The 55,760-nt window shown below is 51.8% G+C and carries 66 protein-coding genes and 4 tRNA genes (2 of these 70 cut by a window edge); 7 read left to right on the forward strand and 63 right to left on the reverse strand.

Annotated elements, in window-relative coordinates:
- The 3 genes in view from yihA to P0D43_RS01390 are tightly spaced (at most 5 nt apart) and all read left to right on the forward strand, a layout consistent with a single transcriptional unit that may run on beyond the window.
- Nucleotides 1-230: the 3' portion of a ribosome biogenesis GTP-binding protein YihA/YsxC gene (gene yihA, locus P0D43_RS01380; RefSeq protein ID WP_394673064.1), read on the forward strand. 424 nt of this gene lie to the left of the window's left edge; only the last 230 of its 654 coding nucleotides appear in the window; the start codon falls outside the window, past its left edge; it ends in the stop codon at nt 228-230.
- A complete protein-coding gene (gene hemB / locus P0D43_RS01385; RefSeq protein WP_159569015.1) occupies nt 227-1,222 on the forward strand; it encodes a porphobilinogen synthase in 996 nt (331 codons plus the stop codon). The genes yihA and hemB overlap by 4 nt, the downstream gene beginning before the upstream one ends.
- Before the next feature lie 5 nt (nt 1,223-1,227).
- On the forward strand, nt 1,228-2,271 hold the full coding sequence (locus tag P0D43_RS01390; protein WP_394673065.1) for a magnesium transporter CorA family protein: 1,044 nt from the start codon (nt 1,228-1,230) through the stop codon (nt 2,269-2,271).
- Nucleotides 2,272-2,285: 14 nt separating this feature from the next.
- Here the strand turns inward: P0D43_RS01390 and dsbD are convergent, their stop codons facing one another.
- The 50 genes from dsbD to P0D43_RS01640 all read right to left on the reverse strand — a co-directional run bounded on the left by dsbD (nt 2,286) and on the right by P0D43_RS01640 (nt 38,364).
- The gene (gene dsbD, locus P0D43_RS01395) at nt 2,286-4,187 is read right to left on the reverse strand and encodes a protein-disulfide reductase DsbD (RefSeq protein ID WP_159569017.1); all 1,902 of its coding nucleotides are present in this window, start codon (nt 4,185-4,187) and stop codon (nt 2,286-2,288) included.
- Nucleotides 4,180-4,524, reverse strand: a complete 345-nt coding sequence (gene cutA, locus P0D43_RS01400; protein ID WP_394673066.1) for a divalent-cation tolerance protein CutA — start codon at nt 4,522-4,524, stop codon at nt 4,180-4,182. The genes dsbD and cutA overlap by 8 nt, the downstream gene beginning before the upstream one ends.
- Nucleotides 4,521-5,288: an ABC transporter permease gene (locus P0D43_RS01405; RefSeq protein WP_159569019.1), complete on the reverse strand. Its 768-nt coding sequence runs from the start codon at nt 5,286-5,288 to the stop codon at nt 4,521-4,523. Before P0D43_RS01405 ends, cutA begins: the two co-directional genes overlap by 4 nt.
- A complete protein-coding gene (locus tag P0D43_RS01410) occupies nt 5,281-6,210 on the reverse strand; it encodes an ATP-binding cassette domain-containing protein (RefSeq protein WP_159569020.1) in 930 nt (309 codons plus the stop codon). The genes P0D43_RS01405 and P0D43_RS01410 overlap by 8 nt, the downstream gene beginning before the upstream one ends.
- Before the next feature lie 168 nt (nt 6,211-6,378).
- Nucleotides 6,379-6,777 (reverse strand): 50S ribosomal protein L17, encoded by a 399-nt coding sequence (rplQ, locus tag P0D43_RS01415; RefSeq protein ID WP_008249425.1) that lies wholly within the window; start codon nt 6,775-6,777, stop codon nt 6,379-6,381.
- A 33-nt stretch (nt 6,778-6,810) separates the two neighbouring features.
- On the reverse strand, nt 6,811-7,791 hold the full coding sequence (locus tag P0D43_RS01420; protein ID WP_008249422.1) for a DNA-directed RNA polymerase subunit alpha: 981 nt from the start codon (nt 7,789-7,791) through the stop codon (nt 6,811-6,813).
- Between the two features lie 71 nt (nt 7,792-7,862).
- On the reverse strand, nt 7,863-8,486 hold the full coding sequence (gene rpsD / locus P0D43_RS01425) for a 30S ribosomal protein S4 (RefSeq protein ID WP_159569021.1): 624 nt from the start codon (nt 8,484-8,486) through the stop codon (nt 7,863-7,865).
- A 75-nt stretch (nt 8,487-8,561) separates the two neighbouring features.
- Nucleotides 8,562-8,957, reverse strand: a complete 396-nt coding sequence (rpsK, locus tag P0D43_RS01430) for a 30S ribosomal protein S11 (RefSeq protein WP_394673067.1) — start codon at nt 8,955-8,957, stop codon at nt 8,562-8,564.
- 27 nt (nt 8,958-8,984) lie between these two features.
- Nucleotides 8,985-9,350, reverse strand: coding sequence for a 30S ribosomal protein S13 (gene rpsM / locus P0D43_RS01435; protein WP_008249417.1), 366 nt, complete (start codon nt 9,348-9,350; stop codon nt 8,985-8,987).
- A 15-nt stretch (nt 9,351-9,365) separates the two neighbouring features.
- A complete protein-coding gene (rpmJ, locus tag P0D43_RS01440; RefSeq protein WP_008249416.1) occupies nt 9,366-9,479 on the reverse strand; it encodes a 50S ribosomal protein L36 in 114 nt (37 codons plus the stop codon).
- A gap of 24 nt (nt 9,480-9,503) precedes the next feature.
- Entirely contained in the window at nt 9,504-9,722 is a 219-nt protein-coding gene (gene infA, locus P0D43_RS01445; RefSeq protein WP_008249415.1) for a translation initiation factor IF-1, read from the reverse strand.
- Nucleotides 9,723-9,725: 3 nt separating this feature from the next.
- Entirely contained in the window at nt 9,726-11,054 is a 1,329-nt protein-coding gene (gene secY / locus P0D43_RS01450; RefSeq protein ID WP_159569023.1) for a preprotein translocase subunit SecY, read from the reverse strand.
- Nucleotides 11,055-11,065: 11 nt separating this feature from the next.
- Nucleotides 11,066-11,500 (reverse strand): 50S ribosomal protein L15, encoded by a 435-nt coding sequence (gene rplO, locus P0D43_RS01455; RefSeq protein ID WP_159569024.1) that lies wholly within the window; start codon nt 11,498-11,500, stop codon nt 11,066-11,068.
- The gene (rpmD, locus tag P0D43_RS01460) at nt 11,500-11,682 is read right to left on the reverse strand and encodes a 50S ribosomal protein L30 (RefSeq protein WP_130557594.1); all 183 of its coding nucleotides are present in this window, start codon (nt 11,680-11,682) and stop codon (nt 11,500-11,502) included. The genes rplO and rpmD overlap by 1 nt, the downstream gene beginning before the upstream one ends.
- A gap of 2 nt (nt 11,683-11,684) precedes the next feature.
- Nucleotides 11,685-12,209: a 30S ribosomal protein S5 gene (gene rpsE / locus P0D43_RS01465; RefSeq protein ID WP_008249411.1), complete on the reverse strand. Its 525-nt coding sequence runs from the start codon at nt 12,207-12,209 to the stop codon at nt 11,685-11,687.
- Nucleotides 12,210-12,218: 9 nt separating this feature from the next.
- Entirely contained in the window at nt 12,219-12,581 is a 363-nt protein-coding gene (gene rplR, locus P0D43_RS01470) for a 50S ribosomal protein L18 (RefSeq protein ID WP_159569025.1), read from the reverse strand.
- Nucleotides 12,582-12,599: 18 nt separating this feature from the next.
- On the reverse strand, nt 12,600-13,133 hold the full coding sequence (gene rplF / locus P0D43_RS01475) for a 50S ribosomal protein L6 (protein ID WP_341237517.1): 534 nt from the start codon (nt 13,131-13,133) through the stop codon (nt 12,600-12,602).
- Between the two features lie 13 nt (nt 13,134-13,146).
- Nucleotides 13,147-13,542 carry a 30S ribosomal protein S8 gene (gene rpsH / locus P0D43_RS01480; protein ID WP_138516976.1) on the reverse strand — a complete coding sequence of 132 codons (396 nt, stop codon included), beginning with the start codon at nt 13,540-13,542 and terminating at the stop codon, nt 13,147-13,149.
- Nucleotides 13,543-13,554: 12 nt separating this feature from the next.
- Nucleotides 13,555-13,860, reverse strand: a complete 306-nt coding sequence (gene rpsN, locus P0D43_RS01485) for a 30S ribosomal protein S14 (RefSeq protein WP_105028071.1) — start codon at nt 13,858-13,860, stop codon at nt 13,555-13,557.
- Nucleotides 13,861-13,868: 8 nt separating this feature from the next.
- The gene (gene rplE, locus P0D43_RS01490; protein WP_159569027.1) at nt 13,869-14,408 is read right to left on the reverse strand and encodes a 50S ribosomal protein L5; all 540 of its coding nucleotides are present in this window, start codon (nt 14,406-14,408) and stop codon (nt 13,869-13,871) included.
- A 10-nt stretch (nt 14,409-14,418) separates the two neighbouring features.
- Nucleotides 14,419-14,733 carry a 50S ribosomal protein L24 gene (rplX, locus tag P0D43_RS01495; RefSeq protein WP_394673068.1) on the reverse strand — a complete coding sequence of 105 codons (315 nt, stop codon included), beginning with the start codon at nt 14,731-14,733 and terminating at the stop codon, nt 14,419-14,421.
- Between the two features lie 7 nt (nt 14,734-14,740).
- Nucleotides 14,741-15,109 carry a 50S ribosomal protein L14 gene (gene rplN / locus P0D43_RS01500; protein WP_159569029.1) on the reverse strand — a complete coding sequence of 123 codons (369 nt, stop codon included), beginning with the start codon at nt 15,107-15,109 and terminating at the stop codon, nt 14,741-14,743.
- A 108-nt stretch (nt 15,110-15,217) separates the two neighbouring features.
- Nucleotides 15,218-15,490: a 30S ribosomal protein S17 gene (gene rpsQ, locus P0D43_RS01505; RefSeq protein ID WP_008253346.1), complete on the reverse strand. Its 273-nt coding sequence runs from the start codon at nt 15,488-15,490 to the stop codon at nt 15,218-15,220.
- Complete coding sequence (rpmC, locus tag P0D43_RS01510) at nt 15,487-15,681, reverse strand: 50S ribosomal protein L29 (RefSeq protein ID WP_008253344.1); 195 nt, start codon at nt 15,679-15,681, stop codon at nt 15,487-15,489. Before rpmC ends, rpsQ begins: the two co-directional genes overlap by 4 nt.
- A 3-nt stretch (nt 15,682-15,684) precedes the next feature.
- A complete protein-coding gene (gene rplP / locus P0D43_RS01515) occupies nt 15,685-16,101 on the reverse strand; it encodes a 50S ribosomal protein L16 (RefSeq protein ID WP_008253343.1) in 417 nt (138 codons plus the stop codon).
- A 14-nt stretch (nt 16,102-16,115) separates the two neighbouring features.
- Entirely contained in the window at nt 16,116-16,922 is an 807-nt protein-coding gene (gene rpsC / locus P0D43_RS01520; protein ID WP_394673069.1) for a 30S ribosomal protein S3, read from the reverse strand.
- Between the two features lie 9 nt (nt 16,923-16,931).
- The gene (gene rplV / locus P0D43_RS01525) at nt 16,932-17,261 is read right to left on the reverse strand and encodes a 50S ribosomal protein L22 (protein ID WP_130557584.1); all 330 of its coding nucleotides are present in this window, start codon (nt 17,259-17,261) and stop codon (nt 16,932-16,934) included.
- 10 nt (nt 17,262-17,271) lie between these two features.
- On the reverse strand, nt 17,272-17,547 hold the full coding sequence (rpsS, locus tag P0D43_RS01530) for a 30S ribosomal protein S19 (protein ID WP_159569030.1): 276 nt from the start codon (nt 17,545-17,547) through the stop codon (nt 17,272-17,274).
- A gap of 15 nt (nt 17,548-17,562) precedes the next feature.
- Nucleotides 17,563-18,390, reverse strand: a complete 828-nt coding sequence (rplB, locus tag P0D43_RS01535) for a 50S ribosomal protein L2 (RefSeq protein ID WP_394673070.1) — start codon at nt 18,388-18,390, stop codon at nt 17,563-17,565.
- A gap of 1 nt (nt 18,391) precedes the next feature.
- Nucleotides 18,392-18,688, reverse strand: coding sequence for a 50S ribosomal protein L23 (gene rplW, locus P0D43_RS01540; protein WP_008253367.1), 297 nt, complete (start codon nt 18,686-18,688; stop codon nt 18,392-18,394).
- On the reverse strand, nt 18,685-19,305 hold the full coding sequence (rplD, locus tag P0D43_RS01545) for a 50S ribosomal protein L4 (protein WP_008253364.1): 621 nt from the start codon (nt 19,303-19,305) through the stop codon (nt 18,685-18,687). Before rplD ends, rplW begins: the two co-directional genes overlap by 4 nt.
- 10 nt (nt 19,306-19,315) lie before the next feature.
- Complete coding sequence (rplC, locus tag P0D43_RS01550; protein ID WP_159569031.1) at nt 19,316-19,960, reverse strand: 50S ribosomal protein L3; 645 nt, start codon at nt 19,958-19,960, stop codon at nt 19,316-19,318.
- 99 nt (nt 19,961-20,059) lie between these two features.
- Nucleotides 20,060-20,371, reverse strand: a complete 312-nt coding sequence (rpsJ, locus tag P0D43_RS01555) for a 30S ribosomal protein S10 (RefSeq protein WP_008253393.1) — start codon at nt 20,369-20,371, stop codon at nt 20,060-20,062.
- A 99-nt stretch (nt 20,372-20,470) separates the two neighbouring features.
- The gene (tuf, locus tag P0D43_RS01560) at nt 20,471-21,664 is read right to left on the reverse strand and encodes an elongation factor Tu (RefSeq protein ID WP_159569032.1); all 1,194 of its coding nucleotides are present in this window, start codon (nt 21,662-21,664) and stop codon (nt 20,471-20,473) included.
- Nucleotides 21,665-21,697: 33 nt separating this feature from the next.
- Nucleotides 21,698-23,800: an elongation factor G gene (fusA, locus tag P0D43_RS01565; RefSeq protein WP_394673071.1), complete on the reverse strand. Its 2,103-nt coding sequence runs from the start codon at nt 23,798-23,800 to the stop codon at nt 21,698-21,700.
- 18 nt (nt 23,801-23,818) lie between these two features.
- A complete protein-coding gene (gene rpsG / locus P0D43_RS01570) occupies nt 23,819-24,289 on the reverse strand; it encodes a 30S ribosomal protein S7 (RefSeq protein WP_008253357.1) in 471 nt (156 codons plus the stop codon).
- Nucleotides 24,290-24,401: 112 nt separating this feature from the next.
- Nucleotides 24,402-24,788 carry a 30S ribosomal protein S12 gene (rpsL, locus tag P0D43_RS01575; protein ID WP_394673072.1) on the reverse strand — a complete coding sequence of 129 codons (387 nt, stop codon included), beginning with the start codon at nt 24,786-24,788 and terminating at the stop codon, nt 24,402-24,404.
- Nucleotides 24,789-24,931: 143 nt separating this feature from the next.
- A complete protein-coding gene (gene rpoC, locus P0D43_RS01580) occupies nt 24,932-29,161 on the reverse strand; it encodes a DNA-directed RNA polymerase subunit beta' (RefSeq protein ID WP_394673073.1) in 4,230 nt (1,409 codons plus the stop codon).
- 23 nt (nt 29,162-29,184) lie between these two features.
- Entirely contained in the window at nt 29,185-33,207 is a 4,023-nt protein-coding gene (gene rpoB / locus P0D43_RS01585; RefSeq protein WP_394673074.1) for a DNA-directed RNA polymerase subunit beta, read from the reverse strand.
- Nucleotides 33,208-33,345: 138 nt separating this feature from the next.
- Nucleotides 33,346-33,720, reverse strand: coding sequence for a 50S ribosomal protein L7/L12 (gene rplL, locus P0D43_RS01590; protein ID WP_159569036.1), 375 nt, complete (start codon nt 33,718-33,720; stop codon nt 33,346-33,348).
- Between the two features lie 47 nt (nt 33,721-33,767).
- Nucleotides 33,768-34,298 carry a 50S ribosomal protein L10 gene (gene rplJ, locus P0D43_RS01595; protein ID WP_159569037.1) on the reverse strand — a complete coding sequence of 177 codons (531 nt, stop codon included), beginning with the start codon at nt 34,296-34,298 and terminating at the stop codon, nt 33,768-33,770.
- A 209-nt stretch (nt 34,299-34,507) separates the two neighbouring features.
- Nucleotides 34,508-35,206, reverse strand: coding sequence for a 50S ribosomal protein L1 (gene rplA, locus P0D43_RS01600; RefSeq protein WP_159569038.1), 699 nt, complete (start codon nt 35,204-35,206; stop codon nt 34,508-34,510).
- Nucleotides 35,207-35,638, reverse strand: a complete 432-nt coding sequence (gene rplK, locus P0D43_RS01605; protein ID WP_394673075.1) for a 50S ribosomal protein L11 — start codon at nt 35,636-35,638, stop codon at nt 35,207-35,209. It abuts the gene before it with no gap.
- Between the two features lie 114 nt (nt 35,639-35,752).
- On the reverse strand, nt 35,753-36,286 hold the full coding sequence (gene nusG, locus P0D43_RS01610) for a transcription termination/antitermination protein NusG (RefSeq protein WP_008248014.1): 534 nt from the start codon (nt 36,284-36,286) through the stop codon (nt 35,753-35,755).
- The gene (gene secE, locus P0D43_RS01615) at nt 36,286-36,669 is read right to left on the reverse strand and encodes a preprotein translocase subunit SecE (protein ID WP_394673076.1); all 384 of its coding nucleotides are present in this window, start codon (nt 36,667-36,669) and stop codon (nt 36,286-36,288) included. Before secE ends, nusG begins: the two co-directional genes overlap by 1 nt.
- A 57-nt stretch (nt 36,670-36,726) precedes the next feature.
- Nucleotides 36,727-36,802, reverse strand: a tRNA-Trp gene (locus P0D43_RS01620).
- A gap of 14 nt (nt 36,803-36,816) precedes the next feature.
- Nucleotides 36,817-38,010 carry an elongation factor Tu gene (gene tuf, locus P0D43_RS01625; protein ID WP_159569032.1) on the reverse strand — a complete coding sequence of 398 codons (1,194 nt, stop codon included), beginning with the start codon at nt 38,008-38,010 and terminating at the stop codon, nt 36,817-36,819.
- Nucleotides 38,011-38,059: 49 nt separating this feature from the next.
- Nucleotides 38,060-38,134 (reverse strand) — tRNA-Thr (locus P0D43_RS01630).
- 17 nt (nt 38,135-38,151) lie between these two features.
- Nucleotides 38,152-38,225: transfer RNA gene (locus tag P0D43_RS01635), tRNA-Gly, on the reverse strand.
- Between the two features lie 53 nt (nt 38,226-38,278).
- A tRNA-Tyr gene (locus P0D43_RS01640) sits at nt 38,279-38,364 on the reverse strand.
- Between the two features lie 50 nt (nt 38,365-38,414).
- Between P0D43_RS01640 and P0D43_RS01645 the strand changes: the two genes are divergently transcribed.
- Nucleotides 38,415-39,638 carry an AmpG family muropeptide MFS transporter gene (locus P0D43_RS01645; RefSeq protein WP_341237809.1) on the forward strand — a complete coding sequence of 408 codons (1,224 nt, stop codon included), beginning with the start codon at nt 38,415-38,417 and terminating at the stop codon, nt 39,636-39,638.
- Here P0D43_RS01645 and P0D43_RS01650 read toward each other — a convergent pair.
- Nucleotides 39,588-40,583, reverse strand: coding sequence for an AraC family transcriptional regulator (locus P0D43_RS01650; protein WP_341237810.1), 996 nt, complete (start codon nt 40,581-40,583; stop codon nt 39,588-39,590). The two genes, P0D43_RS01645 and P0D43_RS01650, sit on opposite strands and share 51 nt — an antisense overlap.
- Before the next feature lie 136 nt (nt 40,584-40,719).
- On the opposite strand from P0D43_RS01650, the gene P0D43_RS01655 reads away from it, so the two are divergent.
- Complete coding sequence (locus P0D43_RS01655) at nt 40,720-41,616, forward strand: alpha/beta fold hydrolase (RefSeq protein WP_394673077.1); 897 nt, start codon at nt 40,720-40,722, stop codon at nt 41,614-41,616.
- A gap of 20 nt (nt 41,617-41,636) precedes the next feature.
- Nucleotides 41,637-42,458 carry an SDR family NAD(P)-dependent oxidoreductase gene (locus P0D43_RS01660; RefSeq protein WP_159569044.1) on the forward strand — a complete coding sequence of 274 codons (822 nt, stop codon included), beginning with the start codon at nt 41,637-41,639 and terminating at the stop codon, nt 42,456-42,458.
- On the opposite strand, the gene glmS is transcribed toward P0D43_RS01660, so the two are convergent.
- From glmS to P0D43_RS01710, 10 genes are all read right to left on the reverse strand, one after another.
- Nucleotides 42,445-44,286 (reverse strand): glutamine--fructose-6-phosphate transaminase (isomerizing), encoded by a 1,842-nt coding sequence (glmS, locus tag P0D43_RS01665; protein WP_341237813.1) that lies wholly within the window; start codon nt 44,284-44,286, stop codon nt 42,445-42,447. The two genes, P0D43_RS01660 and glmS, sit on opposite strands and share 14 nt — an antisense overlap.
- Before the next feature lie 16 nt (nt 44,287-44,302).
- Nucleotides 44,303-45,670 (reverse strand): bifunctional UDP-N-acetylglucosamine diphosphorylase/glucosamine-1-phosphate N-acetyltransferase GlmU, encoded by a 1,368-nt coding sequence (gene glmU, locus P0D43_RS01670; RefSeq protein ID WP_341237814.1) that lies wholly within the window; start codon nt 45,668-45,670, stop codon nt 44,303-44,305.
- A gap of 14 nt (nt 45,671-45,684) precedes the next feature.
- Nucleotides 45,685-46,956, reverse strand: a complete 1,272-nt coding sequence (locus P0D43_RS01675) for an FIST N-terminal domain-containing protein (protein ID WP_394673078.1) — start codon at nt 46,954-46,956, stop codon at nt 45,685-45,687.
- Nucleotides 46,957-47,613, reverse strand: coding sequence for a PhaM family polyhydroxyalkanoate granule multifunctional regulatory protein (locus tag P0D43_RS01680; RefSeq protein ID WP_159569048.1), 657 nt, complete (start codon nt 47,611-47,613; stop codon nt 46,957-46,959).
- A gap of 41 nt (nt 47,614-47,654) precedes the next feature.
- Complete coding sequence (argB, locus tag P0D43_RS01685; protein ID WP_341237816.1) at nt 47,655-48,542, reverse strand: acetylglutamate kinase; 888 nt, start codon at nt 48,540-48,542, stop codon at nt 47,655-47,657.
- 87 nt (nt 48,543-48,629) lie between these two features.
- A complete protein-coding gene (gene hslU, locus P0D43_RS01690) occupies nt 48,630-49,961 on the reverse strand; it encodes an ATP-dependent protease ATPase subunit HslU (RefSeq protein WP_159569050.1) in 1,332 nt (443 codons plus the stop codon).
- 4 nt (nt 49,962-49,965) lie between these two features.
- The gene (gene hslV / locus P0D43_RS01695; protein WP_159569051.1) at nt 49,966-50,529 is read right to left on the reverse strand and encodes an ATP-dependent protease subunit HslV; all 564 of its coding nucleotides are present in this window, start codon (nt 50,527-50,529) and stop codon (nt 49,966-49,968) included.
- 58 nt (nt 50,530-50,587) lie between these two features.
- The gene (locus P0D43_RS01700; RefSeq protein ID WP_341237817.1) at nt 50,588-51,586 is read right to left on the reverse strand and encodes a septal ring lytic transglycosylase RlpA family protein; all 999 of its coding nucleotides are present in this window, start codon (nt 51,584-51,586) and stop codon (nt 50,588-50,590) included.
- 15 nt (nt 51,587-51,601) lie between these two features.
- Nucleotides 51,602-52,243, reverse strand: a complete 642-nt coding sequence (locus tag P0D43_RS01705) for a thiol:disulfide interchange protein DsbA/DsbL (RefSeq protein WP_394673079.1) — start codon at nt 52,241-52,243, stop codon at nt 51,602-51,604.
- A 5-nt stretch (nt 52,244-52,248) separates the two neighbouring features.
- A complete protein-coding gene (locus P0D43_RS01710; protein ID WP_341237818.1) occupies nt 52,249-52,740 on the reverse strand; it encodes an SPOR domain-containing protein in 492 nt (163 codons plus the stop codon).
- A 261-nt stretch (nt 52,741-53,001) separates the two neighbouring features.
- Between P0D43_RS01710 and ilvA the strand changes: the two genes are divergently transcribed.
- Nucleotides 53,002-54,522 carry a threonine ammonia-lyase, biosynthetic gene (gene ilvA / locus P0D43_RS01715; protein ID WP_341237819.1) on the forward strand — a complete coding sequence of 507 codons (1,521 nt, stop codon included), beginning with the start codon at nt 53,002-53,004 and terminating at the stop codon, nt 54,520-54,522.
- Between the two features lies 1 nt (nt 54,523).
- Here ilvA and ttcA read toward each other — a convergent pair whose 3' ends face one another.
- Entirely contained in the window at nt 54,524-55,396 is an 873-nt protein-coding gene (ttcA, locus tag P0D43_RS01720; protein WP_394673080.1) for a tRNA 2-thiocytidine(32) synthetase TtcA, read from the reverse strand.
- Between the two features lie 2 nt (nt 55,397-55,398).
- Nucleotides 55,399-55,760: the 3' portion of a dihydroneopterin aldolase gene (locus P0D43_RS01725; RefSeq protein ID WP_159569057.1), read on the reverse strand. Its footprint extends 43 nt past the window's final position; 362 of the gene's 405 nt are visible here — the last part of the coding sequence; its start codon lies beyond the right edge, outside the window; it ends in the stop codon at nt 55,399-55,401.

A 55,760-nucleotide genomic window follows, 5' to 3' on the forward strand; every position in this document is an offset into this window, starting at 1 on the left:
CGGTGCACATCCTGCTGTCCAAAGCTGACAAATTCAATCGTCAGGAACAAGTGCTTGCTTTGCGCGCAACCCAGAAGGCGCTCGACCCTTATCGGGTCAATGGCCACGAAATCACTGTTCAACTTTGGTCCGCACTGAAAAAAATCGGTATGGTTGAACTGGAAACGCAACTATCGAACTGGGTCCGCCCACCCGAAGCAAATCCCGAAACAGAAACACCCACGCCATGACCCAACACCTTTATCACCGTCCTCGTCGCCTGCGCAGAACCGATGCACTGCGTCGTCTGGTCTCTGAACACACGCTAAGCGCAGCTGATTTTATTTATCCCGTGTTCGTGATACCCGGAAACAACAAACGCGAAGTCGTGGCCTCCATGCCCGGCGTAGAACGCCTTTCGCTCGACCTGTTGTTTGCCAAAGCCGAACAATGCCTGGAATTGGGTGTTCCAGTCATGGCCCTGTTTCCGGTGATTGAAACCGAGAAAAAAACCGCCGACGGCTTTGAAGCCACCAACCCCGAAGGTTTGGTGCCACATGCCGTGCGTGAACTGAAAAAGCGGTTTCCTGAACTGATGTTGCTCACGGATGTCGCACTCGACCCTTTCACCAGTCACGGCCAGGATGGCCTGATTGACGACAACGGCTATGTGCTGAACGACGAAACTGTCGAAGTACTCCAGATGCAAGCCTTGGTGCAAGCGCAAGCTGGTGTCGACATCGTCGCTCCCAGTGACATGATGGACGGTCGCATTGGCGCAATTCGTGAAACGCTTGAAGCGAACCGGTGCATACACACCAGCATCATGGCCTACTCAGCAAAATATGCGTCTGCTTTTTACGGCCCCTTCCGCGATGCAGTGGGCTCCAGCAGCAACCTGGGCAAGGGCAACAAAAAGGTGTATCAAATGAACCCGGCCAACAGCAACGAAGCACTGCTGGAAGTGGGAATGGATCTGGACGAAGGTGCCGACATGGTCATGGTCAAACCCGGCATGCCCTACCTCGACATTCTGTGGCGCGTGAAAGAAAAATTCGCGCGCCCAACCTTTGCCTATCAAGTCAGTGGCGAGTACGCCATGATCAAAGCGGCCGCGCAGAATGGCTGGCTCGATGAAAAGGCGGTCATGCTCGAATCTTTGCTCGCCTTCAAGCGCGCTGGCGCCGATGGCATACTCACCTACTTCGCACTCGACGCCGCACAGCTGCTTAAAAAAGGGTAAAGCACATGGGAATCTGGACGCATCTGACTCAAGACACAATCAAAAAGTTAAGTGATGCGCCCAGCAGGCTGCCCGAATCCGGATTTCTGTGGCTCGACACGCAACTTGACGAGGAACTTGCCTGGCTGCCGTCCGTAGAACCCTTGCTCGGCTTCAAACTAGACGAACTGCACCTCGAAGACCTGGGCAACATTTTTCACCCCAGCCATTTCGACATCGGAGACGGCTACAACATCCTGATTATTCGATCCCTGTCCAGCAAACCCCTGTTTGACGAACACAATCGGCTCAGCATCAAAACCCGTCCGGTGTTTTTCGTGATCACCCCAAAACTGTTGATCACGTACCGTCCAAAAGACAGCCGTACTTTCGCGATGGCTCGCCAGTTTGTGGACAGCACACCCAAGAAAACGCTCGATGAAATAGAGATTTTCCTGAAGTTCAAACGCGCCCCAGCCAGCACAGATGAGCTGATGATCCAATTGGTGAGCAACCTTGTCGACCGTTTTATGGAAACACGAATTGAAATTTCAGAACAACTGGATCGCTGGCAACGCGATTTGTTGAACCCGCGTAAGCGTTTTCAGGACTGGAATGCCCTGCTGGCTGCACGCAACGAAATGAACCGACTAGAGTCTGTGGCACAAGACCAGCGTGATGCACTCACAGACTGGCAGGATGAGCAGGAGCGGGAGGGACCGATGGCCGCCTCTTTGCAAGTAAACGCCCGGGATACACTTGAACACCTTGAACGAGTGGTCAGCCTTACGCGGCGGCTGGGCTCCAACACAGAGACAGCGGTGCAGTTGCACTTTTCAGCCACCGCTCACAAAACCAATGAAATTGTCACCGTGCTGACCATGTTGACGGCCTTGTTCATGCCACTTACTTTGATCAGCGGCATTTTTGGCATGAACTTCGAGGAGACTCCCCTTCTGAAAAACCCAAATGGATTCTGGATCAGCGTAGGACTCATGGCATTGTCCAGCGTCATTTCCATCGCACTGATTTTATGGATCAAAGGACGAAATCACCTCGGAAAGCCCTGAAACCCCAGTCGGAATTACAAACCCAGGTTGGGTCGGATCTGACTCAAGGTTTCGTCAAATCGCTTCGCATTCTGAAAGCCAATCACTTGGTGAATTGACTCCGTCTTTCCGGCCGGAAAAAACAAAATTGCGGGCGGTCCAAACAGACTGTATCGCTTCAACAAAGTCTGATCACCTGCAGTGTTGTCTGTCACATCCACCTGAACCAAACGAATACCTTTCAACTTTTCTTTCACCGTCGCGTCAGTCAAGGTGAACAACTCAAACTCTTTACAACTCACACACCAGTCTGCGTAAAAATCGAGCATGACCGGTTGCGGACTCGTGGATATCAAGGTCACAACGTCTTCACTGGCCACCTTTTCAAAGGCGGGTTTGCCAGCGATTGAATTACTCACTGCGCTCTCGGCAGCCCCTCTTGGCTGCCCATTCAAGCCTGCCAGGGGCTGAAGCAAGCTTCCAGACCCGGAAAACAGTCCCATCAGATAAATCAAAGCCAAAAGCGTGAACAACAAGCCGAACGTCTTGCTGATTACTTTGCCTCGTGAACCCATGGTCGCCATACTACTTGCACCATGAAACAAGGCCGCGGCGGTCATGCAAGCCAGCAAAGCCCACATGGCCATCACCAACCACACCGGCGTCACCGGCGTAATCGTCCACACCGCAACTGCCAGCAACACAAAACCGAAAGCCGCCGAAACCCAACTCATCCAGGCACCCGCTTTGGGCAAGGCAGCACCTGCACCAGCTGCAAACAACACCAATGGCAAACCCATCCCCAAGGCCAGCAGAAACAAAGCTGCACCACCCAATACCGCATCACCGGTTTGACCGATATACAACAATGCCCCAGCCAATGGCGGTGCTACACACGGGCCCAACAACAATGCCGACAACACACCCATGACCAAAACCGGAATGAATTGCCCGCCCTTCAGGCGACCGGTTTTCTCTTGTAACCACCCCTGAAAACTGGCGGGCAGTTGCAATGAATACCCCATCAACAAGGCAACACCCAGCAAAGCCAACACGCCACCAAATGCCCAAAGCACAGGCGGCTGTTGCATGGCCATCACCAGGCTTTGCCCAGTCAGACCAGCCAGCACGCCCAACAAGGCATAGGTCAGTGCCATACCCAGCACATACACCAACGCCAAGGCCATCGGCCTGGCCTTGCCCTCGCTGTTACCACCCGCCTGTTGTCCAACCACCAGGCTGCTCACTATCGGCAACATCGGCAAGGTGCAGGGTGTAAATGCCAACAACAAACCCAAACCAAAAAATACCGGGAGCACAACCAGCCACGACTGTGCCGCCAGCCTGCTCGCCAAGTCACCCGCCTCATCCGCCGGCAAACCGACTCTCGACTGACTGCTGTTGCCGGCCGGCGAATCAGGTTTCTGGCCAAAAAACGCACCAACACCACCACCCAAGACCCCACCCAGCAACCCTCGCTCCTGAAAAACCACGGGGGTAGTCATGGGCGGGTAGCACAAGCCAGCGTCAGCACAACCCTGCGAAATCATTACAGCCTTGGCCATATCCACAGGGTTATCGCCCAATCCGTATCGAATCTGAAACGCCATCTCACCGCGAAGCGCCTCAATTTCCTGATTCAGAAACTCATCAAACTTGCGATCACCACGTGGCAACTCCACAAATTCAAATACAGGCAAATTCATCGGGTTTTCAAGCGCAAATCGCTCCCGATACAAGTAGTACTCCGGTGCCACTTTGGCACGAACATCAAGCAGGCAGTTTTCCACACACGCAGGATCGTGCACAGTCAGTGTGAATTGAAAAGCCTCCTCAGGAGGCAAGAAATCATTGGCTCGGGCTTGGCTAAGCCCTATCCACACAACAGCGCACAACAAAAACGCCATTGATATAAAACGCATTGCTCGCTCACTCATGCCCTACTCCCGCTCCACTGGCAGCAATCCAGTCCAGGTAAGCTGAATGTCCATCAGCAATCGGAAACATGATCAATTCCGGCACTTCATAGCTGTGCAAACGCGGCAAAGCCATCTTCAATTCTTCACACTGTGATTCAGAACACTTCATCATCAAAATCCATTCCGTGGTCTGTTCGACCTTGCCTTGCCAGGAGTACACGGATTCCACCGGCCCCACAATATTCACGCAAACTACCAACTGTTTTTCCACCAAACTACGCGCCATTAAAGACGCACGCTCTTTTGAGTCCGTCGTCGTGTAAGCCGCCCAACAGCGTTTCGCTTGATTTTTCATGCGCCTTTCCGCTTAAACCGGCGTTCAGTCAAAAACATGGCCAACCCAACACCCAACATGGCATAGACAGTCATTTGGGCCAAAAGTGCCGGCAACAAACTGAAATCGCGAGCGTAAATACCCCTCAGGGCATCCACCACGACAGACAAAGGCATGAAGTCCGCCACCACCCTTAACCATTCGGGCAACTGCGCCCTGGGAAAGAATGCACCCGATAAAAAAGTCATGGGCGTGACCACCAGGGTGAAATAGAACATGAAGAAGTCATAACTGGGTGCCCTTGCATTAATACAAAGCCCAAATCCCGCGAACATCAGGCAGGCCAGGATCAGCACCAGCCACGACAACACCCAAAACTGCAGATCACCAATACCCAATAGCGCCACAATCAAAAGCATCGCACCAGTACTAATCAAGCCTTTGCTGGCGGCCCAGGTACACTCGCCCAAAACCACCTCACGCAGACGCACTGGCGTGTTCATAATGACTTGCCAGGTTTTCTGGGTGTGCATACGGGAAAAGGCAGAATACAAAGCCTCGAATGTGGGTGCATTCATGGCGCTGATACAAACAGCCCCCACAGCCAAATAATTAAGATACGGCATACCGCCGACGTCGGGCAGCATTGAGCCCAAACCCAAACCAAAGGCCATCAATGCCATCACCGGGTCGACCACATTGCCCAGCAACGATGGAAGCGCAAGCTTTCGCCAAACCATAAAGTTTCGACGCCACACATGAAAAACCGCATGAAAATTAATCATCACGCAAGGCCCTGCCAGTCAAACTAAAGAACACGTCTTCCAGATTTCCCGGACGATAAATATAATCCACATCGGCCTGTGGGGAATGCTTGAGTGCCTCCAGCATCTCGTCTGCCTTTTCATTTCTAAAATAAAAAGTTTCACCACGTTGTTCAATCGGCGCATCGTGAGACCCCATAATCTGGGAAACACAACGCGCAGCGCCCGTGCCCCACAACTCCAGTACAGCGTGGCCTACTACATTGCGAATCAAGGTGAGTGGTTTGTCGCAGGCAACAATATTGCCGTGGTCCAGCACCGCCACCCGATCGGCAAGACGCTGTGCCTCATCCATATAATGGGTCGTCAAAAACATTGCCATGCCCTGACGCTTTAAATCGACCAAACGATCCCAAATGACATGCTTGGCCTGCGGATCCAGTCCGGTGGTCGGTTCATCCAGAAACAGAACCTTGGGCTGATTAATCAGGGCACGAGCCAGCATTAAACGCCTGCGCATTCCACCCGACAAAGTCGCCACTGAATCATTTCTGCGATTAACCAGTTGCGCAAAACTCAACAAAGCTTCGGCACGCTCCCTTAATCTGCTTCCGTGCAAACCGAAGTAACGGCCAAAAACCAACAGGTTCTCAAACACTGTGAAGTCAGGGTCCAGCGCATCGTACTGCGGCACGACACCCACTTCCTGCCGAGCGATATGCCCTTTCTGTGGCAGCCCCTGACCCAGCAAACTGACAGTACCAACATCGGCCTCAGCCAAGCCCAATGCCAAGGCGATCGTAGTCGACTTTCCAGCGCCGTTAGGGCCCAACAAGGCAACGCACTCACCAGCACTCAGCGAAAAATCCAACCCGTTCAGTACTGTGCGTCCACCATAGGTTTTCCGCACGCCGCTTAAATTCAATACAGTAGAACCAGTCACTTACCGACATCCTTAACAACTGTAACAATCGCGCTGTTCCAGCATGGAAAACAAAAAAGCCGCGCCAGCATAAGCTAACACGGCTTTCTTGCAACTGATTGTAGCGTAAGCATATTCAACAGAACTTGACGGAGCAACACAGTTGCCCCATCAAGCCGTATTGAATAATCAGGCCTGCTCTTCAGCGATTTCTACGATTTCCGCTGTTTCTGGACGATCCACCAGCTCAACAAGAGCCATTGGTGCATTGTCGCCCTTGCGGAAACCAAACTTCAGAACGCGCATGTAACCACCTGGGCGAGCTGCGTAACGAGGACCAATCTCGTCGAACAGCTTCACAACCATTTCACGGTCACGCAAACGGCTGAATGCCAGACGCTTGTTGGCCAGTGTAGGCGACTTACCCATCGTGATAATAGGTTCTGCAATTTTGCGCAGTTCTTTGGCCTTTGGCAGCGTTGTTTTGATCACTTCGTGACGCAACAAAGCGTTGGTCATGTTTCTAAACATTGCAAGGCGGTGGCTGCTGGTGCGATTTAGTTTACGCAATCCATGACGGTGACGCATTTTAAATATCCTTCAATCTAACAAACGCTAAGCTCAGGGCTTATCGAGACCGGCTGGTGGCCAGTTTTCCAATTTCATACCGAGTGTCAAACCGCGTGCGGCCAACACCTCCTTGATTTCGTTCAATGATTTGCGACCCAGGTTAGGAGTCTTCAACAACTCGTTTTCCGTGCGCTGAATCAGATCGCCGATGTAATAAATGTTTTCTGCTTTCAAGCAGTTTGCTGAACGTACTGTCAGTTCCAGATCATCGACTGGGCGCAACAGAATTGGATCAACCTGTGGTGCACGCTGAGAAACCTCAGGCTCAGCCGTATTTTCCAGCGCAGCAAACACAGACAACTGCTCCACCAAAATGCGGGCTGCCAGACGAATGGATTCTTCAGGCGACAACACACCATTGGTTTCAATGGACATAACCAAACGGTCAAGATCAGTACGCTGTTCTACACGCGCGCTTTCCACTGCGTATGAAACACGTTTAACCGGGCTGAATGAAGCATCCAACACGATGCGACCAATTGCCTTGCTTGGCTCATCAGGAAAACGACGAACTGAACCTGGCACGTAACCGCGACCCTTTTCCACTTTGATTTGCATGTCCAGCTTGCCGCCTTGCGACAAATGAGCAATCACGTGATCCGGATTGATGATTTCAACATCATGGGGCAGCTCAATATCGCCCGCTGTCACAACGCCCTCAACTTCGCGCTTCAAAGTCACGGTCACAACGTCGCGTGACTCAAGCTTGAACACGATACCCTTCAGGTTCAACAACAGGTCAACTACATCTTCCTGCACACCATCCAGGGTCGAGTATTCGTGAACCACACCAGCGATTGACACCTCAGTGGGTGCATAGCCGATCATGGATGACAGCAATACGCGACGCAGAGCGTTACCTAGAGTGTGGCCATAACCACGCTCAAACGGCTCCATTACAACTTTTGCACTATTGGGGGCGACTGTTTCGACCTCAACAATACGTGGCTTCAGCAAGCTAGCATTAAACATTCAAAATCCTTTTCAATACCCTCGGCTCGTTACACCGATAAGGCTGGGGATCCCTGGGATCAGTTAAAAAATTAACGTGAGTACAATTCGACGATCAAGCTTTCATTGATCTCTTGGGAGAGATCTGCGCGATCGGGAATGCTCTTGAAAGAGCCTTCCATTTTCTTGGCATCCACATTAACCCACAGCGGGAAACCCATCTGTTCGGCCAAAGTAACAGACTCAACAATGCGCGCCTGTGTCTTCGACTTTTCGCGAATGGAAACCACATCATTCAACTTCACAGCATATGAAGGAATGTTTACGGCCTTGCCATTCACCAAAATTGCCTTGTGACTTACCAGCTGACGTGCTTCGGCGCGAGTGGAGCCAAAACCCATGCGATAAACCACGTTATCCAAACGAGATTCCAGCAACTGCAGCAATGTTTCGCCAGTGTTGCCTTTGCGACGTGAAGCCTCTGCGAAATAACGACGGAACTGCTTTTCCAGCACACCGTACATACGTTTCACTTTTTGCTTTTCACGCAATTGTTGACCGTAATCAGAGGTACGAGCACCCGAGGTGCGACCATGCTGACCTGGCTTTGAATCAAGTTTGCACTTGGAATCGAGACTACGACGTGCGCTTTTCAGACTTAAGTCTGTGCCTTCACGACGAGACAACTTACATTTTGGACCTGTATATCTAGCCACTTGAAACCTCTTTCATTACGCGATGTAAATCGCTTCAGTTCGTCAAACGATCTGACGAACAATGGTCTTAAAAAATTAGATGCGACGACGCTTGGGAGGACGACATCCGTTGTGCGGGATCGGAGTGATGTCAGAAATACTGGTCACTTTGATACCCAATGCATTCAAAGCACGTACGCTAGACTCACGGCCTGGGCCTGGTCCTTTGATAAGCACTTCAACTGTCTTGATACCGCATTCCTGTGCAGCCTTGCCAGCAACTTCAGCAGCCACCTGGGCAGCAAAGGGAGTGGACTTGCGTGAGCCCTTAAAACCCTGAGCACCGGATGTAGACCAAGCCGGCGCATTGCCCTGACGATCCGTGATGGTGATGATGGTGTTGTTGAATGAGGCGTGTACGTGCGCAATACCGTCAGAAATATTCTTTTTGACTTTCTTGCGTGCGCGGTTATTCGCTGTTCCTTTGGCCATTTGGCTAACCTTCCTATGATTACCTGATTATTTCTTCAGTGCGATACCAGCACGCTTCGGACCCTTGCGAGTACGCGAGTTCGTGCGGGTACGCTGACCACGTACAGGCAGACCCTTGCGGTGACGGAAACCACGATAGCAACCCAAATCCATCAAACGCTTGATGTTCATCGTTACTTCACGGCGCAGATCACCTTCTGTAAGGTACTTGCCCACTTCGTCACGCAGCTTTTCCAAATCCGCGTCGTCGAGGTCTTTAACCTTCTTGGACTCTGGAATTGAGGTCACTGCACAAATTTTCTTGGCGGTGGAACGACCAATGCCGAAAATAGCAGTCAGACCGATAACGGTATGCTGGTGGCTTGGAATGTTAATGCCGGCAATACGAGCCATTTAAATCCCCTTTTATTAACCTTGACGCTGCTTGTGGCGCGGCTCAGAACAAATCACGCGAACAACGCCTTTGCGCTTGATCACTTTGCATTTTCTACAAATCTTTTTTACAGATGCCTGAACTTTCATGGCGAAACTCCAAAAAGAACCAATTCATTTGGCTCGAAAAACAATTCGTGCTCTGGACAAGTCGTACGGTGTTAACTCAACCGTCACCTTGTCACCAGGAAGAATGCGAATATAGTTCATGCGCATCTTGCCCGATATGTGACCAAGCACCACGTGACCATTTTCCAATTTCACTCGAAAAGTGGCGTTAGGGAGGTTTTCTACTACCTCTCCCTGCATTTGGATAACGTCGTCTTTAGACAATCACTACCTCGTTAATCCAGAGCCCTTGAAGCTTGATTTCTTCAAGAGGCTGTCGTATTGCTGGGACATCACGTAGGCCTGAACCTGAGCCATGAAATCCATCGCAACCACTACAATAATCAATAGAGATGTACCGCCAAAATAGAACGGAACACTCAATCCCAAAACCAGGAACTCAGGCAGCAAACACACCAAAGTGATGTAGGCCGCGCCAATCAAGGTCAAACGTGTCAACACCTTGTCGATGTATCGTGACGTCTGTTCCCCAGGACGAATTCCCGGCAAAAATGCACCGCTTTTCTTCAAGTTGTCCGCAGTTTCCCTGCTGTTAAACACCAATGCCGTGTAAAAAAAGCAGAAGAAAATGATCGCAGCCGCGTACAACAGCATGTACAGAGGATGGCCTGGAGACAATGTCTGAGACACTTCTTTAAGGATACCAACCACAGCACCGTCACCTGAACCAAACCAGCTAGTCAACGTTGCAGGCAACAAGATAATGCTTGACGCAAAAATCGGAGGAATAACACCAGCCATATTCAACTTCAATGGCAGATGTGAAGTTTGCCCCTGATAGATCTTGTTACCGACCTGTCGTTTTGCGTAGTTGACTGTGATTTTTCGCTGACCACGTTCTACGAACACAACCAGGTAGGTCACGGCAACTGCCAGCACAACAATCATCAAGGCGATCAAAGAGTTCATCGCACCAGTTCTAACCAGCTCGAACAAACCGCCAATTGCACCAGGCAAGCCCGCCGCAATACCCGCAAAGATCAAGATTGAAATTCCGTTACCCAATCCGCGTTCGGTGATCTGCTCACCCAACCACATCAAAAACATGGTGCCAGTGACCAAAGAAACAGCAGTTGTAAAGCGAAATGCCATTCCTGGATCAATTACCAACCCAGCCTGAGACTCCAAGGCCACCGAAATACCGATCGCTTGGAAAGTGGCAAGGAAAAAGGTGCCGTAGCGTGTGTATTGGGTAATCTTGCGACGACCCGCTTCACCTTCCTTTTTCAAAGCCTCTAGCTGAGGTACAACCACACTGGCAAGCTGCATGACAATCGAAGCCGAAATGTACGGCATGATACCCAGAGCGAAAACTGTGAAACGCGAAAGCGCACCACCTGAGAACATGTTGAACATGCCCAAGATTCCGCCTTGCTGGCTATCAAACAACTGCTTCAGTTGAGTAGGATCAATCCCAGGTACTGGAATGTGTGCGCCAATACGATACACAATCAGAGCCAACAACAAAAATACCAAGCGCTTGCGCAGATCAGCAAATTTGTTGGATGACGCCAATGTAGATGGATTAAAGGCCACGCGATGCTCTCTTAAGCGTTAATGGTGCCGCCAGCTGCCGCGATGGCCTCTGCTGCGCCTTTCGTTGCCTTAATGCCGTTGAGTACAACAGCACGCTTGATCTCTCCAGCCAGAATCACCTTCACAGCCAAAGTCTGGGCTGGCACAAGACCAGCCTGCTTCAACGTCAGGATATCCACGGTATCAACAGCCAATGTATCCAAGTCTGTCAAACGAATTTGAGCATTGAACGCTGCAGTACGTGAAGAGAAACCACGCTTGGGCAAGCGACGGTGCATCGGCATCTGACCGCCTTCAAAACCGACCTTGTGAAAACCACCACTGCGCGACTTCTGACCTTTGTGACCACGGCCAGCAGTTTTACCCCAGCCGGAGCCAATACCACGGCCCACACGCTTGCGGTTGAACTTACTGCCTGGTGCAGGTGCAAGTGTATTCAGTTCCATTATGCAGCCTCAACTTTCAACAGGTAGGACACCTTGTTAATCATTCCACGCACTTCGGGTGTATCAACCAGCACTCGGCTATGGTTTATACGACGCAGACCCAAACCACGCACGGTTGCGCGATGAGTTTCTTTGGTCCCGATAATGCTCTTAACCAACGTAACTTTTACAGATCCGCTCATGATTAAGCCTCAAATAACTTTTCAACTGACAAACCGCGCTTGGCGGCAATCTCAGCTGGGGTTTGCAACTTGCCCAAAGCATCCAGGGTTGCACGTACCAGGTTGTACGGGTTCGATGAACCGTGGCTTTTCGCCACAATATTACGAACGCCCACAACTTCCAGAACGGCACGCATTGGGCCACCCGCGATAATACCGGTACCTTCTTGCGCTGGAGCCAGGAACACCTTGGAGGCGCCATGCTGACCGTACACAATGTGGTGGATGGAACCATCACGCAGTGATACTTTTTCCATTTGGCGGCGAGCTTGTTCCATAGCCTTCTGAACAGCTACAGGAACTTCACGAGACTTGCCTTTACCCATACCCACGCTTCCATCACCATCGCCCACTACGGTCAATGCTGCGAAGCCGAGGATACGACCACCCTTAACAACCTTGGTCACGCGGTTTACCGCGATCATTTTTTCTTTCAGGCCGTCATCACGCGCTTCAGGCGCGGCATTTTTACCTTGCATTCTTGCCATGATCACTCCTTAGAATTTCAAGCCAGCTTCACGCGCAGCGTCAGCCAGTTCTTTAACGCGACCATGGTAGGCAAAGCCTGAACGGTCAAAAGCAACTTCGCTGACACCTGCGGCCAAAGCGCGCTTGGCGATAGCAGCCCCAACCAATGCAGCAGCGGCCTTGTTGGAACCGGACTTGCCGCCCAATTCAGCGCGCAGATCTTTGTCATTGGTAGACGCAGCTGCCAACACTTTGCCACCATCTGCAGAGTGAACCGCTGCATAAATGTGGGAGTTGGTACGGAACACACACAAACGGGTCGCACGAGCAAGTGCGATACGACGTCTGGTTTGTTTTGCACGACGGGCACGTGCTTCTTGTTTAGTTTCCATGATTTACCTCTTGGCGCCTTATTTCTTCTTGGTCTCTTTGATAACCACACGCTCATCCGAATAACGTACACCCTTGCCCTTGTAAGGCTCTGGTGGACGATATGCGCGGATTTCAGCGGCAGTTTGACCAATCACTTGTTTGTCGGCACCCTTCAAGATGATCTCTGTAGGCGTTGGCGTTTCAGCCTTCACGCCGGCGGGCAGCTTGTGAACAACCGGGTGAGAGAAACCGAGCGCCAGGTTGATTGAATCACCCTGAACTGCAGCTTTGTAACCCACGCCAACCAGTTGCAATTTGCGTTCAAAACCTTTGCTAACACCGTTGACCATATTCGCCAACAATGCGCGGGCAGTACCCGCCTGTGCGTTCGCGTCAGTTGTATCCACAACTGGCTTCACAGACAGCACACCATTTTCAAACACTGGCATCACCAGAGAATTGACATTCAGCTTCAACTCGGCATTACCGCCTTTCACTGATACAACCTGTCCATTCACAGTAACCTGCACACTTGAAGGTACAGAAATGGGAGCTTTTGCTACTCTTGACATTTCACTACCCCTTTTAAGCCACGTAGCAGATAACTTCGCCGCCGATACCAGTGGTACGGGCTTTGCGATCAGTCATCACGCCTTTGGAAGTTGAAACGATTGCCACGCCCAAGCCATTCATCACCTGAGGAATGTCGTCTTTACCTTTGTAAATACGCAAACCTGGCTTTGAAACGCGCTCGATTTTTTCAATCACAGGGCGACCAGCATAATATTTCAACTCGATTTTCAATACAGGCTTTGCCGACTCACCTACAATTGAGAAACTCTCAATGTAACCTTCATCTTTAAGAACCTGCGCAATAGCTACCTTCACTTTTGAGGAAGGCATCTCAACCGAAACCTTGTCAACACCCTGAGCATTGCGAATGCGGGTCAACATGTCGGCGATTGGATCACTCATACTCATAATTAGAACCCCTTACCAACTTGCCTTAGTGATTCCAGGAATCTCACCACGCATGGCAATTTCACGGATCTTGTTACGGGCCAAACCGAACAAACGGAATGTGCCGCGGGGACGACCAGTCAATTCGCAGCGGTTACGCTGACGAGTTGGGTTCGCGTTTCTTGGCAGCGCCTGCAACTTAAGACGTGCCTCATAGCGGTCTGCTTCACTGACCGACTGATCTTTTACAATCTTGTTCAAAGCCTCACGCTTGGCCGAATACTTCTTGACCAGGGCTGCGCGCTTTTTCTCACGATTAATCAAAGCTAGTTTTGCCACGTCACACCTCAGTTACGGAACGGGAACTTGAAAGCGGTCAACAAAGCCTTGGCTTCGTCGTTGGTACGCGCTGTCGTAGTTACGCTGATGTTGAGACCCCGAAGTGCGTCGATTTTGTCGTACTCAATCTCAGGGAAAATAATTTGCTCTTTGATACCGATGTTGTAGTTACCGCGTCCATCAAATGACTTGCCGGACACACCACGGAAATCGCGCACACGAGGGAACGCGATCGTTACCAAACGATCCAGGAATTCATACATGCGGTCGCCACGCAAAGTCACCATACAACCAACTGGATAACCCTCACGAATCTTGAAACCCGCAATCGCCTTCTTGGCTTTTGTAACCACTGGCTTCTGGCCAGCGATTTTTGTCAGATCACCAACGGCGTGCTCAATGATTTTCTTGTCATTGACCGCCTCACCAACGCCCATGTTCAGCGTGATTTTGGTGATGCGAGGCACCTCCATTACCGACTTGTAACCAAACTGCTTGGTCAACTGACCAACCACTTCGCTTCTATAAAACTCTTGAAAACGTGACACGACGGCCCCCTTAGTTTGCCAACTGAGCGCCGGTTTTCACCAGTACTCGCACGGACTTGCCATCCATCTGCTTGATGGCTACACGAGATGGCTTACCTGTCTCTTTGTCAAACAAACTGACATTGGACTGGTGAATGGGCATTGTCTTGTCAACAACACCACCAACATCTCCCTTCATAGGATTTGGCTTTTGATGCTTCTTAACGATATTGACACCCTCTCCCAAGAGGTACTCGTCATTCACACGGGAAAGCACAACGCCTTTCTTTCCCTTGAACTTGCCGTTAAGAACCAGCACTTCATCGCCTTTGCGAATTTTGTTCATATTTACCTCACAGAACTTCTGGTGCCAACGACACGATTTTCATGAACTTTTCATTACGAAGTTCGCGTGTCACTGGGCCAAAAATACGGGTACCGATGGGTTCAAGTTTTGCATTCAACAAAACTGCTGCGTTGCCGTCGAACTTAATCAACGCACCATCCGGGCGACGAACACCCTTGGCCGTGCGCACGACCACAGCGTTGTAAATCTCGCCTTTCTTGACGCGACCGCGTGGGGCCGCATCTTTAATGGACACCTTGATGATGTCACCAATGCCCGCATAGCGGCGCTTGGAACCACCAAGGACCTTGATGCACATTACAGAACGCGCACCCGTGTTGTCGGCCACATCTAGCCGTGATTGCATTTGTATCATGGATTGTCAAACCAACTTAATCGCTTTCGCAACCAGTTTTGGTCCCGCAAGGGTTGAAAAGATAGCCTGCTATATTAGCAGGCTTGAATTACTTGAGCAAGACAAAAATCAAATGATTTTCGCTTTCTCCAACACTTTGGTCACACTCCAAGATTTTGTCTTGGAAATTGGACGACCTTCGCAGATCTCAACCAAATCACCCTCTCCGACTTCATTGCTTTCATCGTGAGCAGTGTATTTGTGTGACTTAACGATGTACTTGCCATAAATTGGATGCTTGATACGATTTTCAACCATCACAACTACTGACTTGGTCATCTTGTCACTTACAACGCGCCCCACCAGGGTACGTTTCAAACTAACTTTCGCTTCGGTGCTCATGCGGACCTCTTCGATTGAGTCATCACTGTTTTAACACGAGCGATGTCTTTACGTACTTTTGCCAACTGGGAGTTGTTGGTCAGCTGCTGCGTAGCAGCCTGCATGCGCAGCGAAAACTGTGCACGCAACAACTCTTCCAACTCTTTAGTCAATTCTGCAGCGCTTTTGCCGCGCAATTCAGAAGCTTTCATTGCTTAACTCCCAATTTGACGTGTAACGAACACGCAAGGAAGAGGCAACTTGGCAGCCGCCAGGCGGAAAGCCTCACGCGCCAACTCTTCACTCACACCGTCCATCTCGTAGAGCACCTTACCGGGCTGAATTTCAGCCACGTAAAACTCAACGCTACCTTTACCGTTACCCATACGAACTTCCGCAGGCTTGTTGGTAATTGGCTTGTCCGGAAACACGCGAATCCAAATCTTACCGCCACGTTTAATGTGACGAACCATGGCTCGACGAGCTGATTCGATCTGGCGTGCCGTCAAACGACCGCGACCAGTAGACTTCAGACCGTAAACACCAAAAGAAACACTTGCGCCACGAGTGGCCAGACCAGTATTGCGGCCTTTGTGTTCTTTTCTATATTTGCGACGTGATGGCTGTAACATCATGCGCTCCTAGATTACTGTTCTGAGGAAGTGCTGGCAGCGCCTTCCTCTTTGTTTGAACCACTAGCTGCTGCGCTAGCACCTTCGGGTTTACGCGCCTTGCGCGCACCGGCCCCGGCTGGACGTGTGGAAGGACGACGAGGACGACGCTCTTCCTTTTCGGCTTCAACTGGTGCAGCGGCAACATCACCGCGACCCAATGTATCGCCTTTGTATACCCAGACCTTGATACCGATAATGCCGTAGGTTGTTGCGGCTTCGCTTGTAGCGTAATCAATATCAGCGCGCAGTGTATGCAAAGGCACACGACCTTCACGGTACCATTCAGTACGCGCGATTTCGATACCGTTCAGTCGGCCTGAAGACATGATCTTGATGCCCTGGGAACCCATGCGCATCGCGTTTTGCATCGCGCGCTTCATTGCACGACGGAACATGATACGGCGCTCAAGCTGCTGGGAAATACCATCAGCAATCAACTGCGCGTCAATTTCAGGCTTGCGAACTTCTTCGATATTCACGTGAACAGGCACGCCAACCAATTTCTGCAAACTGGCCTTCAACAATTCGATGTCTTCGCCTTTCTTGCCGATCACAACGCCCGGACGTGCCGAATAGATTGTGACGCGCGCATTCTTGGCGGGACGCTCGATAAGAACACGACCAACTGACGCATTCTTCAACTTCTTCTTCAAGAAATCACGAACCTGGATGTCCTCAAGAAGCATCTTGGAGAAATCACGATTCGATGCGTACCAGCGAGAAGCCCAGTTGCGTGATACCGCGAGGCGAAAGCCCGTAGGGTTAATCTTCTGACCCATGTAACCCCCTTAGTTTCCAACCGTCACATAAATGTGACTGGTCTTCTTAGTGATACGATTGCCACGACCCTTGGCGCGCGCCGTAAAGCGCTTCAACACAGGTCCCTCTTCCACGTAAATGGTTTTTACTTTCAGTTCATCAACGTCGGCGCCATCGTTGTGCTCGGCGTTGGCGATTGCACTCTCCAACACTTTCTTCACAATCAATGCCGCTTTCTGTGGTGAGAAAGCAAGAATGTTCAAGGCTTGATCAACCTTTTTACCGCGAATCAAGTCAGCGACCATACGGCCACGCTGAGGAGACAAGCGAACACCCTTCAAAATTGCACGAGTTTCCATTTCCTACCCCTTATCGCTTGGCCTTCTTGTCGGCCGCGTGACCCTTGAATGTGCGCGTCAACGCAAATTCACCGAGTTTGTGACCAACCATGTTTTCGTTGATGTACACAGGCACATGTTGCTTGCCATTGTGAACAGCGATTGTCAGACCGATGAACTCAGGGAGTACAGTCGAGCGACGGGACCAAGTTTTAATTGGACGCTTGTCCTTGGATGCTGCAGCAGTCTCCACTTTTTTGATCAAGTGGGCGTCGCAGAAAGGACCTTTTTTTAATGAACGAGACATATCTGTTTACCCCACTTAACGCTTGTGACGACGCTGAACAATCATCGAATTGGTACGCTTGTTGTTGCGAGTGCGGTAGCCCTTGGCTGGTTGGCCCCATGGGCTAACTGGCACACGGCCTTCGCCGGTCTTGCCTTCACCACCACCGTGTGGGTGGTCAACTGGGTTCATAGCAACACCACGTACGGTAGGACGAATGCCCCTCCAACGGGTTGCACCAGCTTTACCCACTTTCTTCAAGCTGTTTTCTTCGTTACTAACCTCACCGATGGTGGCGCGGCATTCAATATGAACGCGACGAATTTCACCGGAGCGCAAACGCATCTGGGCGTACGTGCCATCACGAGCCAGCAACATGGCAGAGCCACCCGCGGAACGCGCAATTTGAGCACCCTTGCCAGGCAACATTTCAACGCAGTGCACAGTAGTACCTACGGGAATGTTCCGAATCGGCAATGTATTACCGATCTTGATTGGCGCCTCAGATCCATTCACAACAGTTTGACCCAATTGCAAACCACGAGGAGCAATGATGTAAGCGCGCTCACCGTCTGCATAGCAGATCAGGGCAATGTGCGCCGTACGGTTTGGATCGTACTCAATCGTTTCAACTTTCGCAGGCACACCGTCTTTGTTGCGCTTGAAATCAACCATGCGGTAGTGCTGCTTGTGACCACCACCCATGTGACGGGTTGTAATACGACCGTTGTTATTGCGGCCAGCAGTCTTGGACTTCTTCTCAAGCAGCGGCGCGTAAGGCTCACCCTTGTGCAAATGCGGGTGAACCACTTTCACCATGGCACGGCGGCCTGGTGACGTTGGCTTTAATTTAACTAATGGCATGTTACGCAGCCTCCGAGAAATTAATTTCTTGACCAGCTTTCAGCGCAACATAGGCTTTGCGCACATCGGAGCGACGCCCCATGGTGCGGCCAAAGCGCTTTTGCTTGCCAGCAATGTTAACCACACGCACAGCCTCAACCTCAACTTTGAACAGCAGCTCCACGGCCGCCTTGATCTCGTGTTTAGTTGCAGTGGTGCAAACCTTGAAAGCAATTTGCTCATGCTTGTCGGCCAACATGGTGCTCTTTTCAGAGACGATGGGCGCCAACAAAATTTTCATTAAACGCTGGGTGTTCATGCGTACATCTCCTGCAGTTTGTCGATTGCAGCACGAGTCGCAACCACCTTCTTGAAATAAATCAAGGAAAGGGGATCGGCGTAACGTGGCTCGACCACTGCCACATTGGGCAGATTTCTGGATGCCAGGTACAAGTTTTCGTCCACTGAATCAACAATCATCAGGACTGAATCGAGACCCATGCCTTTCAATTTTTGATCAAGCAACTTGGTCTTCGGTGCTTCCAAGTCCAAGGACTCGACCACAACCAACCGACCTTCGCGACTCAACTGAGACAGGATGGAACAAACACCAGCACGGAACATTTTCTTGTTCAGCTTTTGGGTGAAATTCTCATCGGGAGAGTTCGGAAAGGTCTTGCCGCCTCCACGCCACAATGGGCTGGACACCGCACCAGCACGCGCGCGGCCGGTACCTTTTTGCTTCCATGGCTTACGCGTTGAAGCACGCACTTCCGAACGATCTTTTTGTTGACGCGTACCCTGACGCGCGTTGGCTTGGTATGCAACAACCAACTGATGAATCAGCGGTTCGTTGTACTCACGACCAAACACAACATCGGAAACCTGAACAGTTTGAGAGGCCTGCCCAGAATCACTAATGACTTTCAATTCCATCTGGTTCCCCTTACGCCTTTGCCTTGACAGCTGGCTTAACCAACAATTGGCCACCCTTTGATCCAGGCACAGCGCCCTTAATCAAAAGCAGACCACGCTCGGCGTCTACACGAACCACTTCCAGATTCTGGGTGGTGCGATTTACGTTACCCAACTGGCCGGCCATGCGCTTACCAGGAAATACTCGACCCGGATCTTGAGCCATACCGATTGAACCAGGAGCATTGTGCGAGATCGAGTTACCGTGAGACGCGCGCTGCGAGCTGAAGTGGTGACGCTTAATAGCGCCACTAAAGCCCTTACCCTGCGTTACGCCACTGACGTCAACTTTTTGACCTGGCGCGAAAATTTCAGCAGACACAGCAGAACCGACTTGCAATTCAGCAAGCTTGGCTGTATCAACACGGAATTCAACAAGGGAAGATGCCGCCTCAATAGAAGCTGCTGCAAAGTGACCAGCCTGCGCCTTGACAACGCGGGAGGCTCGCTTGGACCCGTAGGCAAGCTGAACGGCTGTGTAGCCGTCTTGTTCGAGTGTTTTGAGCTGCGCAACACGGTTAGAAGACACATCCACAACAGTCACAGGAATAGAAACACCCGCGTCTGTAAAGATGCGCATCATGCCGATCTTGCGACCAATAAGGCCTAGACTCATGATTTCTCCAATTTCGGCTACGATTGGCCGAATGATTAAATTCTATCTAAAGCTAACCTTTTGAAAAGGTTAGCCAAAGATTATATGCGTTAATTAAATTTATTGCAACTTGATTTCAACATCCACACCAGCCGGCAGATCCAGCTTCATCAAGGCGTCTACAGTTTTGTCTGTAGGATCCACGATGTCCATCAAACGCTGATGAGTACGGATTTCAAACTGGTCACGTGAAGACTTGTTCACGTGAGGCGAACGCAGAATATCGAATCGCTTGATACGGGTAGGCAAAGGAACGGGGCCCTTTACGACAGCACCGGTGCGCTTGGCTGTTTCAACAATTTCCAATGCAGACTGATCAATCAGTTTGTAATCGAAAGCTTTCAAGCGAATACGAATTTTTTGGTTGTTCATGGTTTTTCCTAAAGAGCTAAATGAGTGTGACCAAACATTACTTTCGGCTCACCTCAAAATTGCCCGCACCAGTTGACTGATGCGGGCGCATTCCAAGTATTACTTGGTAATTTTGGCAACTACGCCAGCACCTACCGTACGGCCACCTTCGCGAATCGCGAAACGCAGACCTTCTTCCATCGCGATTGGCGCAATCAATTCAACATTGATCGACACGTTGTCGCCAGGAAGAACCATTTCCTTGCCTTCGGGCAGGCTGATTGAGCCCGTTACGTCGGTTGTACGGAAATAGAACTGTGGACGGTAGTTGTTAAAGAATGGCGTGTGACGACCACCCTCTTCTTTGCTCAACACGTAAATTTCTGCGCTGAACCCTGTGTGCGGCTTGATTGAACCTGGCTTGGCCAACACTTGACCACGCTCCACGTCTTCACGCTTGGTACCACGCAGCAACACACCAACGTTGTCGCCCGCCTGACCCTGATCCAACAACTTGCGGAACATTTCCACGCCCGTGCAAATTGTCTTGACCGTGTCTTTGATACCCACGATTTCAATTTCTTCGCCAACCTTCACCACACCACGCTCGATACGGCCTGTTACTACAGTGCCACGACCAGAGATGGAGAACACATCTTCGATTGGCATCAGGAAGGTGCCGTCGATTGCGCGCTCGGGTGTTGGAATGTAGTTGTCAAGCGCTGCTGCCAACTGCTTGATTGCGCCTTCGCCCAAATCGCCTGTGTCACCTTCCAGGGCCAGCTTGGCTGAACCCTTTACGATTGGCACATCGTCGCCTGGGAAGTCGTACTTGGAAAGTAGCTCGCGCACTTCCATTTCAACCAACTCCAGCAACTCTTCGTCATCCACCATGTCGCACTTGTTCAGGAACACGATGATGTAAGGTACGCCAACCTGGCGAGCCAACAAGATGTGCTCACGCGTTTGTGGCATGGGGCCGTCGGCTGCTGAACACACCAGAATTGCGCCGTCCATCTGCGCTGCACCAGTAATCATGTTCTTGACGTAGTCGGCGTGACCTGGGCAATCCACGTGTGCGTAGTGACGTGTTTCTGTCTCGTACTCAACGTGGGCCGTGTTAATCGTAATGCCGCGCGCCTTTTCTTCCGGAGCCGCATCGATCTGGTCGTAGCCCTTGGCTTCACCATGGCCGCTCAGTCGCGCCAATACTGTTGTGATCGCCGCCGTCAATGTTGTCTTGCCATGGTCCACGTGACCAATCGTTCCAACGTTTACGTGTGGCTTCTTACGCTCAAACTTTTCTTTTGCCATTGCAAATACCTCTTTTCAGTTCTTTAATTTCAATTATTTGGCGCGGGCGCTGATCACAGCTTCCGCTACGTTTTTCGGTGCTTCACTGTAGTGCTTGAATTCCATGCTGTACGTTGCGCGACCCTGCGTCAAAGAACGCAGTGTAGTGGAATAACCAAACATCTCAGCCAATGGCACTTCCGCCTTGATTGCCTTGCCGCCACCAGGAATATCGTCCATACCTTGAACCACACCACGACGTGAGGACAAGTCGCCCATCACTGTGCCGGCGTAATCTTCTGGCGACTCAACTTCAACAGCCATCATAGGCTCTAGCAACACAGGGCTGGCACGACGCATACCTTCCTTGAAACCCATGGAAGCTGCGATCTTGAACGCTGTTTCGTTCGAGTCAACATCGTGGTATGAACCAAAGTGCAAAGCAACTTTGATGTCAACGACCGGATACCCAGCCAACACACCATTGCTCAAAGACTCTTCAATACCTTTTTGAACCGCAGGAATGTATTCGCGAGGAACCACACCACCCTTGATCTCATCGAGGAACTCGAAACCTTTGCCTGCTTCGTTTGGCTCAACACGCAACACAACGTGACCGTACTGACCGCGACCGCCAGACTGACGAACAAACTTGCCCTCAACTTCTTTGACCACGTTGCGAATTGTCTCGCGGTACGCAACCTGAGGCTTGCCAACGTTGGCTTCCACGCCGAATTCGCGCTTCATGCGGTCCACGATAATTTCGAGGTGCAATTCGCCCATACCAGCAATAATGGTCTGACCTGACTCTTCATCGGTGCGAACACGGAATGAAGGATCTTCTGCGGCCAAACGACCCAAGGCAATACCCATTTTCTCTTGGTCTGTCTTGGTTTTTGGTTCCACAGCCTGCGCAATCACCGGCTCTGGGAACACCATGCGCTCCAGCGTAATAATGGCCGAAGGGTCACAAAGGGTTTCACCGGTCGTCACGTCTTTCAAGCCTACGCAAGCGGCAATGTCACCCGCACGAATTTCTTCAACTTCCAAGCGGTTGTTGGCATGCATCTGAACAATACGACCGATACGCTCTTTCTTGCCGCGCACAGGGTTGTATACAGAATCGCCCTTGTTCAACACACCGGAATACACTCGAACGAATGTCAGCTGGCCCACGAAGGGGTCAGTCATCAGCTTAAATGCCAAGGCTGACAGCTTTTCTTCGTCGTTGGCGTGGCGAACGATTGGCTCTTCATCTTCATCTGTGCCAGACACTGGTGGAATGTCCACTGGTGATGGCAGGAAATCGATCACGGCGTCGAGCATGCGCTGAACACCCTTGTTCTTGAACGCCGTACCACACAACATCGGCTGAATTTCAGTCGAAATGGTGCGGGTGCGAATGCCCAGAATAATTTCAGCTTCTGACAAGTCACCACCTTCGAGGTACTTGTTCATCAGCTCTTCAGAAGCTTCAGCCGCAGCTTCCACCATCTGCTCGCGCCACTTGTCAGCTTCGGCTTTCAGTTCTGCCGGAATTTCACGGTAATCAAACTTCATGCCCTGGGATGCTTCATCCCAGTAAATTGCCTTCATCTTGATCAGATCAACCACGCCCTGGAATTTTTCTTCCGAGCCGATTGGAATCACGATTGGCACTGGGTTTGCCCGCAAGCGCAGACGCATTTGTTCAACCACCTTGAAGAAGTTGGCGCCAGTGCGGTCCATCTTGTTCACGAAAGCCAAACGAGGCACCTTGTACTTATTGGCCTGACGCCAAACAGTTTCGGACTGGGGCTGAACGCCACCCACCGCACAGTACACCATGCAAGCACCATCCAGAACACGCATGGACCGCTCAACTTCAATCGTGAAGTCTACGTGCCCCGGTGTATCAATGATGTTGAAGCGGTGTTCTGGGTAGGAATTGTCCATACCTTTCCAGAAACAGGTAGTAGCCGCAGAGGTAATGGTAATACCGCGCTCTTGCTCTTGTTCCATCCAGTCCATAGTAGCAGCGCCATTATGCACTTCACCAATTTTATGGTTTACGCCTGTGTAAAACAAAATACGTTCAGTCGTTGTGGTTTTACCGGCATCAATGTGCGCGGAAATACCAATGTTGCGATATCGCTCAATGGGCGTCTTACGAGCCATTTGCTACTCCAGTTAAATTTAGAATCGGAAATGCGAGAAGGCTTTGTTGGCTTCAGCCATGCGGTGCACTTCATCACGCTTCTTCATCGCACCACCGCGACCTTCAGCAGCCTCGAGCAGTTCACCTGCAAGGCGAAGGTCCATCGACTTTTCACTACGCTTCTTGGCTGCTTCACGCACCCAACGCATGGCCAGGGCCAAACGACGTGAGGGACGAACTTCCACCGGAACTTGGTAGTTCGCACCACCGACGCGGCGAGACTTCACTTCAACAACAGGCTTTACGTTGTTGATCGCGGCGTTGAACACCTCGAGTGGGTCTTTACCAGCTTTCGTTGAGATGCTGTCAAAAGCACCATAAATAATACGTTCTGCAACAGCTTTCTTGCCAGACAACATGATGACGTTCATGAACTTGGCTACTTCTGTGCTTTGAAACTTTGGATCTGGCAGCACTTCTCTGCGCTGCACTTCGCGACGACGTGGCATCTTGACTATTCCTTTATCTTCAGCGTGGGCAATCCCACTTATGCATCTGCTTACTCGACACACCAAATGTGTGCCGCACGGAATGCGGTTTTAAATTGACCAATGTAAAAACTTACTTGGCCTTAGCAGCTTTTGGACGCTTCGAACCATACTTGGAGCGAGCCTGCTTACGGTCTTTAACGCCTTGCAAGTCAAGTGAGCCACGCACGATGTGATAACGCACACCAGGCAAGTCTTTCACACGACCGCCACGGATCAACACAACTGAGTGTTCCTGCAGGTTGTGGCCTTCACCACCAATGTAGGAGATCACTTCGAAACCGTTGGTCAGGCGAACTTTGGCCACTTTCCGCATCGCGGAGTTCGGTTTCTTAGGAGTGGTTGTGTAAACACGAGTACACACGCCACGTTTTTGAGGGCAATCCTCAAGCGCGGGGCTTTTGCTCTTCATGGTCACACTGGTGCGTGGTTTACGCACTAGTTGATTAATGGTTGGCATAGTTCCAGTTCCGGTTAAAAAAAACAAAAGGGCTACGGGCGTGCCCGCAGCCAATTTAGCCCGCGATTGTATTCCAAAACGCAAGCGCGGGTCAATGAGGAAGGTGAAGTTTTAACATCACCTTTCATATTTCCGTCAACAACTTAGGCTTCGTCAGAACCCTCTGAAGCTGGCAGATTGAACAAGGCCTCGGCTTGCGCACGTGGGTCATGTTCGGCTTCCATCTGGCGCAGCTCTTCAGCCTCACGCCCTTCTTTGTCCTTGCGTGCCTTGTGGAAGGCCATACCAGTACCGGCTGGGATCAAGCGACCTACAATCACGTTTTCTTTCAAACCACGCAATTCGTCGCGTTTGCCCATAATGGCCGCTTCGGTCAATACCCGGGTTGTTTCCTGGAAGGAAGCAGCCGAAATGAACGAATCGGTTGACAAGGACGCTTTGGTAATACCCAACAAGATGTTTTGGTAGGTAGCTTCGCGTTTGTTTTCGCTACGCATTTTGTCGTTTGCATCCAACAGTTCGGAACGCTCAACCTGCTCACCAGGGATGAAGCCAGTTTCGCCCGCATCGCTCACAATGACGCGACGCAACATTTGACGAACAATCACTTCAATGTGCTTGTCGTTGATCTTCACACCTTGCAAGCGATACACATCCTGAACTTCGTCCACGATGTATCGGGCCAAGGCTTCGATGCCCAACAAACGCAAAATGTCGTGAGGATCGGCTGGGCCGTCAACGATGCTTTCGCCCTTGTTCACCACCTGGTCGTCGTGCACCAGAACGTGCTTGTCCTTGGGGATCAGGAATTCATGTGATACACCGTCGAGGTCTGTAATGACCAAACGCTGCTTGCCCTTGGTGTCCTTACCGAAGGAAACCGTACCCGTGACTTCGGCCAGCATGCCTGCATCTTTGGGCGAGCGGGCTTCAAACAGTTCAGCCACACGCGGGAGACCACCAGTGATGTCACGAGTCTTCTGGCTTTCCTGAGGAATACGAGCCAGCACTTCACCCACAAACACGTCCTGATTGTCGCGCACGGTAATCAGTGCACCTACCGGGAAGCTGATATTCACTGAATGATCGGAACCGGCAATCTTCACTTCATTGCCTTGTGGATCAATCAACTTAACCTGTGGACGCTCACCTTTGCTGCCAGCAGTACGACGCTTGGCATCAATTACCACCAAAGTGGACAAACCAGTTACATCGTCGATCTGTTTGGCAACAGTTGCGCCTTCCTCGATGTTCTCGAAGCGGATCTTGCCTGCGTATTCAGTCACGATCGGACGAGTCAAAGGATCCCAGGTTGCCAACATCGCGCCAGCCTTAACCTGATTTCCGTCGAGCACGGCCAGCGTGGCACCGTAAGGTACTTTGTGACGTTCACGCTCACGACCGAAGTCATCGGTGATCAACACTTCGCCTGAACGGGAAATCACGATTTGCTCGCCTTTGCCGTTGGTCACGTAGCGCATGGTGGCCGTGAAACGGATCACGCCGTTTGACTTGGCTTCAATGCTGGACACCACGGCTGCGCGAGAAGCAGCGCCACCGATGTGGAACGTACGCATGGTCAACTGAGTACCGGGTTCACCGATGGACTGCGCGGCGATTACACCCACAGCTTCACCATTGTTGACCAGGTAACCACGACCCAGATCGCGGCCATAACACTTCGCACAAAGACCGTAACGCGTGTCGCAAGACAAGGGAGTGCGAACGCGAACTTCGTCAATACCCAAGTGATCAATCAATTCAACTGCGTCTTCGTCGAGCAACTTGCCCACTTCAAACACAGTTTCCTGAGTTTCAGGATTGACCACATCGGACACCACAACACGACCCAAAATACGATCGCGCAGGGCTTCAATGACTTCACCGCCTTCAACCAAGGCCTTCATGGCCACGCCATTGGTGGTGCCGCAATCGTCTTCGACTACAACCAGGTCTTGCGTCACGTCAACCAAACGACGTGTCAAGTAACCGGAGTTCGCTGTCTTCAATGCCGTATCGGCCAGACCCTTACGCGCACCGTGGGTTGAAATAAAATACTGCAACACGTTCAGACCTTCGCGGAAGTTCGCGATGATCGGTGTTTCAATGATGGAGCCGTCAGGTTTGGCCATCAGGCCACGCATACCCGCCAACTGACGAATCTGCGCAGCAGAACCACGGGCACCGGAGTCGGCCATCATGTAAATCGCATTGAACGATTCCTGACGCACTTCATTGCCGTTGCGGTCAATCACTGGCTCGGTCGCCAGCTGTTCCATCATGGCCTTGCCCACTTGGTCGCCTGCACGGCCCCAAATGTCAACGACCTTGTTGTAACGCTCGCCCTGAGTTACCAAACCCGAGGTGTACTGGGACTGAATTTCTTTCACTTCGGCTTCAGCCGCAGCGATGATCACTTGCTTTTGCGCTGGAACGACCATGTCGCCCATGGCAATCGAAATGCCGCCGCGAGTTGCCATGCGGAAACCGAACTGCATCAATTTGTCAGCAAAAATCACGGTTTCACGCAGACCACAACGACGGAAAGAGGCGTTGATCAAGCGGGAAATTTCTTTCTTCTTCAAAGGACGGTCGATGAAGGAGAACGGCAGACCTGGAGGCAGAATTTCAGACAGCAAAGCACGGCCCACGGTTGTTTCGTAGCGTGTGCGCTTGGATGTCTTTTCGCCGGTTTCCCTGTTGACGTCGTATTCGGTGATGCGAACAGTCACGCGGGTGGCCAACTCAACTTCTTTGTTGTCGTAGGCACGGTTTACTTCGCCCACGTCAGAGAACATGATGCCCTCGTTCTTGCCGTTCACTTTGTCGCGGGTCGTGTAATACAAACCCAACACGATATCTTGTGAAGGAACAATTGAAGGATCACCGTTGGCTGGGAACAGCACGTTGTTGGAGGCCAGCATCAGGGTACGTGCTTCGATCTGGGCTTCCAGAGACAAAGGCACGTGTACCGCCATCTGGTCACCGTCAAAGTCGGCGTTAAACCCTGTACATACCAATGGGTGCAGCTGAATGGCCTTGCCTTCAATCAACACAGGCTCAAATGCCTGAATACCCAAGCGGTGCAGCGTTGGCGCACGGTTCAGCATGACCGGATGCTCGCGAATTACTTCTTCCAGGATGTCCCAAACGATGGGTTCCTGATTTTCAACGAATTTCTTGGCCTGCTTGATGGTGGTTGCAATACCCATCACTTCCAAACGATTGAAAATGAAGGGCTTGAACAACTCGAGTGCCATCAGCTTGGGCAAACCGCACTGGTGCAGTTTCAGCTGTGGGCCCACCACAATCACGGAACGACCAGAGTAGTCCACGCGCTTGCCCAGCAAGTTTTGACGGAAACGACCGCCCTTGCCTTTGATCATGTCGGCCAACGACTTCAATGGACGCTTGTTGGCGCCTGTCATGGCTTTTCCGCGACGACCGTTGTCGAGCAACGAATCAACCGCTTCCTGCAGCATGCGCTTTTCGTTTCGCACGATGATATCGGGTGCGTTCAATTCGAGCAGACGCTTCAAGCGGTTGTTACGGTTGATAACACGACGGTATAAGTCGTTCAGATCTGAAGTCGCAAAACGACCACCATCCAACGGAACCAAAGGACGTAAGTCAGGTGGCAACACTGGCAACACTTCCAGAATCATCCACTCAGGCTTGATACCGGATTTCTGGAAACCTTCCAGCACCTTCAGGCGCTTGGCGATTTTCTTGATTTTGGCTTCAGAGTTGGTGGTACCCAATTCTTCGCGCAGTGTTGTGACTTCGCGGTCAATGTCAATTGACTTCAACAGTTCCTTGATGCCTTCGGCACCCATGAATGCCACGAAATCGTCGCCGTATTCTTCTTGCTTGGCCAGGTAATCTTCTTCGGTCAACAACTGGTCGCGCTTCAATGGAGTCATGCCCGGTTCAACAACCACGAAACCTTCGAAGTACAGTACGCGCTCGATGTCCCGCAGGGTCATGTCCAGCACCATACCCAAACGGGACGGCAGGGACTTCAGGAACCAGATGTGTGCAACGGGTGACGCCAGGTCGATGTGGCCCATGCGTTCGCGACGCACTTTGGCCAATGTAACCTCAACGCCACACTTCTCGCAGATCACGCCACGGTGCTTCAATCGCTTGTACTTGCCGCACAAGCATTCATAGTCTTTGATTGGGCCAAAAATCTTGGCACAAAACAGACCGTCGCGCTCAGGCTTGAAGGTGCGGTAGTTGATGGTTTCTGGCTTTTTAACTTCACCGAAAGACCACGAACGGATTTTGTCGGGCGATGCGATCGCAATCTTGATTGCGTCGAACTGCTCGTCTTGCTGGACCTGTTTAAACAGATCTAATAAAGCTTTCATTTAAATACCTCCGTCGCGACCGATCAATTACGGTCCAGATCAATATCAATACCGAGTGAGCGGATTTCTTTCACGAGTACGTTGAAAGATTCCGGCATACCGGCATCGATCGTGTGATCACCTTTGACCAAATTCTCATACACCTTCGTACGACCATTCACGTCGTCTGACTTCACAGTCAGCATTTCCTGCAGAACGTACGATGCGCCATATGCTTCCAAAGCCCACACTTCCATCTCACCGAAACGCTGACCACCAAACTGGGCTTTACCGCCCAATGGCTGCTGTGTAACCAGCGAGTAAGGTCCGGTTGAACGGGCGTGCATCTTGTCGTCGACCAAGTGGTGCAATTTCAGCACGTGCTTGTAACCAACAGTCACCTTGCGGTCGAAGGCATCACCAGTGCGGCCGTCGTACAAGGTCACTTGGGTCTTGGACTCGTTAAAGCCCAATGCTTGCATGCGTGGATCTTCGTCGGGGTAAGCCAAACGAAGCATTTCCAGAATGTCTTCTTCGTTCGCACCGTCAAATACTGGTGTGGCGAATGGCATACCCTTGGTCAGATTCTTGCCCATATTGATAATTTCAATATCGGTTAGGGAATCAAGATCAACTGTGGTGCCAGTGCCGTTGTACACCTTGTGCAGATATTCACGCAGGCGTGCCACGGCATTTTGTTCACGCAGCATTTCATTGATGCGATCACCAATGCCTTTCGCTGCCCAGCCCAAGTGAGTTTCCAGAATTTGACCCACGTTCATACGTGAAGGCACACCCAAGGGGTTCAACACGATGTCCACGGGACGGCCATCGGCCATGTGCGGCAAGTCTTCCACGGGAACGATCTTGGAGACCACACCCTTGTTACCGTGACGGCCTGCCATTTTGTCACCGGGCTGCAAGCGACGCTTGACTGCCAGGTAAACCTTGACCATTTTCAAAACGCCTGGTGGCAATTCGTCACCTTGTGTCAATTTCTTGCGCTTCTCTTCAAAAGCCAAATCGAACTGATGACGCTTGTCTTCAATGGACTTTTTCAGTGTTTCGAGCTGACCTGCGGCTTCTTCTTCCGCAAGGCGAATATCGAACCAGTGATGGTGATCCACTTCTTTCAGGTATTCCGCTGAAATTTTGCTGCCCTTGGCCAGCTTGGCTGGGCCACCGTTGGCAACCTTGCCGATCAGGAAACGTTCGATACGGCTGAACGCATCCGCCTCAACGATACGCATTTGATCGTTCAAATCGAGGCGATAGCGCTTCAATTCGTCGTCAATGATGGATTGGGCACGCTTGTCGCGCACAATGCCTTCACGTGTGAAGACCTGAACGTCGATCACGGTACCTGTCATGCCGGAAGGCACGCGCAGGGACGTGTCTTTCACGTCAGAGGCTTTTTCACCGAAAATGGCACGCAGCAATTTTTCTTCCGGGGTCAGCTGGGTTTCGCCTTTTGGCGTTACCTTACCGACCATCACGTCGCCAGCCTGAACTTCTGCGCCAATGTACACAATGCCTGACTCATCGAGGCGAGACAATTGGGCTTCGGACAGGTTGGAAATGTCACGTGTAATTTCTTCGGAACCCAACTTGGTGTCACGTGCAACCACTGACAGCTCTTCGATGTGAATCGATGTATAGCGGTCTTCGGCAACCACGCGCTCGGAGATCAAGATTGAATCTTCGAAGTTGTAACCGTTCCAGGGCATGAACGCCACCAGCATGTTTTGACCCAAGGCCAACTCGCCAAGGTCAGTCGACGCGCCGTCAGCGATAACATCACCCTTGGCGATGATATCGCCCTTGTTGACGATCGGACGCTGGTTGATATTGGTGTTTTGGTTTGATCGTGTGTACTTGGTCAGGTTGTAAATATCTACACCCACTGAGCCAGATTCGACTTCGTTGTCGTTCACACGAATCACGATACGGTTTGCATCCACATAGTCGACCACACCACCGTGGTCGGCCACGATTACTGTGCCCGAATCGACGGCCACAGTGCGCTCGATGCCTGTACCTGCAAACGGCTTTTCAGGACGCAGACATGGAACAGCCTGACGCTGCATGTTGGCACCCATCAAGGCGCGGTTCGCATCGTCGTGCTCCAGGAACGGAATGAGTGATGCAGCAACAGACACGATTTGCCCTGGTGCAACGTCCATCAGCTCAACGCCGGATGGATCCATCAATTCAAATTCGCCTGCAACCCGACAAGAAACCAGGTCGCCGACCAAACGCTTCTTCTCGTCGATTTCCGCGTTGGCCTGAGCGATTACGAAGCGCCCTTCTTCAATGGCTGACAGGTACAAAGAGTTGATCAAACCGATGTTTGGACCTTCAGGAGTCTCAATAGGGCAAACCCGACCATAGTGAGTGGGGTGTACGTCTCGTACTTCAAAGCCAGCGCGTTCACGCGTCAAACCACCTGGACCTAATGCCGAGATACGACGCTTGTGCGTGATTTCGGACAACGGGTTGGTTTGGTCCATAAACTGCGACAGCTGAGAGGAACCAAAGAATTCTTTGATTGCAGCAGAAATTGGCTTGGAGTTGATCAAGTCGTGCGGCATCAGGTTTTCGGCTTCAGCCTGACCCAGACGCTCTTTCACTGCTCGCTCAACGCGCACCAAACCGGCACGGAACTGGTTTTCAGCCAATTCACCAACACAGCGAACACGGCGGTTACCCAAGTGATCAATGTCGTCGATTTCGCCATTGCCGTTACGCAGATCAACCAGAATCTTGATTACAGCCAGGATGTCACTGTCTTGCAGCACCATGGCGCCTTCCACTTCTGGACGGCCCACGCGACGGTTGAACTTCATGCGACCAACGCGCGACAAATCGTAAGAGTCTTCGCTGTAGAACAAACGGTTGAACAACATTTCAACGGCTTCTTCTGTGGGCGGCTCGCCTGGGCGCATCATGCGATAAATAGCGACGCGTGCAGCAGTTTGATCCGCTGTTTCATCAGTGCGCAGTGTTTGCGAAATGTAAGCACCGTGATCCAGTTCGTTGGTGAAAATGGTCTCGACCACTTTCACACCTGCGTCACGGATTTTGCCCATGATTTCTTCAGTGATTTCGTCGTTGGCAGATGCAACAACTTCACCAGTACTGCCATCAACAATATTCTTGGCCAAAGTGCGACCAATCAGGAAATCTTCCGGCACAGAAATTTTCTTCAGGCCAGCCGCTTCAATGTCGCGAATGTGTTTGGCATTGATACGCTTGTCTTTCTGAACCAGCGCCTTGCCAGCTTTGTCAACGATGTCGAACTTGGCCACTTCACCCTTCAAACGGGAGGTGATCAACTCCATCGACGCGCCTTCGGATTTGATTTCAAACTGGTCGAAGTCAAAGAAGGAGGAGAGAATCTGCTCGTTGTTCATGCCAATGGCTTTGAGCAGAATCGTGACAGGCATCTTGCGACGACGGTCGACTCGGAAATAGAGCACGTCTTTCGGATCAAATTCGAAATCGAGCCATGAACCGCGATAAGGAATAATTCGCGCCGAGAACAGCAATTTGCCAGAACTGTGGGTTTTGCCACGATCGTGCTCAAAGAACACGCCCGGGGAACGGTGCAACTGAGACACGATCACGCGCTCGGTACCGTTAATCACGAAAGAACCGTTTTGTGTCATGAGCGGCAATTCGCCCATATACACTTCCTGCTCTTTTACTTCTTTCACAGTGGGCTTGCTGGCCTCACGATCCAAAAGCACCAAGCGCACACGGGCGCGCAGTGGCGAGCAGAAGGTCAGACCACGCTGTTGACATTCTTTGACGTCAAATGCGGGTTCGCCCAGTGCGTACTGCACAAACTCCAAGCGAGCGTAACCGTTGTGCGAAACAATTGGAAATACAGACTGGAATGCTGCCTGTAACCCTTGTTCCACACGTTTTTCAACGGAAACACCCAATTGAAGAAAGTCAGTGTAAGAGTCAAGTTGAGTGGTGAGAAGATACGGTACATCCAAAACTGGAGGCCGTTTCGCAAAGCTTTTGCGTATGCGTTTTTTCTCGGTGGCAGAGTAAGACATATTTTCTGTCCTGATGTCGAGCGGATTAAGCGATATGCATGTGTTCTACACATGGCTTAACACACTCTAGTTTGTAATCGCTTTTTCAAGCGCAAAAAGCCCGGAGGCAAAAACCCCCGGGCATTTCAAAAACCGACGTTACTTAACGTCGACTTTTGCACCAGCTTCTTCAAGTTGCTTCTTGACGTCGTCAGCTTCAGCTTTGGAAACGCCTTCTTTAACAGCTTTCGGTGCGCCGTCAACCAGGTCTTTCGCTTCTTTCAGGCCAAGACCTGTCAGTGCGCGAACAACCTTAATTACGTTAACTTTGCTTTCGCCAGCAGCAGTCAGAATTACGTCGAATTCTGTCTTTTCTTCAGCAGCAGCAGCGCCAGCAGCAGGAGCAGCGGCTACGGCAACAGCAGCAGCGGCAGCAGAAACGCCAAACTTCTCTTCCATTTCTTTGATCAGTTCGGACAATTCGAGTACGGTCATGCCAGCGATGGCATCTAGGATTTCGGCTTTAGTGGCCATGTGAGTATTCTCCAGTTAAAAGTTTGATTCGGCTATCTTGAAAAAAGTTAAGCAGCTTGCGATTCTTTCTGATCACGAACGGCAGCAACACCGCGAACAAATTTCGTAGGTACTTCGTTAAGCGTACGTACGAATGTCGCGATAGGTGCTTGCATCGTGCCCAGCAATTTCGACAGAAGCTCGTCACGACTAGGCATGGTGGCCAAGGCCTTCACACCGTCTACACCCATCACCTGACCGGGCAGCGCACCGCCGGTCAGAACAAGTTTGTCGTTTGTCTTCGCGAAATTAACCAACACTTTGGCTGCTGCTACGGGATCAGTACTGATACCGTAAATCAGCGGGCCAACCATTTTGCTGGACAGGCCTTCAAAGGCTGTACCGGCAATGGCTCGCTTTGCCAAGGTGTTCTTCAGAACACGCAAATAAACACCTGCTGCACGAGCATCCTTGCGGAGCTGCGTCACACTTTCTACAGACAGACCACGATATTCAGCAACAACCACTGCTTGAGCACCGGCCAATTGACCTGTGATCTCTTCAATAACTGCTGCTTTTTCTTGGCGATTTAATGCCACGGTCTTTCTCCAAAAAGAAGCGCTTATTGCACTGTTTAAAACAGGCGACCGAAATCAAGCTTTGAACATTCATTCATTACTTTTACTCGGGACCGCCATCTAGGTTGGATGGTTTTTTAAAAAATCAGGTTTGAAAACAAGCCTTCAATTTACAACGGTCTTTGACAACCTGTGAATACCAATTAATCAGTATTCACAGCCCAAAGTTCTTACTGACCCAACACTGAAGTTTGGTCAACGCGTACACCACCACCCATGGTGCTGGATACGGCAATCTTTCTCAGGTACACACCCTTGGACGATGCTGGCTTGGATTTGTTCAATGCGTCCAACAGGGCGGACAAATTGGACTTCAGCTTTTCAACATCGAACGAAGCGCGACCGATTGTGCAATGGATGATACCTGCCTTGTCAGTACGGAACTGCACTTGACCAGCCTTGGCGTTTTTAACCGCAGTGGCCACGTCAGGAGTAACAGTACCTACTTTTGGGTTTGGCATCAGGCCACGTGGGCCCAAAATTTGACCCAAAGTACCTACGATACGCATGGTGTCAGGGGATGCAATCACCACGTCAAAGTTCATGTTGCCAGCTTTAACTTCAGCAGCAAGATCATCCATGCCCACGATGTCTGCGCCGGCTGCCTTGGCTTCTTCAGCCTTTGCGCCTTGAGCAAACACAGCTACACGAACTGTTTTACCAGTGCCGGCAGGAAGAACAACTGAACCGCGGACAACCTGGTCTGATTTGCGTGCATCAACGCCCAACTGAATGGCTGCGTCAACTGACTCGTCAAACTTGGCGGTTGCTGTTTCCTTGATCAAGCCCAAAGCCTGCTCTACGGGGTATACGGCATTGCGATCGATTTTCGCGCGCAATGCTTGAGTGCGTTTAGACAACTTAGCCATTTATAGACCCTCCACCACAATGCCCATGCTGCGAGCTGAGCCAGCGATGGTGCGTACAGCAGCATCCATGTCAGCAGCGGTCAGGTCAGGCATTTTTGTTTTTGCAATTTCTTCTGCTTGTTCACGAGTGATCTTGCCCACTTTGTCCAAATGAGGACGTGGCGAACCTTTCGTGATTTTTGCAGCCTTCTTGATCAGCACGGTTGCAGGAGGAGTCTTCATGATGAACGTGAAAGACTTGTCTGCGAATGCGGTGATTACCACTGGAATTGGCAAGCCTGGCTCTACACCCTGTGTTTGGGCATTGAACGCTTTACAGAATTCCGTGATATTCAGACCACGCTGACCCAGTGCTGGACCGATGGGTGGGGATGGGTTTGCTTTACCAGCCGGTACTTGCAGCTTGATAAAGCCAATGATTTTCTTGGCCATTGAAATTTCTCCGTGAGTTCAAACGCAGCGTATCGCCGCTCCTCTGTTGCTTGAATTACCGTGCACCCTGTCAGCAATCAAATACAGGCGGCGGGAAAACTTGCTACGCTCAGATCAAACTTTTTCGACCTGATGAAAATCAAGCTCTACGGGTGTGGCGCGACCGAAAATGGTCACCGACACACGAAGCTTGCTTTTCTCATAATTAATTTCTTCAACGTTGCCGTTAAAGTCCGCGAAGGGGCCCTCTTTGACTCGAACCATTTCGCCAACCTCATACAACACCTTCGGACGCGGCTTTTCCGCACCCTCTTGCATCTGCTGCATGATTTTATCGACTTCTTTTTGAGAAATCGGCGTTGGACGATTACCCGTTCCACCAACAAAACCGGTGACCTTGGGCGTGTTCTTGACCAAGTGCCAAGAGTCGTCCGTCATTTCCATTTCAACCAGCACATAACCTGGAAAGAAACGGCGCTCTGAAATTGATTTTTGACCACCCTTGATCTCAACCACCTCTTCAGAGGGAACCAGGATTTGGCCAAACAAGTCCGAAAACTCGGAACGGTCAATGCGCTCCTGCAGTGCTCGCTGCACACTCTTCTCGAGTCCCGAGTAAGCGTGCACCACGTACCAGCGTTTTGACATTATATTGTCCACCCTAAAATCAGATCGTAGAACACCCACTCAAGTGTTTTGTCCACCAGAAGAAGATAGATCGACATGATCAACACAAACACAAAGACCACACCGGTCATTTGCATACCTTCTTTTCGGGTGGGCCAAACCACACGCTTGGCTTCGTTCACAGAATCTTTGGCGAAACCCACAAACCGCTTACCGGTTTGCGAGAGCAGAAAGCTGCCAACCGCCAGCACAACACCCAACAAGACAACGCCAAGGCGAATGAAGAAATCTTCTGCTGACAAAATCTTAAAAGCCACAGCGCCTCCGATTGCAAATGCAACCGCAAGCGCAAGCATCAGCTTGTCTTGACCTTTAGATACTGTTTGAATGTCGTTTTGTGCCATATTCTCAAAATGTAAGCCGCCGCTGAATCGCTTCAGCGGCGACGATCCTACCAAATTTGGCAGGGCAAGAGGGAATCGAACCCACAACCTTCGGTTTTGGAGACCGACGCTCTGCCAATTGAGCTATTGCCCTAAAAAACTCGAATATTACTTGGTAATTTTGGCAACTACGCCAGCACCTACCGTACGGCCACCTTCGCGAATCGCGAAACGCAGACCTTCTTCCATCGCGATTGGCGCAATCAATTCAACATTGATCGACACGTTGTCGCCAGGAAGAACCATTTCCTTGCCTTCGGGCAGGCTGATTGAGCCCGTTACGTCGGTTGTACGGAAATAGAACTGTGGACGGTAGTTGTTAAAGAATGGCGTGTGACGACCACCCTCTTCTTTGCTCAACACGTAAATTTCTGCGCTGAACCCTGTGTGCGGCTTGATTGAACCTGGCTTGGCCAACACTTGACCACGCTCCACGTCTTCACGCTTGGTACCACGCAGCAACACACCAACGTTGTCGCCCGCCTGACCCTGATCCAACAACTTGCGGAACATTTCCACGCCCGTGCAAATTGTCTTGACCGTGTCTTTGATACCCACGATTTCAATTTCTTCGCCAACCTTCACCACACCACGCTCGATACGGCCTGTTACTACAGTACCACGACCAGAGATGGAGAACACGTCTTCGATTGGCATCAGGAAGGTGCCGTCGATTGCGCGCTCGGGTGTTGGAATGTAGTTGTCAAGCGCTGCTGCCAACTGCTTGATTGCGCCTTCGCCCAAATCGCCTGTGTCACCTTCCAGGGCCAGCTTGGCTGAACCCTTTACGATTGGCACATCGTCGCCTGGGAAGTCGTACTTGGAAAGTAGCTCGCGCACTTCCATTTCAACCAACTCCAGCAACTCTTCGTCATCCACCATGTCGCACTTGTTCAGGAACACGATGATGTAAGGTACGCCAACCTGGCGAGCCAACAAGATGTGCTCACGCGTTTGTGGCATGGGGCCGTCGGCTGCTGAACAGACCAGAATTGCGCCGTCCATCTGCGCTGCACCAGTAATCATGTTCTTGACGTAGTCGGCGTGACCTGGGCAATCCACGTGTGCGTAGTGACGTGTTTCTGTCTCGTACTCAACGTGGGCTGTGTTAATCGTAATGCCGCGCGCCTTTTCTTCCGGAGCCGCATCGATCTGGTCGTAGCCCTTGGCTTCACCATGGCCGCTCAGTCGCGCCAATACTGTTGTGATCGCCGCCGTCAATGTTGTCTTGCCATGGTCCACGTGACCAATCGTTCCAACGTTTACGTGTGGCTTCTTACGCTCAAACTTTTCTTTTGCCATGACGACCTCGGTGCGGGCACCCAACAATGCGAGTGCGGTTATAACGGTATGGTGCTCATGGGCAGGATCGAACTGCCGACCTCTCCCTTACCAAGGGAGTGCTCTACCACTGAGCCACATGAGCAACTTTCTATTAAAGCCTGGAGCGGGTGAAGGGAATCGAACCCTCGTCTTAAGCTTGGAAGGCTTCAGCTCTACCATTGAGCTACACCCGCACACCTTGTGAACCCCTTTTCAAGGGCGCACTCGGTTAAACTGCTTGAATTCTTGGTGGAGAGAGCTGGATTCGAACCAGCGTAGGCATACGCCAACAGATTTACAGTCTGCCTCCTTTAGCCACTCGGACATCTCTCCAAAAGAGAACCCCGGATTATGTATGCTTTTTTAATTACCGTCAACACCCTATGCCCCCTTTCCGCCTTATTTGTATATTAATTCTTGGTTTTTCCAGTGGTCTGCCCCTTGCCTTGACGGGAAGTACGCTTCAAGCGTGGCTTGCTGTCGAAAATGTGGACATCAAAACCATCGGCTTGTATGCGGTGGTTGGATTTCCTTACACGTACAAGTTTTTGTGGTCGCCCTTTCTGGATTATTTGAAACCCGGTTTTTTTGATCAGCGACGCGGCTGGATCGCGCTGATGCAATTGGCATGCGCCGGATTAATCGCGGCCATGGCATTTGTGGATGCCCATTCCGCGTGGACTGTCGCTGCGGTGGCAGTCGCCATTGCCTTTTGCTCCTCGACCCAGGACATGGCAATTGACGCCTATCGGACTGACTTGCTGCCCGCCCAGGAACGTGGTCTTGGCGCTGCGTATTACGTGACGGGCTATCGTGTGGCCATGTTGGTGTCTGGCGGATTGGCACTGATTTTGGCGGGCGAGTACCTGGGCTGGACTGGCACCTACCTGCTGATGGCGGGACTGCTTGCTGCCTGCGCCGTGATTACGGCTTTAAGCCCGACAGCTGATACGGCTGAAGATTTGGCCCGAAGGGAGAGCAAACGAAACCTGTTTGGAATTGTGAAGGAGTCAACGCGCAACTTCATGAGCAAGGAAGCCGCTATCTGGATTTTGGTACTGATTGTGCTTTACAAGGTGGGCGATGCATTTGCTGGATCACTGACCACTGCATTTTTACTCAAGGGCCTTGGCTTTACCCTGACCGAAGTGGGCGCGGTGAACAAGACTGTCAGCCTGATCGCTACCCTGTTAGGTGCATTTCTTGGTGGCGCCTTGATGACTCGAATGGGCTTGTATGGCTCACTGATGTTGTTCGGTATTTTTCAAGCTGTGTCCAATTTGTCGTTTTGGGTTTTATCGGTAATTGAACCGAATATTTGGGCGATGGGGGGTGCTGTATTTGTTGAAAACCTGTGCGGGGGAATGGGCACAGCAGCCTTTGTGGGCTTGCTGACAAGCCTGTGCAGCAAGGAGTTTTCGGCTACACAATACGCGCTTCTTTCGTCGCTTGCCGCCATGGGGCGTGTTTACCTGGCAGCCCCTGCAGGTTATGTAGTGGACGCCTATGGGTGGAGTGATTTTTTCGTGTTTTCAACCCTGGCGGCCATACCGGGCCTAATCGCGCTTTATTTGCTCCGATCGAGCATCCAAAAATTGGCGCGGTGAGCAACTGTGCCATTTCTGGAAAGCGTGAATAAAAGCCGATGGAGAGGAATAGCCAAGCCGGGCGGAGACCTCTGACACGCTCAGCCCCGTAGAACCGAGTAATTCTTCGGCCATGGTTTGACGAACTTCTGCCAACAAATCGCGATAGCTGGTGCCCTCATCGGTTAATCGCCGGCGCAAAGTGCGCTCAGTCATGAAGTGGTCGGTGGCAATTTGCGCCAGACTTGGGGAAGAGGACAAGTCGGCCAGCAACTTGTTGCGCAACCACGCGGAGACTCCCCCCCTTTGCATTCTGCGGGAGAGCAGATTTTCCAATTGGGTTTCACAGAACCTGGCACTGTGCTCATTGGCTTTGGGCAGCGGCAAATTCAGCCATTGCTCGTCAAATGTGGCCCTGTTGACCGCTGCGTTGAACTGCGGAATACAGCCAAACATGGCTTCGTATTGAGCCATGGGCGCATTCGGCGCAAAAGCAAATTCAACCGCGCGCAAAGGCAGGCTGACACCAAATAATTCGCGCTGTAAAACCTGAATCGCAGAGCAGTCCCGTTCGGCCACAAATGAACGCACCGCGGGCGGCAAATGATCGACTGTCAAGACCATGGATGCGAGGCCATTGCCCAAAGCCAACTCAACTTTTGAGAACGCGAAAGTGAGATCGAGATAACGCAAGCCAAGTTCAACAGCCTGCCGGAAGGTGGGGCTGGTGATTAAGGCATAGCCCCATATTCCATAGGTCGTGAGATGATACTCAGAACCTGCCATAAGCCCCAAACCAGGAACCTTGCCGTGCAGACGCACCAGGTTGTGGATCACCTGCAATTCCTGATCCGGATCGATTTCAACGTGGGGATCGTCAAGCTGGGCTGGCAATATGGAAGAGCCGGTGAGGAGCGCGCTGCGGGTGGAGCCCAGCCGCACACCCAGCTCACTCAGAATTTTCACGCTAACGACGGTTCGGCGAGCTGGCATAGAGAAATGGGGTTTGTCCGAAAATATCAATCATCATTGATTGTAATCAAGTTCGAACAGAGTGTGTGGCTTCTACACTGTCATGGAACAAAACCACGGGAGACGTTGCTTGAATCGATTACTGAATGAGTTTGGATGGGCTGGCCCGGACAAGAAAACACTGATTGAAAAACATGCGTTGCCCACATCAATTTTTCTGGATTGCATAGGCATGAAAGTGCATGTGAGCATTGAGGGCAGCGGCCCCGATGTGGTCATGATTCATGGCTTTGCGGCGAACTTGCACACTTGGAGTGATGTTTGCGCGCACATGAGCAAACAGTTTCGGATCATTCGCTTCGATTTGCCCCCCTTCGGCCTGACCGGACCTGCACTCGATGAACAAGGAAACATTCGCAAAATGGATGTGGCCTTTTATCAGCAATTTGTGGACGCTGTGTTAAACGAGTTACAGATTAAAAAATGCGTGATGATCGGCAATTCGTTTGGTGGATTTTTGAGCTGGGACCAAGCCCAAAGACACCCGGAGCGGGTTCGTGGATTGATTATTTCGGATGCGGTGGGATACCAGCAACCTTTACCAATCTACATTACCCTGTTCACGATTAAGCCAATCGCTTGGCTGACGCGATATACGGTGCCGGCATTTTTGCTGCGAATGGCGGTACGGGATGTGTATGGCGACAAAAGCAAACTGAAAAAAGAAGTGCTGGAAAGGTACCTTGAGTTGTTTATGCACAAGCCAAACCGAAGCGCTGTGGGCAAGATGGTGGGCGTGTTTACCGATGGTGAACTGGGTTCGGAGCGACTTTCCGAAATACAGTGCAAAACGCTGATTGTGTGGGGAGGGAATGATCGATGGGTCAGTATCGAGATGGCGGGACGATTCAACCGGGACATCCCAAATTCGGAATTGAAGGTGTATCGCGAAGTGGGCCATATTCCGATGGAAGAAACACCTGATCGTTTTGCGGCGGATTGCATTTCTTTTATTGAATCACTTTAACGAAATTGACGGAAAACAACATGAAGAACAAGGTGGTTTTTATTACAGGTGGCGCCCGCGGACTTGGGGCAGGACTGGCAGCGAAAGTGGTCAGCAAGGGTGGCAAGGCTTTTATTGTGGATTTGAATACCGAAGCCGTGTTCGAGCAAGTGGAAACATTGGGCGGCGAGGCAATAGCCGGCTGCCAGGCCAATGTGTGCAAGCCTGCTGACCTTGAGCTTGCGATGGCGGAGTGCAAAGAACGTTTTGGCCGGATTGATGTGGTGGTTGTGAATGCGGGTATTTTGAAAATGGGTTCGATTGAACACATGAACCCGGCTGATTTTGATGCCGTGATGCAGGTGAATGTAAATGGTGCATTCAACACCATTCGCGCTGGCATTCCTTACCTGCGCGAGACCAAGGGTTACCTACAGGTTATTTCGTCCCTGGCTGCTGCAATTCACACACCACTGATGGGGCATTACGCTGCATCGAAGGCGGCGGTTGAGGCACTGGCGGATGTTGCGCGCCAGGAGCTTGCACTGGACGGCATTGACGTGGGCTGTGTACACCCGACGTTTACCAACACCGCCATGATTCAAGAGGTGAATGCAGGCGTGCTGTGGGGTGGCCACAAAGGTGCATTTGGCGCAGTGGAGCCCGAGCAGGTGATTAATGCCATGTTCCGTGGCATTGAAAAGCGCCAAAGAAAAATTATTGCGCCCAGAACCATTGCACCCCTGATATTGGCACCTGGTTTATTTCACCGGGTGGCAGAGGGCCTGAGCAGGCTGCAAGGCTCGGAAAAAGCCTTGAAAAAATTCAAGGCAGAAGAAGCGGAGTCGCTTACTCGACGGTAACTGACTTGGCGAGATTGCGGGGCTTGTCCACATCGGTGCCTTTTACCAGTGCCACATGATAGGACAACAATTGCAATGGCAAGGTGTGCAAAATCGGGGACAAATGCCCGGCGTGGTCAAGCAGGTTGATCACGTGCACGCCGTCGGCTTTCTCGATTTTGGTATCACGATCAGCAAAAATGTAAAGTTCGCCACCGCGCGCACGAACTTCCTGCAGGTTCGATTTCAGCTTTTCGATCAGTGTGTCTTTGGGTGCAACCGCCACCACGGGCATGTCTGCATCGACCAAGGCCAGCGGACCGTGTTTCAATTCCCCTGCCGCATAAGCCTCGGCGTGAATGTAGCTGATTTCCTTCAGCTTCAATGCACCTTCCATGGCAATGGGGTAATGCACACCACGTCCCAAAAACAGTGCGTGGCGCTTTTCTGCAAAACTGGCCGCCAAAGCCTTGATTTCTGGCTCGAGTGCCAAGATGTTTTGCATGGCGGAAGGCAAGTGACGCAGTTGGGTCAACAGGGTTTTTTCCTGCTCAACATCGAGTTTGCCGCGCAATTTGGCCATGACCAACGTGAAGGTAAAGAGCGCCGCAAGCTGCGTGGTGAACGCTTTCGTTGACGCCACACCGATTTCCGGACCCGCCCGAGTCAGGAATTTCAAATTACTGGCGCGAATCAGCGCAGATTCTGGAACATTGCAAATGGAGAGCGCGTTCACCATGCCTTGTGACTTGGCGTGTTCAAGCGCGGCAAGAGTATCGGCTGTTTCTCCGGACTGTGAAATGGTGATCACCAAAGTATTGGGAAGACTGACACTGGTGCGATAGCGATATTCGCTTGCGATTTCAACGTTGGTTGGCAGACCAGCAATCGATTCGAGCCAATAACGTGCAACCGATGCAGCGTGATAGCTGGTGCCACACGCAAGAATGAGTACTTGCTGAATACCAGGGAGAATATGGCCTGCCTCAGCGCCGAATAACTCGGGCTTTACCGCGGAGGCATTGCTGACCATTTCCAGCGTTGCCGCTATTGCGCCAGGCTGCTCATAAATCTCCTTCTGCATGTAGTGGGCATAAGGGCCAAGCTCTACTGCATCGGCAGACAACTGACTCTCGATGATCGAACGCTCAACCTGTTGGCCTGCGCCGTCAAAAAACGAGACTCCCGCTGCTTGCAACTGAACCACGTCATTTTCTTCGAGATAAGTAATTTGTTTGGTATAGGCCACCAATGCAGACGCATCGGAGGCGAGAAAATATTCTCCATCTCCGTGCCCAACCAACAGTGGTGCACCTTTCTTGGACGCAAGCAAGGTCAGTGGCGCAGTGTTGCAAATCACCGCAATGGCAAAAGCACCTTGAAGCTTTTTCACGGTGGCCTGCACAGCTGCCCGCAACGCGAGCCCTTGCACCAAGTGTTTGTGGGTAAGGTGGGCAATCACTTCGGTATCCGTGTCGGATTGAAACACGTAGCCTTCAGCGGTGAGCGCCTTTCGAATTTCTTCGTGATTTTCAATAATGCCGTTGTGCACAACACTGACTGACACGCCCTGCCCTTCACTGATGTGAGGGTGTGCATTGCGCTCGCTGGGCACACCATGTGTGGCCCAACGGGTGTGAGCGATGCCCATACGCGCACTCAGTGTTTTGGTGCTGGAATCGAGCTCAACCACGCGACCGACACTGCGTGCGCGGTGAATGGATTGATCGGTATCCGACTGAATGGCCAACCCGGCCGAGTCATATCCGCGATATTCAAGTTTTTTCAGGCCATCGATCAACACTGGCACGCTGTTGGTTTTAGAAAGTACGCCGACGATTCCGCACATGGTGTGAGGTATTCCTTTATTTTTTGGTTGATTTGACCGGGCGCTTCCAGCCCGTGATCGTGATTTGTTTGGCACGTGACACGGTGAGTGCGTTTTCAGGTGCGTCTTTGGTGAGGGTGGTGCCCGCGCCAAGCGTGGCCCCTTTCTTCACGGTAACGGGTGCAACCAACTGTGTGTCTGAACCGATAAAAACGTCATCTTCAATGATGGTGAGGTGTTTGTTGGCGCCATCATAATTGCAGGTGATGGTTCCTGCACCCACATTTACCCTTTCACCGATTTGCGCATCGCCAATGTAGGCGAGATGATTTGCTTTGGACTGGTTGGCAATGCTGGCATTTTTGACCTCGACAAAGTTGCCGATGTGTACTTCGTTGCCCAGCCGGGCACCGGGGCGCAAACGTGCATAGGGGCCGATGACTGCATTTTCTCCCACTGTTGCATCAGAGAGATGGGAATAAGCCTCGATGCGGGTACCTGCCGCGATGTTGACGTTATTGAGTATGCAATAGGGGCCGATGGATACGCCATTGCCCAAAGTGACTTCGCCATGAAATACACAGCCGATGTCGATGGACACATCCGTGCCACAACGCAACGTGCCGCGCAAATCGAATCGGGCTGGATCGAGTAGCTGAACACCTTCAAGCATGAGCTTTTCTGCCTGATGCTGTTGCCAGATTCGCTCAAGCTCAGCCTGCTGAGCACGGGAATTAACACCTGACACTTCCCAGCTTTGCCCTGGTTGGCAAGTGCGCACCAAGAGGCCTTCTGCATGCGCCATCGCGACGATGTCGGTGAGGTAATACTCGCCCTGCGCATTGTTGTTGCTTAGTTTGCCGACCCAGCTTTTCAATTGGGCAGTGGGACAGGCAAAAATGCCGGTATTGACCTCTGTGATGGCCTGTTGTGCAGGCGTAGCGTCTTTTTGCTCAACAATTCCAACCACCGCCCCTTCGATGTCGCGAAGAATTCGGCCATAACCTTGCGGATTGGGCATGTTCAATGTCATCAAACCCAATTGCCCGGCCTGCGCAGCCTGAACCAAAGGTTGCAAGGACTCGAATTGAATAAGGGGTACATCCCCGTACAAAATCAAAGTGACTGCGTGGTCGACCAGTGCGGAACTGGCGCACTGAACGGCGTGGCCCGTGCCCAGTTGTTCTGACTGAGTGGCGAATTGAATGCGGGGCTGTGAGGACAAATGACTTTGAACCGCTTCGGCGCCGTGCCCAACCACCACCACCACATGTGGATTGTCAAACTGGAAAGCCGTGCTGGCCACACGCCCCAGCATGGATTGTCCGCCCACCGGGTGCAACACCTTGGGCAAGGCGGACTTCATGCGGGTGCCTTTGCCCGCTGCGAGTATCAAAATATTCATGTCAGTATTCAAATTTAGAAAAACAAAGCCAGCACACCGGTGTAACCGTACAACGCACCGCGGAAAATTTCACCGTTGGCCGAAAAACCGATGAGGGGAATATCGCCCAACTGTTCACGCACGATTTGCTGCTCAACGCCTTGAAGGCCGAACAATGCTGCCCCCCGTCCATTGCATGCAATGTACACTGCGCCGCGCGGTTTGCGCTGAGAATGGATTCCAGAAAAACCGGCTGCCTGTAGCTCGTTTAATTTGGGTGCAGGTGCATCAAGGTCTTCACGCAATTCAGCACACATGCGGGTGAGATCAACCCGCGCAGAATTTTCATCGCGGGTACAAAATGCCAAGCGATCGCCCAGCTTGAAGTCTTCTGCCACAGCAAGGGACTTTTTATTGGGATCCATGCCAACTACCGGGCGAACTTTCAACTGATGCGCTTCGGAGCGACCCGCCGTAAGACCTTTTAGTGCGATTGACTCCGCCAGGGCTCGGTCGGTTAAACCCACAAACAAGCCATGGGCGAAACGCTTGGCCAACACCTCGGCGGCCTGACTTGCCGGGTCACCTTCGTCTGAATCGGGCTGCAGACCCAAGTCGGCAAGCAGCACGTCGAGCGCGGGCATCCCGTCGAGCTCTTCAACAAAATTACCGCGCAGCCCGCTGATTTCATGCTCGACACCGACCACTTGGACACCTTGTGTCATGCGGACTTCGATCGGCAAACCACTGGCAAACACCACACCAGAGACCCCACCCGACAAGGGCTCGAGCGCGATATGGGTGTTGGCGGCACCTGCGCACACCAAACCACCGAAAATTTGACGCGTGCTGACTTTAAGCGATAAATCATCAAGCAGGTCATCGATGTCCTCGGTCAGCGGATCGATGTGGATCAGCGCAGAGTACATTGCATCACGCCCCGAGGCTGTGACAGTACCCGGCTTTGGCAAAGGCAATTTGCCAGAAAACACTCGGGCAGAATCTGCAGGAAATTCCATCAACATGACAGCCAACGCAGGTTCCTGATAGTACTCAACCCCACTACTGCACACACCAGGCGCCAGCCCACCAACCCATTCCTTGATGCCGGTTCGCTGGCGCAAACCCTGAAGAATTTGCGGCATGTTGTCGGCAAATGCCTCGGTGGCATAAATCAAACCCAATTTCTGAGGTCGGGAGATGTCGCTTGCGAACTGCTCCAGTTGCATTTGGCCTTCGAGCTGCACCAACACGAGTTCAAGTGCTTCTCTCCAGTTGGGGTGTGTGGCATGGCCAAAACGAAACATCTAGGTCCTTGTGCGCGCGGGGCGGGTGCTACTTGCTGTTTTTTTGCGAGGCGTCGCTGCACGCTTTGCTTTGGGTTTAACGGGCTTTTTGGCGGGCTCAGCCTCGTCCGGACTGGCTTCGGAGCCAGCGCCAGCCATGGCTGCTGTGGCCACCACCTTGTTGAACTGATCCTGCAGTAAACCCCACCAGGCTGTGGCGTTGGTCACCATGGCCTTCGAGGATTCCTGAGCGGCTGCGTCGCTTGCAGACGGTGCAGCGGCAGGCTCGGGGGCTGGAGTTTTCGGCGCTACCGGCTCGACACGCGGAACGGGCGGCGGTGCCACCGCGGCCTGCATGGCATTCCGGATAATCTCCTCGTTGACTGCCTGATTGACGTCGCTTGCGCGATCACCACCCAAACCCAGATTTGAACTGAAAGACTTGATGGTGGCGATGGTGCCACGCTGCACCTCCAGCCCTTGTATGGTGGCGCGGAGCATGCTGAGGTTGACATTCAGCCATTGCTCGACGGCTTTGAGATCGGAGATTCGCTTATCGAGCTCATCGAGATCGGTGGTCGGATTCATGACGCTGGGGATCGGCAAACTTCCCCAGATTTTCTTTACGAAATCAAATCCATCGGTAACCGATAAATTGGGTATTCTTTTGTTCGACATGCTTCCTCCTGCGTTTGACGCGGATTGCCCTGCTGAGTTTTTCAGTGACTGCGAATCATGGTTCCCACGCCTTGGTCTGTCAGAATTTCAAGCAGAAGGCAGTGAGGAACACGACCGTCTACCACGTGAACTGAGTTTACTCCGCTTTTTGCCGCCTCAATCGCGGAAGACAACTTGGGCAGCATTCCGCCTGAAATGGTGCCATCTTCAAACAGTTCGTCAATCCGCTTGGCAGTAAGGCCGGTGAGCAGCTTGCCATCTTTGTCCAACACCCCGGGGGTGTTTGTCATCATGATGAGTTTTTCAGCCTTCAGGATTTCGGCAATTTTCCCGGCGACAAGATCTGCGTTGATGTTGTAGGCCATGCCGTCTTCACCAAAACCAATCGGAGAAATAACGGGGATGAAGGCATCGTCTTGCAGGGCTTTCACAATGGCCGGATCGATAGACGCAATTTCGCCCACAAAGCCGATGTCGTGGAATTTTCCCGGCTCGCTTTTGTCAGCAAGTTTCATTTTGCGAGCCTGAATGAGCCCACCATCCTTGCCGGTTAGACCAACCGCCTTGCCGCCATGCTCGTTGATCATCATGACGATGTCTTGCTGTACCTGTCCACCCAATACCCATTCAACCACTTCCATGGTTTCCTCATCGGTGACACGCATGCCTTGAATGAAGGTTCCCTGCTTGCCAATGCGGCGCAATGCCTCGTCAATTTGTGGGCCGCCGCCGTGAACAACGATTGGGTTGATGCCCACCAGCTTGAGCAATACAACGTCGTGTGCGAAGGATTTTTGCAGATTGACATCGGTCATGGCGTTGCCGCCGTATTTGACCACCACGGTTTTGCCGTGAAAACGGCGAATGTAGGGCAGAGCCTCGGACAGAACTTTGGCTTTGATTGCAGAGGTAAGGATGTCGGTCGTCATGAGTTGTCCGGGTAGAAACTGGGCACAAAGTGCATTTTAAAGCGAATCTACCCGGACAAAGACGACAAGAATGCCGATCGACGGATTCTAGAGGATGAATTGGGCCAGATCCTCGGATTTGGCTGCTTCACCCAGCCTGGAGTCCACAAACTCTGCCGTGACTTTGACCTGCCTGGCCTGACCATTGGCCTCGAATGCCACCTCTTCGAGCAGACGCTCCATGACGGTGTACAAGCGGCGAGCGCCGATGTTCTCGGTTTTCTCATTCACCGTGAATGCGATTTCCGCCAGCCTGCGCACCCCTTCGTCCGTGAATTCCAGCTCGACACCATCGGTGACCAGCAAGGCTTTGTACTGCTCGGTAAGACAGGCATCGGTGCTGGTCAGAATTCGCGTGAAATCTTCAACGGTCAGCGATTCCAGTTCAACCCGAATGGGGAAACGCCCCTGTAACTCAGGAATGAGGTCGGAAGGACGGGACAAATGGAAAGCGCCGCTGGCCACAAACAGAATGTGATCTGTTTTAATCATGCCGTATTTGGTGTTGACGGTTGTGCCCTCGACCAGTGGGAGCAAATCACGTTGAACCCCCTGCCGGGATACATCGGTGCCGCGCCCATCGGCTTTCGTGGCAATTTTGTCGATTTCATCAAGAAACACAATACCGTCTTGCTCGACCCTTGAAATCGCTTTGGCTCGAACTTCCTCTTCGTTCACACGCTTGGCGGCTTCTTCGTCCTGAATTGCCTTGAGCGCCTCGGACACTTTCATTTTGCGCAGCTTTTTCTTGCCACCGGACATGTTCTGGAACATGGACTGCAACTGCCCGGTGAGCTCTTCCATGCCGGGAGGACCGACCACATCCAGCGACGGAGAGGCCGCAGCGACTTCGATCTCGATTTCCTTGTCATCGAGCTCGCCAGCAAAAAGCTTTTCGCGAAAACGAATGCGGGTTCGATTTTCATCGGGCTCTGGCGCTTTCTCGGTGAAGCCAAAATCACGGGCAGGCGGTAGCAAAGCATCCAGTACACGATCGAAGGCAGCAGTTTTAGCCTCTTCGATAACGCCAAGTTGGGCTTCTTCGCGCACCTGCTTCAAAGCGATTTCAATCAAATCACGAATAATGGTGTCCACATCGCGCCCCACGTAGCCGACCTCGGTGAACTTGGTGGCTTCGATCTTGATAAATGGCGCATTGGCCAGCTTGGCCAATCGACGGGCGATTTCGGTTTTACCCACGCCAGTTGGGCCGATCATAAGAATATTTTTGGGCGTAATTTCCTGGCGCAGAGGCATGGGCACCTGCATGCGACGCCAGCGGTTGCGAAGTGCAACCGCCACAGCACGCTTGGCGGCATCCTGGCCAACAATGTTCTTGTTGAGTTCTTCAACAATATTTGAGGGTGTAAGTTGAGTCATGGCGTTAACCTTTGCTGCCAGATGCTTCGGGGGCACCCAACACTTCAATGGTGTGATGTTGATTGGTGTAGATACACAATTCGCCGGCAATGGTCAGCGATTTCTTGACGATCTCTTCTGGTAACAGTTCGGTGTTTTCGAGCAAAGCCTTTGCCGCGGAATGCGCATACGCACCGCCACTACCGATTGCCACCAAACCTTGCTCGGGCTCCAGTACATCGCCATTGCCGGTAATGATCAGGGAATGATTTTCATCGGCCACGGCCAGCATGGCCTCGAGCCTGCGAAGCATGCGATCGGTACGCCATTCTTTGGCCAGCTCTACAGCCGCGCGCAAAAGGTGGCCCTGGTGCTTCTCGAGTTGGGCTTCAAAATGCTCGAACAGGGTGAACGCATCGGCCGTACCGCCAGCGAAGCCTGCAAGAATTTTGTTGTGGTGAAGACGCCTGACTTTGCGGGCTGACCCTTTGACCACAATATGACCCAGAGTAACCTGCCCGTCGCCTCCCAGCGCGACATGCTGACCTCTGCGTACTGACAATATGGTGGTGCCGTGATATTGCTCCATGCCTATCCTTTGGTTGGGGTGTTGCGCTTTGCGCGTCGATTTCCCGATATGGGGACAATCAGGGCAAGATCAAGTCTTGTTTGATGACCGGCTGAACCTGAACGAAGGCACTGAGTTCGATGGCGGCCTCATTGGCCTGATCGATGCTGGTGAATGGGCCCACCAGTACCCGGTGAACGCCCGCTTCGGAAAGAATTTGACTGGCTTTGCCGAAGACCTCGTGATTGGAAGACACTTGAGACACCAGGGCTTCCGCGTTGTTTTTGTTGCCGAAGGCACCAATTTGCAGATACAGCGGAATTCGATGGACGGGCACCAATGCGGAGGTATTGCTCATGGCAACCTGCTCAACCCGCACACCATTCTTGGCCACCACTGTGCCATTTTTTTCGGCATGGTACTGCGCGATTGCGTCGGGAGTCATTTTTTCAACGAGTACTTCAGCGCTACCTTGCTTGATGTAGTCCAGCTGATACGCGGCGGCATAACTGAGATCGATGATTCGGCCACGTAAAAATGGCCCCCTGTCGTTGACCCGAACAATAACAGACTTGCCATTGGCCAGATTGGTAACCTTGGCATAACTTGGCAAAGGCAAAGTGGTGTGCGCTGCCGTCATTTGATGCATGTCGTAAATTTCACCGTTGGCAGTTTTTGCACCATGAAATTTTTTGCCGTACCAACTGGCCCGACCTTTCTGGCTGTAAGGCTCTTCGAGAGAAGTTTGCGGCGTGAAATCCTGGCCCATGACGGTGTAAGGCCGGGTATTGCGAATTGCGATGGGCTCGAGCTGTGGTTCGGCAGAGGGCAAGTCGTCGAGGTTTGCCGGACGCAAATCGCCGGGACCATCATCCAGATAATAGCCACCACCTTGTGGAGCTGGCTCCCAGTTTTCATGTTTCACCGGCGGAGGCACCGAGGGTTTGGCCACGGTTCTCGCTGGCGGCGACGAAACAGGCTTGTCCAGAGGAACGCTGGAGCAAGCCCCCAGGATCAATGACAGCGATGCAAAAGCAACAAACCGGACAACACCACCGCGCATAGAATCCTCCTTCATCTTTTCCCCTGATTTTCAGGCCTGGCGCTGTCGTCGGATCAAGGCCTCGGCCACACGAATTGCATTGTCTTCAGAACCCGCGATCGATGCGGAGGTGAAAAATTTGCCATCAACCCCAAGGGTAGGAACGCCATCTGCACCGTAAGCTTCAAAAATCGACTTGGCTTGCGCACATTTCGCATTCACACCGAATGATTTGAACATGTTGGCGAACTCTTCGCGCTTCAGACCGAGAGATTCGGCAAAGTCGAAAATTTGTTCATCATTCGCCAACTGCTTTTTGTCTTTGTGCATGGCTTCGAATACCTTGCTGTGGGCCATATCAAGCTTGCCCATGGCCTCTAGTGTGTAATACAGGCGCTGGTGACCCTGGAAGTTGACACGCTGACTTTGATAAACGATCGGGATTTTGGTAAATACGACATCGCTGGGCAGCTTTTTGTACCAGGCATTCACCTTGGGCTCGAAGTTGTAACAGTGAATGCAGCCGTACCAAAAGAACTCAACCACATCAATTTTGCCGGGGGTGGAGCGAGGAACTTCCCGACGTACTTTTCGGAATGCGCCCGCATCTTGTGCCAAGGCCGGGGACAAGCCGCCCAAGGCACTTACTACGCCCAATGCAACTGCACTTTGAATTAATTCACGACGCTTCATTTTCTTTACTCCTTGACCACAGTTGCCTCGAAACCGCCTTTGGTAAGGGGGATTCGGGCCTGATAGGCTTCGTTCGCACTGCCGAATGGCCCCACACGAACGCGGTTTACAACATTGCCGTTGACTTCGCCCACGGCAATTTCGGATTCTGTGCCCACAAACGCCAACTGCGCCCGCAGTTGCTCGGCGTCTTCTCGATTTCGAAAACTTCCCAGCTGCAGAAAGTAAATGGCCTGAGCCACAGGTTCAATTTGTTGAATTGGAGTGCCATCACCGGTCTGAGGTTCCGTGCCCTGCTGAAATGGATCGATGGTAACCACATTGCCCTGATTGGCATTGGCTTTGCCATAAATGGCAGTGTTGGGATCAGGTGGACTGTTACCAGGCCCAGGCGACACATTGGGCACAGCCCCTTGCGTTTCGGCGCCCGAGAAAGGCAGTTGGGACTTGCTGACAAACAACGCCACTCCCAGCGCAATCAAAAGCCCAAACACCATGCCGAACACGAATGCGGGGATGGTATTTCCAAGGGATTTTTTGACTTGAGGTTTCGCTTTGGGTTTCGATGATTTTGTAGATGCCATTGGGGGTTTGAACCTGTCCTTGAGAAACTGAGCCTAAATTATGCCCGAAGGCGACCTGCAGATGCGACCCAAACGCGCAAGCCGGCTTTTGGGATTGCCCTCATGCTGTAAAGTGTAGCCTTCATGGGCAAAAGCTCGAAATTTGCTTAAAAATCTGCAATAAATAGGTGCTTTGTGGGTCTTGACTATCTAAAACGCATACTGACCGCCAAGGTTTACGACGTGGCCATTGAAACACCGTTGGAACGTGCACATTCCTTGTCTGTTCGCACTGCCAATGAGGTGTTGCTAAAGCGTGAGGACATGCAAGAGGTATTCAGCTTCAAGCTGCGCGGCGCTTACAACAAGATGGCCCATTTAAGCCCTATTCAACTGGAACGGGGTGTGATCGCCGCATCTGCAGGCAACCACGCGCAAGGCGTTGCATTGTCTGCAGCGAAGATGCGCTGCCTGGCCACCATTGTGATGCCCACCACCACCCCAGCCCTGAAAATCGACGCTGTGAAACGCTTTGGCGGCGACTGGGTGAATGTAGTGCTGTTTGGCGACAGCTACAGCGATGCGGCAGGACATGCTACCGAATTGGCGCAAGCCAAGGGCTTGACCTTTGTGCACCCGTTTGATGACCCAGATGTGATAGCAGGACAAGGCACAGTGGGCATGGAAATTTTACGCCAGCACCAAGGTCCCATTCATGCCATTTTCATTGCGATTGGCGGCGGCGGTTTGGCTGCTGGAGTGGGTGCTTATGTAAAGCAGTTGCGCCCCGACATCAAAATCATCGGCGTGCAAACCGTGGACTCCGATGCCATGGCGCAAAGCCTGGAACAACGCAAACGCGTGACGCTGGCAGAGGTTGGCCTGTTTTCGGACGGCACCGCAGTCAAGCTGGTGGGCGAGGAAACCTTCCGCCTGTGCGAGAAATATGTCGACGGCGTTGTTCGCGTGACGACTGATGAAGCCTGCGCTGCAATCAAAGATGTTTTTCAGGACACACGCAGCATTCTGGAGCCAGCAGGGGCCCTGGCTGTAGCCGGCTTGAAACAGTATGCCGCTGAAATGGGTCTACAGAATCAAACCCTGATCGCCATTTCCTGTGGCGCAAACATGAATTTTGATCGTCTGCGTTTTGTGGCTGAACGCGCAGAAGTGGGTGAGCAACGCGAGGCAATTTTTGCCATCACTGTGCCAGAGGAACGCGGCAGCTTCAGAAAGTTTTGTGATTTGCTTGGCCCCACCAATGTGACGGAGTTCAACTACCGCATGTCCGATTCGGCCAAGGCCAATATTTTTGTCGGCATTCAAATTGGCAGTCGCACGCAAGCAGATGAATTGCAACAACGCTTTATCGCATCTGGTTTTGACGCACTGAACTTGACTGACGATGAAATGGCGAAGCTGCACTTGCGGCACATGGTGGGCGGAAGGTCCAATTCGGCAGACCATGAACTGGTGTATCGCTTTGAATTCCCCGAGCGACCAGGCGCATTGACGAAATTTTTAACCGCCCTGAACCCAGGCTGGAATATCAGCCTGTTTCACTACCGCAATCATGGCGCCGACTATGGTCGTATTTTGGTGGGCATTCAGGTGCCGCCTGCGGACCACGGCGAGTTCGACAAGTTTGTAAAACAATTGGGCTACCCGGCGGTGAATGAAACGGAGAACCCGGCGTACAAGCTGTTTTTGAAGTAAGTTAGCACTCGTCATCCGCATCAAACGCTTTGTCACCCGCGCCGTCTTCAAGCGCCGCACCGGGGCGAATGGTTTCGAACGGAAACAGCTTGCGATCCATCAGGTGCGAAGGCACCACGGTGGACAGGGACGTGAACAGGTTGGCGATCCAGCGTGGGTTGTGTTTCTCCCACTGATTGAGTAACGCCGCCATTTCCTTGCGCTTCAGGTTTTCCTGACTGCCGCACAAGTTGCACGGAATGATCGGGAAATTCTTTTCTTCGGCATACCGCGCCAAGTCCCGTTCCCGGCAATAAGCCAATGGGCGAATGATGGTGTGTTCGCCATTGTCGCTGACCAACTTCGGTGGCATGCCTTTCATGCGACCGCCGTAGAACAAGTTCAGCAACAGTGTTTGCAAAATGTCGTCTTTGTGATGCCCCAAAGCCACTTTGGTGGCACCCAACTCGGAAGCAACACGGTACAAAATACCGCGGCGTAACCGTGAACACAAAGAACACGTTGTTTTGCCTTCGGGAATCACGCGTTTCACAATTGAGTAAGTGTCTTGTTCTTCAATATGAAACGGTACGTTGATGCTGCGCAAATAGTTGGGCAGCACTTCTTCAGGGAAACCGGGCTGCTTCTGATCCAGATTCACGGCGACAATGTCGAAATGAATTGGCGCACGCTGACGCAACAGCAACAAAATGTCGAGCAAGCCATAGCTGTCTTTGCCACCGGAAAGACATACCATAACTTTGTCGCCATCTTCAATCATGTTGAAATCTGCAATGGCCTGGCCCACTTGCTTGGTCAGGCGTTTCTCAAGTTTGTTGAACTCAAACGCGTCTTTCTGCTCGGCCTTGTTGGGGAAAATCGTGATGGTTTGCATGATTAAATACTTTGCGAAGATTTGAAGCGGAATACCTCGACACCGGCTGATTCACAGTCGGGATAGACCTCGGATTTTTCAGCGCGAACACGGGCCGCGAGTACCTTGGGGTGCTCGAGTACCAGCGCCAGGGTTTTGTCCACCAGCGTTTCAAGCAAGCCAATGTGGCCCGACTGAATGAGACCGTGAATGCCCGGGCGAACGAAGTCGTAATCAACGACATCGACCAGCAAATCACGCTCGGAAGGGGTGGAGGCGCACTTTACCCAAAAATCAATGTTGATGCGCACCGCCTGCGTGCGCCCCAACTCTTGGGGGAACACACCGATGGCAGCCGATACATCGAAATCACGAATAAAAACGC

It is taken from the genome of Limnobacter sp. (assembly GCF_043511195.1).
GTDB lineage: Bacteria > Pseudomonadota > Gammaproteobacteria > Burkholderiales > Burkholderiaceae_B > Limnobacter.

What these genes read in the sequence shown, in the direction of transcription:
- hemB (WP_159569015.1), top strand. Translation starts at nt 227, where the DNA reads ATGACCCAACACCTTTATCACCGTCCTCGTCGCCTGCGCAGAACCGAT.
- P0D43_RS01390 (WP_394673065.1), top strand. Translation starts at nt 1,228, where the DNA reads ATGGGAATCTGGACGCATCTGACTCAAGACACAATCAAAAAGTTAAGT.
- dsbD (WP_159569017.1), bottom strand. Translation starts at nt 4,187, where the DNA reads ATGAGTGAGCGAGCAATGCGTTTTATATCAATGGCGTTTTTGTTGTGC.
- cutA (WP_394673066.1), bottom strand. Translation starts at nt 4,524, where the DNA reads ATGAAAAATCAAGCGAAACGCTGTTGGGCGGCTTACACGACGACGGAC.
- P0D43_RS01405 (WP_159569019.1), bottom strand. Translation starts at nt 5,288, where the DNA reads ATGATTAATTTTCATGCGGTTTTTCATGTGTGGCGTCGAAACTTTATG.
- rplQ (WP_008249425.1), bottom strand. Translation starts at nt 6,777, where the DNA reads ATGCGTCACCGTCATGGATTGCGTAAACTAAATCGCACCAGCAGCCAC.
- P0D43_RS01420 (WP_008249422.1), bottom strand. Translation starts at nt 7,791, where the DNA reads ATGTTTAATGCTAGCTTGCTGAAGCCACGTATTGTTGAGGTCGAAACA.
- rpsK (WP_394673067.1), bottom strand. Translation starts at nt 8,957, where the DNA reads ATGGCCAAAGGAACAGCGAATAACCGCGCACGCAAGAAAGTCAAAAAG.
- rpsM (WP_008249417.1), bottom strand. Translation starts at nt 9,350, where the DNA reads ATGGCTCGTATTGCCGGCATTAACATTCCAAGCCACCAGCATACCGTT.
- rpmJ (WP_008249416.1), bottom strand. Translation starts at nt 9,479, where the DNA reads ATGAAAGTTCAGGCATCTGTAAAAAAGATTTGTAGAAAATGCAAAGTG.
- rplO (WP_159569024.1), bottom strand. Translation starts at nt 11,500, where the DNA reads ATGGAACTGAATACACTTGCACCTGCACCAGGCAGTAAGTTCAACCGC.
- rpmD (WP_130557594.1), bottom strand. Translation starts at nt 11,682, where the DNA reads ATGAGCGGATCTGTAAAAGTTACGTTGGTTAAGAGCATTATCGGGACC.
- rpsE (WP_008249411.1), bottom strand. Translation starts at nt 12,209, where the DNA reads ATGGCAAGAATGCAAGGTAAAAATGCCGCGCCTGAAGCGCGTGATGAC.
- rplR (WP_159569025.1), bottom strand. Translation starts at nt 12,581, where the DNA reads ATGGAAACTAAACAAGAAGCACGTGCCCGTCGTGCAAAACAAACCAGA.
- rplF (WP_341237517.1), bottom strand. Translation starts at nt 13,133, where the DNA reads ATGTCAAGAGTAGCAAAAGCTCCCATTTCTGTACCTTCAAGTGTGCAG.
- rpsH (WP_138516976.1), bottom strand. Translation starts at nt 13,542, where the DNA reads ATGAGTATGAGTGATCCAATCGCCGACATGTTGACCCGCATTCGCAAT.
- rplX (WP_394673068.1), bottom strand. Translation starts at nt 14,733, where the DNA reads ATGAACAAAATTCGCAAAGGCGATGAAGTGCTGGTTCTTAACGGCAAG.
- rplN (WP_159569029.1), bottom strand. Translation starts at nt 15,109, where the DNA reads ATGATACAAATGCAATCACGGCTAGATGTGGCCGACAACACGGGTGCG.
- rpsQ (WP_008253346.1), bottom strand. Translation starts at nt 15,490, where the DNA reads ATGAGCACCGAAGCGAAAGTTAGTTTGAAACGTACCCTGGTGGGGCGC.
- rpmC (WP_008253344.1), bottom strand. Translation starts at nt 15,681, where the DNA reads ATGAAAGCTTCTGAATTGCGCGGCAAAAGCGCTGCAGAATTGACTAAA.
- rplP (WP_008253343.1), bottom strand. Translation starts at nt 16,101, where the DNA reads ATGTTACAGCCATCACGTCGCAAATATAGAAAAGAACACAAAGGCCGC.
- rpsC (WP_394673069.1), bottom strand. Translation starts at nt 16,922, where the DNA reads ATGGGTCAGAAGATTAACCCTACGGGCTTTCGCCTCGCGGTATCACGC.
- rplV (WP_130557584.1), bottom strand. Translation starts at nt 17,261, where the DNA reads ATGGAAACTCGTGCAATTTTGAAGGGTGTTCGCTTGTCTCCTCAGCGT.
- rpsS (WP_159569030.1), bottom strand. Translation starts at nt 17,547, where the DNA reads ATGTCTCGTTCATTAAAAAAAGGTCCTTTCTGCGACGCCCACTTGATC.
- rplB (WP_394673070.1), bottom strand. Translation starts at nt 18,390, where the DNA reads ATGCCATTAGTTAAATTAAAGCCAACGTCACCAGGCCGCCGTGCCATG.
- rplW (WP_008253367.1), bottom strand. Translation starts at nt 18,688, where the DNA reads ATGAACACCCAGCGTTTAATGAAAATTTTGTTGGCGCCCATCGTCTCT.
- rplD (WP_008253364.1), bottom strand. Translation starts at nt 19,305, where the DNA reads ATGGAATTGAAAGTCATTAGTGATTCTGGGCAGGCCTCTCAAACTGTT.
- rplC (WP_159569031.1), bottom strand. Translation starts at nt 19,960, where the DNA reads ATGAGTCTAGGCCTTATTGGTCGCAAGATCGGCATGATGCGCATCTTT.
- rpsJ (WP_008253393.1), bottom strand. Translation starts at nt 20,371, where the DNA reads ATGAACAACCAAAAAATTCGTATTCGCTTGAAAGCTTTCGATTACAAA.
- tuf (WP_159569032.1), bottom strand. Translation starts at nt 21,664, where the DNA reads ATGGCAAAAGAAAAGTTTGAGCGTAAGAAGCCACACGTAAACGTTGGA.
- fusA (WP_394673071.1), bottom strand. Translation starts at nt 23,800, where the DNA reads ATGGCTCGTAAGACGCCCATTGAGCGATATCGCAACATTGGTATTTCC.
- rpsG (WP_008253357.1), bottom strand. Translation starts at nt 24,289, where the DNA reads ATGCCACGTCGTCGCGAAGTGCAGCGCAGAGAAGTGCTGCCAGATCCA.
- rpsL (WP_394673072.1), bottom strand. Translation starts at nt 24,788, where the DNA reads ATGCCAACCATTAATCAACTAGTGCGTAAACCACGCACCAGTGTGACC.
- rpoC (WP_394673073.1), bottom strand. Translation starts at nt 29,161, where the DNA reads ATGAAAGCTTTATTAGATCTGTTTAAACAGGTCCAGCAAGACGAGCAG.
- rpoB (WP_394673074.1), bottom strand. Translation starts at nt 33,207, where the DNA reads ATGTCTTACTCTGCCACCGAGAAAAAACGCATACGCAAAAGCTTTGCG.
- rplL (WP_159569036.1), bottom strand. Translation starts at nt 33,720, where the DNA reads ATGGCCACTAAAGCCGAAATCCTAGATGCCATCGCTGGCATGACCGTA.
- rplA (WP_159569038.1), bottom strand. Translation starts at nt 35,206, where the DNA reads ATGGCTAAGTTGTCTAAACGCACTCAAGCATTGCGCGCGAAAATCGAT.
- rplK (WP_394673075.1), bottom strand. Translation starts at nt 35,638, where the DNA reads ATGGCCAAGAAAATCATTGGCTTTATCAAGCTGCAAGTACCGGCTGGT.
- nusG (WP_008248014.1), bottom strand. Translation starts at nt 36,286, where the DNA reads ATGTCAAAACGCTGGTACGTGGTGCACGCTTACTCGGGACTCGAGAAG.
- secE (WP_394673076.1), bottom strand. Translation starts at nt 36,669, where the DNA reads ATGGCACAAAACGACATTCAAACAGTATCTAAAGGTCAAGACAAGCTG.
- tuf (WP_159569032.1), bottom strand. Translation starts at nt 38,010, where the DNA reads ATGGCAAAAGAAAAGTTTGAGCGTAAGAAGCCACACGTAAACGTTGGA.
- P0D43_RS01645 (WP_341237809.1), top strand. Translation starts at nt 38,415, where the DNA reads ATGCCCCCTTTCCGCCTTATTTGTATATTAATTCTTGGTTTTTCCAGT.
- P0D43_RS01660 (WP_159569044.1), top strand. Translation starts at nt 41,637, where the DNA reads ATGAAGAACAAGGTGGTTTTTATTACAGGTGGCGCCCGCGGACTTGGG.
- glmS (WP_341237813.1), bottom strand. Translation starts at nt 44,286, where the DNA reads ATGTGCGGAATCGTCGGCGTACTTTCTAAAACCAACAGCGTGCCAGTG.
- glmU (WP_341237814.1), bottom strand. Translation starts at nt 45,670, where the DNA reads ATGAATATTTTGATACTCGCAGCGGGCAAAGGCACCCGCATGAAGTCC.
- P0D43_RS01675 (WP_394673078.1), bottom strand. Translation starts at nt 46,956, where the DNA reads ATGTTTCGTTTTGGCCATGCCACACACCCCAACTGGAGAGAAGCACTT.
- P0D43_RS01680 (WP_159569048.1), bottom strand. Translation starts at nt 47,613, where the DNA reads ATGTCGAACAAAAGAATACCCAATTTATCGGTTACCGATGGATTTGAT.
- argB (WP_341237816.1), bottom strand. Translation starts at nt 48,542, where the DNA reads ATGACGACCGACATCCTTACCTCTGCAATCAAAGCCAAAGTTCTGTCC.
- hslU (WP_159569050.1), bottom strand. Translation starts at nt 49,961, where the DNA reads ATGACTCAACTTACACCCTCAAATATTGTTGAAGAACTCAACAAGAAC.
- hslV (WP_159569051.1), bottom strand. Translation starts at nt 50,529, where the DNA reads ATGGAGCAATATCACGGCACCACCATATTGTCAGTACGCAGAGGTCAG.
- P0D43_RS01700 (WP_341237817.1), bottom strand. Translation starts at nt 51,586, where the DNA reads ATGAAGGAGGATTCTATGCGCGGTGGTGTTGTCCGGTTTGTTGCTTTT.
- P0D43_RS01705 (WP_394673079.1), bottom strand. Translation starts at nt 52,243, where the DNA reads ATGAAGCGTCGTGAATTAATTCAAAGTGCAGTTGCATTGGGCGTAGTA.
- P0D43_RS01710 (WP_341237818.1), bottom strand. Translation starts at nt 52,740, where the DNA reads ATGGTGTTTGGGCTTTTGATTGCGCTGGGAGTGGCGTTGTTTGTCAGC.
- ttcA (WP_394673080.1), bottom strand. Translation starts at nt 55,396, where the DNA reads ATGCAAACCATCACGATTTTCCCCAACAAGGCCGAGCAGAAAGACGCG.